This window comes from Microbacterium sp. bgisy189, assembly GCF_965345345.1.
Classification (GTDB): domain Bacteria; phylum Actinomycetota; class Actinomycetes; order Actinomycetales; family Microbacteriaceae; genus Microbacterium.
The window spans coordinates 1-54106 of the sequence record NZ_CBDRMZ010000012.1; the positions used below are offsets into that span (position 1 = coordinate 1).

General features: G+C 67.6%; 62 protein-coding genes (1 of these 62 cut by a window edge). 15 read left to right on the forward strand and 47 right to left on the reverse strand.

What is annotated here, in order from left to right; all coding sequences use genetic code 11:
- Window positions 1–117 precede the first annotated feature (117 nt).
- From ACSF8R_RS13020 to ACSF8R_RS13090, 15 genes are all read right to left on the reverse strand, one after another.
- The gene (locus ACSF8R_RS13020; RefSeq protein ID WP_251448588.1) at window positions 118–705 is read right to left on the reverse strand and encodes a hypothetical protein; all 588 of its coding nucleotides are present in this window, start codon (window positions 703–705) and stop codon (window positions 118–120) included.
- A gap of 5 nt (window positions 706–710) precedes the next feature.
- Entirely contained in the window at window positions 711–1427 is a 717-nt protein-coding gene (locus tag ACSF8R_RS13025; RefSeq protein ID WP_285814521.1) for an SOS response-associated peptidase, read from the reverse strand.
- 21 nt (window positions 1428–1448) lie between these two features.
- Window positions 1449–3149, reverse strand: coding sequence for an ATP-binding protein (locus ACSF8R_RS13030; RefSeq protein ID WP_251448585.1), 1701 nt, complete (start codon window positions 3147–3149; stop codon window positions 1449–1451).
- Entirely contained in the window at window positions 3146–3817 is a 672-nt protein-coding gene (locus ACSF8R_RS13035) for a hypothetical protein (RefSeq protein WP_062635333.1), read from the reverse strand. The genes ACSF8R_RS13030 and ACSF8R_RS13035 overlap by 4 nt, the downstream gene beginning before the upstream one ends.
- Window positions 3814–4026: a hypothetical protein gene (locus tag ACSF8R_RS13040; RefSeq protein WP_062635331.1), complete on the reverse strand. Its 213-nt coding sequence runs from the start codon at window positions 4024–4026 to the stop codon at window positions 3814–3816. The genes ACSF8R_RS13035 and ACSF8R_RS13040 overlap by 4 nt, the downstream gene beginning before the upstream one ends.
- Window positions 4027–4033: 7 nt before the next feature.
- A complete protein-coding gene (locus tag ACSF8R_RS13045) occupies window positions 4034–4756 on the reverse strand; it encodes a hypothetical protein (RefSeq protein ID WP_062635330.1) in 723 nt (240 codons plus the stop codon).
- 96 nt (window positions 4757–4852) lie between these two features.
- The gene (locus tag ACSF8R_RS13050; RefSeq protein WP_062635328.1) at window positions 4853–5281 is read right to left on the reverse strand and encodes a hypothetical protein; all 429 of its coding nucleotides are present in this window, start codon (window positions 5279–5281) and stop codon (window positions 4853–4855) included.
- A 157-nt stretch (window positions 5282–5438) separates the two neighbouring features.
- Window positions 5439–6014, reverse strand: a complete 576-nt coding sequence (locus ACSF8R_RS13055) for a DUF1804 family protein (RefSeq protein ID WP_251448581.1) — start codon at window positions 6012–6014, stop codon at window positions 5439–5441.
- Window positions 6014–11041: a CHC2 zinc finger domain-containing protein gene (locus ACSF8R_RS13060; RefSeq protein WP_251448576.1), complete on the reverse strand. Its 5028-nt coding sequence runs from the start codon at window positions 11039–11041 to the stop codon at window positions 6014–6016. Before ACSF8R_RS13060 ends, ACSF8R_RS13055 begins: the two co-directional genes overlap by 1 nt.
- Window positions 11042–11264: 223 nt before the next feature.
- The gene (locus ACSF8R_RS13065) at window positions 11265–11531 is read right to left on the reverse strand and encodes a hypothetical protein (protein ID WP_157523976.1); all 267 of its coding nucleotides are present in this window, start codon (window positions 11529–11531) and stop codon (window positions 11265–11267) included.
- Window positions 11532–12010: 479 nt separating this feature from the next.
- Complete coding sequence (locus ACSF8R_RS13070) at window positions 12011–13057, reverse strand: hypothetical protein (RefSeq protein WP_062635321.1); 1047 nt, start codon at window positions 13055–13057, stop codon at window positions 12011–12013.
- Between the two features lie 2 nt (window positions 13058–13059).
- Complete coding sequence (locus ACSF8R_RS13075; RefSeq protein WP_197462131.1) at window positions 13060–13212, reverse strand: hypothetical protein; 153 nt, start codon at window positions 13210–13212, stop codon at window positions 13060–13062.
- A gap of 10 nt (window positions 13213–13222) precedes the next feature.
- Window positions 13223–13381, reverse strand: a complete 159-nt coding sequence (locus ACSF8R_RS13080) for a hypothetical protein (protein ID WP_157523974.1) — start codon at window positions 13379–13381, stop codon at window positions 13223–13225.
- Window positions 13378–13743, reverse strand: coding sequence for a hypothetical protein (locus tag ACSF8R_RS13085; protein WP_062635320.1), 366 nt, complete (start codon window positions 13741–13743; stop codon window positions 13378–13380). Before ACSF8R_RS13085 ends, ACSF8R_RS13080 begins: the two co-directional genes overlap by 4 nt.
- Window positions 13740–14018 carry a hypothetical protein gene (locus tag ACSF8R_RS13090; protein ID WP_062635317.1) on the reverse strand — a complete coding sequence of 93 codons (279 nt, stop codon included), beginning with the start codon at window positions 14016–14018 and terminating at the stop codon, window positions 13740–13742. The genes ACSF8R_RS13085 and ACSF8R_RS13090 overlap by 4 nt, the downstream gene beginning before the upstream one ends.
- A gap of 90 nt (window positions 14019–14108) precedes the next feature.
- On the opposite strand from ACSF8R_RS13090, the gene ACSF8R_RS13095 reads away from it, so the two are divergent.
- The gene (locus tag ACSF8R_RS13095; RefSeq protein WP_157523972.1) at window positions 14109–14273 is read left to right on the forward strand and encodes a hypothetical protein; all 165 of its coding nucleotides are present in this window, start codon (window positions 14109–14111) and stop codon (window positions 14271–14273) included.
- A gap of 3 nt (window positions 14274–14276) precedes the next feature.
- Here ACSF8R_RS13095 and ACSF8R_RS13100 read toward each other — a convergent pair whose 3' ends face one another.
- The 19 genes from ACSF8R_RS13100 to ACSF8R_RS13190 form a co-directional block, all read right to left on the reverse strand.
- On the reverse strand, window positions 14277–15158 hold the full coding sequence (locus ACSF8R_RS13100; protein ID WP_062635315.1) for a hypothetical protein: 882 nt from the start codon (window positions 15156–15158) through the stop codon (window positions 14277–14279).
- A gap of 18 nt (window positions 15159–15176) precedes the next feature.
- The gene (locus tag ACSF8R_RS13105) at window positions 15177–15677 is read right to left on the reverse strand and encodes a hypothetical protein (RefSeq protein WP_062635313.1); all 501 of its coding nucleotides are present in this window, start codon (window positions 15675–15677) and stop codon (window positions 15177–15179) included.
- Window positions 15671–16426 carry a hypothetical protein gene (locus ACSF8R_RS13110; RefSeq protein ID WP_251448573.1) on the reverse strand — a complete coding sequence of 252 codons (756 nt, stop codon included), beginning with the start codon at window positions 16424–16426 and terminating at the stop codon, window positions 15671–15673. The genes ACSF8R_RS13105 and ACSF8R_RS13110 overlap by 7 nt, the downstream gene beginning before the upstream one ends.
- Before the next feature lie 115 nt (window positions 16427–16541).
- Window positions 16542–17144 (reverse strand): prepilin peptidase, encoded by a 603-nt coding sequence (locus ACSF8R_RS13115; protein ID WP_062635310.1) that lies wholly within the window; start codon window positions 17142–17144, stop codon window positions 16542–16544.
- Window positions 17145–17146: 2 nt separating this feature from the next.
- Window positions 17147–20470, reverse strand: coding sequence for a LysM peptidoglycan-binding domain-containing protein (locus ACSF8R_RS13120; protein ID WP_251448570.1), 3324 nt, complete (start codon window positions 20468–20470; stop codon window positions 17147–17149).
- A 16-nt stretch (window positions 20471–20486) separates the two neighbouring features.
- A complete protein-coding gene (locus tag ACSF8R_RS13125) occupies window positions 20487–21500 on the reverse strand; it encodes a hypothetical protein (protein ID WP_062635306.1) in 1014 nt (337 codons plus the stop codon).
- Entirely contained in the window at window positions 21494–22108 is a 615-nt protein-coding gene (locus tag ACSF8R_RS13130; protein WP_062635304.1) for a hypothetical protein, read from the reverse strand. The genes ACSF8R_RS13125 and ACSF8R_RS13130 overlap by 7 nt, the downstream gene beginning before the upstream one ends.
- 11 nt (window positions 22109–22119) lie before the next feature.
- The gene (locus ACSF8R_RS13135) at window positions 22120–22530 is read right to left on the reverse strand and encodes a pilus assembly protein TadG-related protein (RefSeq protein ID WP_062635302.1); all 411 of its coding nucleotides are present in this window, start codon (window positions 22528–22530) and stop codon (window positions 22120–22122) included.
- Window positions 22527–22976, reverse strand: coding sequence for a hypothetical protein (locus tag ACSF8R_RS13140; RefSeq protein ID WP_062635300.1), 450 nt, complete (start codon window positions 22974–22976; stop codon window positions 22527–22529). The genes ACSF8R_RS13135 and ACSF8R_RS13140 overlap by 4 nt, the downstream gene beginning before the upstream one ends.
- Before the next feature lie 2 nt (window positions 22977–22978).
- Complete coding sequence (locus tag ACSF8R_RS13145; protein ID WP_062635298.1) at window positions 22979–23392, reverse strand: TadE/TadG family type IV pilus assembly protein; 414 nt, start codon at window positions 23390–23392, stop codon at window positions 22979–22981.
- A gap of 15 nt (window positions 23393–23407) precedes the next feature.
- The gene (locus tag ACSF8R_RS13150; protein WP_005052697.1) at window positions 23408–23602 is read right to left on the reverse strand and encodes a hypothetical protein; all 195 of its coding nucleotides are present in this window, start codon (window positions 23600–23602) and stop codon (window positions 23408–23410) included.
- Window positions 23603–23700: 98 nt separating this feature from the next.
- On the reverse strand, window positions 23701–24582 hold the full coding sequence (locus ACSF8R_RS13155) for a type II secretion system F family protein (RefSeq protein WP_062635296.1): 882 nt from the start codon (window positions 24580–24582) through the stop codon (window positions 23701–23703).
- Window positions 24579–25445, reverse strand: coding sequence for a type II secretion system F family protein (locus tag ACSF8R_RS13160; RefSeq protein ID WP_062635294.1), 867 nt, complete (start codon window positions 25443–25445; stop codon window positions 24579–24581). Before ACSF8R_RS13160 ends, ACSF8R_RS13155 begins: the two co-directional genes overlap by 4 nt.
- Window position 25446: 1 nt before the next feature.
- Window positions 25447–27054: a CpaF family protein gene (locus tag ACSF8R_RS13165; RefSeq protein ID WP_062635291.1), complete on the reverse strand. Its 1608-nt coding sequence runs from the start codon at window positions 27052–27054 to the stop codon at window positions 25447–25449.
- Window positions 27051–27878, reverse strand: a complete 828-nt coding sequence (locus ACSF8R_RS13170; protein WP_062635289.1) for a hypothetical protein — start codon at window positions 27876–27878, stop codon at window positions 27051–27053. Before ACSF8R_RS13170 ends, ACSF8R_RS13165 begins: the two co-directional genes overlap by 4 nt.
- Window positions 27879–27884: 6 nt before the next feature.
- Entirely contained in the window at window positions 27885–28577 is a 693-nt protein-coding gene (locus ACSF8R_RS13175) for an SAF domain-containing protein (protein WP_062635282.1), read from the reverse strand.
- Between the two features lie 119 nt (window positions 28578–28696).
- On the reverse strand, window positions 28697–29296 hold the full coding sequence (locus tag ACSF8R_RS13180) for a hypothetical protein (RefSeq protein WP_062635279.1): 600 nt from the start codon (window positions 29294–29296) through the stop codon (window positions 28697–28699).
- A 1-nt stretch (window position 29297) separates the two neighbouring features.
- Window positions 29298–29972 (reverse strand): ParA family protein, encoded by a 675-nt coding sequence (locus ACSF8R_RS13185; RefSeq protein WP_062635277.1) that lies wholly within the window; start codon window positions 29970–29972, stop codon window positions 29298–29300.
- 856 nt (window positions 29973–30828) lie between these two features.
- Complete coding sequence (locus ACSF8R_RS13190) at window positions 30829–31593, reverse strand: hypothetical protein (RefSeq protein ID WP_251448520.1); 765 nt, start codon at window positions 31591–31593, stop codon at window positions 30829–30831.
- A 312-nt stretch (window positions 31594–31905) separates the two neighbouring features.
- Between ACSF8R_RS13190 and ACSF8R_RS13195 the strand changes: the two genes are divergently transcribed.
- The 11 genes from ACSF8R_RS13195 to nrdH all read left to right on the forward strand — a co-directional run bounded on the left by ACSF8R_RS13195 (window position 31906) and on the right by nrdH (window position 43873).
- Window positions 31906–32142: a hypothetical protein gene (locus ACSF8R_RS13195; protein ID WP_005052720.1), complete on the forward strand. Its 237-nt coding sequence runs from the start codon at window positions 31906–31908 to the stop codon at window positions 32140–32142.
- Window positions 32142–33131: a conjugal transfer protein gene (locus ACSF8R_RS13200; RefSeq protein WP_062635273.1), complete on the forward strand. Its 990-nt coding sequence runs from the start codon at window positions 32142–32144 to the stop codon at window positions 33129–33131. Before ACSF8R_RS13195 ends, ACSF8R_RS13200 begins: the two co-directional genes overlap by 1 nt.
- A gap of 16 nt (window positions 33132–33147) precedes the next feature.
- Window positions 33148–33471 (forward strand): hypothetical protein, encoded by a 324-nt coding sequence (locus ACSF8R_RS13205; protein WP_062635271.1) that lies wholly within the window; start codon window positions 33148–33150, stop codon window positions 33469–33471.
- A 9-nt stretch (window positions 33472–33480) separates the two neighbouring features.
- Window positions 33481–34056, forward strand: a complete 576-nt coding sequence (locus ACSF8R_RS13210) for a hypothetical protein (protein WP_062635269.1) — start codon at window positions 33481–33483, stop codon at window positions 34054–34056.
- A gap of 115 nt (window positions 34057–34171) precedes the next feature.
- Window positions 34172–36700 carry an ATP-binding protein gene (locus tag ACSF8R_RS13215; protein WP_251448523.1) on the forward strand — a complete coding sequence of 843 codons (2529 nt, stop codon included), beginning with the start codon at window positions 34172–34174 and terminating at the stop codon, window positions 36698–36700.
- A complete protein-coding gene (locus tag ACSF8R_RS13220; protein WP_251448528.1) occupies window positions 36697–38733 on the forward strand; it encodes a hypothetical protein in 2037 nt (678 codons plus the stop codon). Before ACSF8R_RS13215 ends, ACSF8R_RS13220 begins: the two co-directional genes overlap by 4 nt.
- Window positions 38734–38738: 5 nt before the next feature.
- Window positions 38739–39986, forward strand: a complete 1248-nt coding sequence (locus ACSF8R_RS13225) for a M23 family metallopeptidase (RefSeq protein WP_251448531.1) — start codon at window positions 38739–38741, stop codon at window positions 39984–39986.
- A 125-nt stretch (window positions 39987–40111) separates the two neighbouring features.
- The gene (locus tag ACSF8R_RS13230) at window positions 40112–40705 is read left to right on the forward strand and encodes a hypothetical protein (protein WP_193599394.1); all 594 of its coding nucleotides are present in this window, start codon (window positions 40112–40114) and stop codon (window positions 40703–40705) included.
- A gap of 428 nt (window positions 40706–41133) precedes the next feature.
- Window positions 41134–43227, forward strand: a complete 2094-nt coding sequence (locus ACSF8R_RS13235; protein ID WP_434812299.1) for an FtsK/SpoIIIE domain-containing protein — start codon at window positions 41134–41136, stop codon at window positions 43225–43227.
- A gap of 55 nt (window positions 43228–43282) precedes the next feature.
- Window positions 43283–43561 (forward strand): hypothetical protein, encoded by a 279-nt coding sequence (locus ACSF8R_RS13240; RefSeq protein WP_193599294.1) that lies wholly within the window; start codon window positions 43283–43285, stop codon window positions 43559–43561.
- Window positions 43562–43612: 51 nt separating this feature from the next.
- Window positions 43613–43873 (forward strand): glutaredoxin-like protein NrdH, encoded by a 261-nt coding sequence (gene nrdH, locus ACSF8R_RS13245; RefSeq protein ID WP_193599295.1) that lies wholly within the window; start codon window positions 43613–43615, stop codon window positions 43871–43873.
- Window positions 43874–43942: 69 nt separating this feature from the next.
- Here nrdH and ACSF8R_RS13250 read toward each other — a convergent pair whose 3' ends face one another.
- From ACSF8R_RS13250 to ACSF8R_RS13265, 4 genes are read right to left on the reverse strand one after another with little or no spacing between them, the layout of a single operon-like run.
- Window positions 43943–44176 (reverse strand): hypothetical protein, encoded by a 234-nt coding sequence (locus ACSF8R_RS13250; RefSeq protein ID WP_251448537.1) that lies wholly within the window; start codon window positions 44174–44176, stop codon window positions 43943–43945.
- 7 nt (window positions 44177–44183) lie between these two features.
- A complete protein-coding gene (locus ACSF8R_RS13255) occupies window positions 44184–44405 on the reverse strand; it encodes a hypothetical protein (protein ID WP_251448539.1) in 222 nt (73 codons plus the stop codon).
- Window positions 44402–45355 (reverse strand): DUF3560 domain-containing protein, encoded by a 954-nt coding sequence (locus ACSF8R_RS13260; RefSeq protein WP_251448541.1) that lies wholly within the window; start codon window positions 45353–45355, stop codon window positions 44402–44404. Before ACSF8R_RS13260 ends, ACSF8R_RS13255 begins: the two co-directional genes overlap by 4 nt.
- Entirely contained in the window at window positions 45352–45750 is a 399-nt protein-coding gene (locus ACSF8R_RS13265; protein ID WP_434812300.1) for a hypothetical protein, read from the reverse strand. Before ACSF8R_RS13265 ends, ACSF8R_RS13260 begins: the two co-directional genes overlap by 4 nt.
- On the opposite strand from ACSF8R_RS13265, the gene ACSF8R_RS13270 reads away from it, so the two are divergent.
- Window positions 45691–48840: a DNA methyltransferase gene (locus ACSF8R_RS13270; RefSeq protein WP_434812301.1), complete on the forward strand. Its 3150-nt coding sequence runs from the start codon at window positions 45691–45693 to the stop codon at window positions 48838–48840. The two genes, ACSF8R_RS13265 and ACSF8R_RS13270, sit on opposite strands and share 60 nt — an antisense overlap.
- Window positions 48837–49172 (forward strand): hypothetical protein, encoded by a 336-nt coding sequence (locus tag ACSF8R_RS13275; protein WP_251448546.1) that lies wholly within the window; start codon window positions 48837–48839, stop codon window positions 49170–49172. Before ACSF8R_RS13270 ends, ACSF8R_RS13275 begins: the two co-directional genes overlap by 4 nt.
- A 479-nt stretch (window positions 49173–49651) precedes the next feature.
- Here the strand turns inward: ACSF8R_RS13275 and ACSF8R_RS13280 are convergent, their stop codons facing one another.
- From ACSF8R_RS13280 to ACSF8R_RS13315, 8 genes are all read right to left on the reverse strand, one after another.
- Window positions 49652–49927: a hypothetical protein gene (locus ACSF8R_RS13280; RefSeq protein ID WP_251448548.1), complete on the reverse strand. Its 276-nt coding sequence runs from the start codon at window positions 49925–49927 to the stop codon at window positions 49652–49654.
- On the reverse strand, window positions 49924–50208 hold the full coding sequence (locus ACSF8R_RS13285; protein WP_251448551.1) for a hypothetical protein: 285 nt from the start codon (window positions 50206–50208) through the stop codon (window positions 49924–49926). The genes ACSF8R_RS13280 and ACSF8R_RS13285 overlap by 4 nt, the downstream gene beginning before the upstream one ends.
- Window positions 50205–50447, reverse strand: a complete 243-nt coding sequence (locus tag ACSF8R_RS13290) for a hypothetical protein (RefSeq protein WP_370428834.1) — start codon at window positions 50445–50447, stop codon at window positions 50205–50207. The genes ACSF8R_RS13285 and ACSF8R_RS13290 overlap by 4 nt, the downstream gene beginning before the upstream one ends.
- Window positions 50448–50457: 10 nt before the next feature.
- Window positions 50458–50868 (reverse strand): hypothetical protein, encoded by a 411-nt coding sequence (locus tag ACSF8R_RS13295; protein ID WP_251448554.1) that lies wholly within the window; start codon window positions 50866–50868, stop codon window positions 50458–50460.
- Between the two features lie 27 nt (window positions 50869–50895).
- Window positions 50896–51636 carry an HNH endonuclease family protein gene (locus tag ACSF8R_RS13300; RefSeq protein ID WP_193599307.1) on the reverse strand — a complete coding sequence of 247 codons (741 nt, stop codon included), beginning with the start codon at window positions 51634–51636 and terminating at the stop codon, window positions 50896–50898.
- Between the two features lie 10 nt (window positions 51637–51646).
- Window positions 51647–51850: a hypothetical protein gene (locus ACSF8R_RS13305; protein ID WP_193599308.1), complete on the reverse strand. Its 204-nt coding sequence runs from the start codon at window positions 51848–51850 to the stop codon at window positions 51647–51649.
- A 105-nt stretch (window positions 51851–51955) separates the two neighbouring features.
- On the reverse strand, window positions 51956–52831 hold the full coding sequence (locus ACSF8R_RS13310) for an ArdC-like ssDNA-binding domain-containing protein (protein ID WP_193599309.1): 876 nt from the start codon (window positions 52829–52831) through the stop codon (window positions 51956–51958).
- Between the two features lie 455 nt (window positions 52832–53286).
- Entirely contained in the window at window positions 53287–53532 is a 246-nt protein-coding gene (locus ACSF8R_RS13315) for a hypothetical protein (protein WP_217585032.1), read from the reverse strand.
- Between the two features lie 99 nt (window positions 53533–53631).
- On the opposite strand from ACSF8R_RS13315, the gene ACSF8R_RS13320 reads away from it, so the two are divergent.
- The gene (locus tag ACSF8R_RS13320) at window positions 53632–54099 is read left to right on the forward strand and encodes a hypothetical protein (protein ID WP_061682440.1); all 468 of its coding nucleotides are present in this window, start codon (window positions 53632–53634) and stop codon (window positions 54097–54099) included.
- Here the strand turns inward: ACSF8R_RS13320 and ACSF8R_RS13325 are convergent.
- Window positions 54096–54106: the 3' end of a SulP family inorganic anion transporter gene (locus tag ACSF8R_RS13325; RefSeq protein ID WP_061682431.1), read on the reverse strand. 1513 nt of this gene lie beyond the right edge of the window; only the last 11 of its 1524 coding nucleotides appear in the window; the start codon falls outside the window, past its right edge; its stop codon occupies window positions 54096–54098. The two genes, ACSF8R_RS13320 and ACSF8R_RS13325, sit on opposite strands and share 4 nt — an antisense overlap.

Genomic DNA, 54106 nt, shown 5'->3' on the forward strand with positions numbered 1-54106 from the left:
GCCTCGGGCAGCCGGCGAGCCGGCCGCGGTCGTGGGTGCTGTTTGTCGTGGCAGGGCCCGGCGCCGGCTCGCTGCGCTCGGCCGACGCCTCGGATCGCGGTCGGCTGCTCCCCCGCGTCAGCGGGTGTGGCGGTTGCGGGTGGTGGCCGCGTGGATGCGCTCGAGTGCGGTTTCGACGGGAGTCCACGGGCGCACGATCTCGTCGACGGTGGCCTGGGTGATGCCGTGGCTCTCCATCTGCCAGGTGACGCAGAGTCGGCCGTCCTCGAGGTACATCGGCCTGCCGTCGTCCCAGCTGGCGTAGCTGCCGATGGCGCGGGTGGCGTCTCGGGTGCGCATGAGGACGTTGGTCTCGACGATCTCGGTGATGATGGCGCCGGGCGCGCGCCAGGAGACGTTGTGGCCGGCGAAGTCGGGATCTTCGTCGACCGGGCCGGTGGGGGCGACGGCGTAGAGGGTGCCGCGGGATGTGAGCGTGCCGGAGGGTGTGGTGATCTCGGTCTGGAATGCGAAGGCGCGGGCGAAGTCCTGGTTGGTGGAGAAGTAGACGCGGTCGGTGCGTGAGACGATGCCGAGCTCGGGGCGCTCTCGGGGTGTGTACGGGATCCGCAGGCCGGCGGCCGCGGCGTCGCGTGGGCTGAGCAGTCGAGTGCCGATCTCGAGTCCTGGGCAGCCGCCGTGCCAGTAGGTCGGTGCGGATGTCATGGGGCTTACTGCGGCAGGGGCTCGAGGAGCTCGGGACCGTTGGCACGGATGCCGAACGGGGCGACGGCGTCGAACTCGAGGCCGGATGCCTCGGCGACGCCGGCGTGCACGGCCTCGTCGACGAGGCCCTGGTCGCCGACGAGGGACGGATCGAGCCAGTGCAGCCACATGTGCTCGGGGAGGATGACGGGGTTGCGATCGTGGATGCCAGCGAGGGTCTGCACGGCATCCGATGTGACGATGGTCGCGGTGAGCACCCAGCGGTCGGGGTCGTCGTCAGGCTTGGTGCGGTCGGGCCACCAGGAGTAGAGACCGGCGAGGCCGAGGAGCTCGCTGTGCGGGTCGTGGATGAACCAGGGCTGCTTGGAGCCCTTCTCCCCCGTCCACTCGTAGAATCCGCGAGCGAGGATGATCGCTCGTTGGGTCTGCAGCGGCTTACGCCAGGTGCTCTTGCTGGTCAGCGTCTCGGCGCGGGCGTTGAACGTCGGGTACTTGAGCTTGAGGGTGTCGCTCCATGCCGGCACGAGGGACCAGTGCGCCTGCTCGAAGCGGAGCTCGCCGGTTTTCGCGGAGTCGATGAGCATGGGGATCCGCTGTGTCGGTGCGATGTTGTAGTTGGCTTCCCAGTCGGCGCGCCAGTCCTCGGGCTTGCGGCCGGTGCGCGTGACGAAATCGGTGATCTCTTCGTTCACCCGTGAGTCCATCGCGAAGCGCCCGCACATCGTTGCAGCGTATCTCCGGTCTCAGACACCTGGCGAGGATGTCGCGTGCTCGAGCTCGGCACCGTTCATGAGGATGTCGGTGGCGACCAGGCCGGTGTCGGTCTTGCGGGCGAGACCGTTGCGGGTGAGGTCGGAGAGGTAGGTGGAGAAGGTGCCGCCGGTCGTGGCGATGTCGGCCGCGGCGCCGAGGTCTTCCCTGCTGAGGCTGTCGGGGTAGGCGTTGATCAGCGCGTCGAGCATCGCGGCTGCGCCGCGGCGGAGGACGGAGCGGTAGTGGTCTTGGAGCTCGCGTGGGGTGAGGGGGTCGGGGCGACCGCCGAGGTAGTCGAAGCCGGCGTCGGTGAGGGTGTAGCCGGCTGTGTTCTCGTCGAGGAAGCCGGCGCGGCGGATGTCGGAGAGGTAGGTAGACCAGGTTCCGCCGGTGGTCTTGAGGCGGGCGACGGTCCCCCACTGGCTCTTGGTGAGGCGTAGCGGTGCCATGCGGCCGAGGGCGAGGATCATCCGCTGCGCGCCGCTGCGCAGCGCTGGCGCGTCTGCCTTGGTGCCGTTCGTCGAGGCCGGTTCTTCGGCCGGAGATGTCTTTGGCTTCGTGGTTGGGGGAACCGCGCGCACAGCGCGCGGCGTGGGGCCGGCGGGAGGATCGGCGGCGAGCTGGTCGACCGCGGCCGAGAGGTCGGCGATCGCGCGGCGGAGGGCGTCGATCGTGGCGGCGTCGACGGGGGCGGGGACGGGGATCTCGACGATCCTCTCGCGCGGCGGCGCCGACGTCGCGGCTGCGAGCTCACGGCGCAGTCTGATGTTCTCGGCGCGCAGGTGTGCGGCGTCGTCGCTGCTGGTCTCTCGCTGGGGGGTGATCGCCGCGGCGATCGCGTCGAGGTCGACGTCGGCGAGCGTGGTTCGGGTGGGCGAGGACGCGATCTCGCCGATACGCGGTGTGGTGCCGGCGTCGAAGGTGTGGCGCATGCGGAAGCGGAACTTGAGAGGCTCGCCGCGCTCGGGCTGCCAGAGCCAGCATTCGCCGGTCTGCAGCGTGGGCAGGTCGGCGAGGATGCTCTTGGAGTCGGCGTGCACGTCGATCCACGCCTTGATCGCGTCGCGGTCCTGCGGTGCGGTGGTGCGCAGCACGAACAGGTTGTCGATCTGGGTGAGGACGTCCTTGTTGACCGCTGCGCTGCGCTGGGAGGCCATCGTGATCCCGAGGCCCTTGAATCGGCCCTGCTTGACGATGCGCTGCCAGGTCTCGACGAGCGCAGCGTTCTCACCGCGGACCTGCTGCGGCAGGTACTCGTGGCACTCCTCGAGGAAGAAATGTGTGGGGGTGCGATCGGCACGGCGGTAGAAGCGATCGCCGAACGCTCTGAGGAAGCGCCGCAGCTCGGCTTTGGTGAACTCGCTGACGTCGAGGATGGCGGAGAGCTTCTGGTCGACGAGCAGGTCCGCGACGAGCTCGCCGGCGGTGGAGTCGAGCGGGACGTCACCGTGACGCCCGCCGAGCACAGGGATCGGCAATCCTGGCCGATCCCCGTCTACCGACGTGCGGATGCCGTACCAGTCGCCCTTGGGGTCGACGACGATGACGGGCACGCCCACCTGGTGCATCTCCTCGAGCAGCACGACGGCTGCGCTGGTCTTGCCTGCACCCTTCTTGGCCAGGATGCCGTTGGAGCTGGTGATGAGCTCGAGCGGGAGGTCTACGCCCTCGGCGACATGCAGGCCGTTCATGATGTCTCGTCGGGGTCGGGGTCGGGCCTGCGGTAGCGGATCTCGCGGCCGTCTGCGCTGAACGTGACGCCTGGCTCAAGGGGAGGCAGGAGCTCGGGGATGGGCTGGAAGTTGTGAGGGGTGAAGTTGCAGTCCAGGGTGCCGGCGTCGATGCGGTGCTCGAGGTAGTACTGCAGGCGCGCCGTGGCGGTGGGTGAGGCGTCGAGGATGCGGGTGGAGATCTCGACGAGCGGCTCCGCGCCGGCCTGGGGCGTGAGACCGAAGATCCCGAAGGTGATCTGCGGATCGTGGTCCCACAGCTGGATCCTGAGCGTGCCGGATCTGCTGAACGGGCTGATGTACCAGGTCGCAACGGTGGCCTGGTCGAGATTGACGGTGGTGACCGGCTCGGCGGGTCGGAGGAACCTCTTCGCGGAGAGGGTGAGGTTGTGACTGTCGTCGATGGCGATCGCGCCGCCAGCTTCCCAGATTGGGTCCGCGCGCCACATGATGTGCAGGACGAGGAACCACACACCGATGATCATGGCCATCGCGGCGAGGAAGATGCCGGGAGCGAGGAGAGCATCAGCCCAGGGCATCCCGGTGAGCGGGGCGAAGATCGCGCCGCCCGCGGCGAGACCCGCGAGCGCGACGAGGCCCGCGAGCGCGACGAGCATCCGTTCGCTCATGGGATGTCCTCTCTGCCGACCGCTTCGGCTTCGGCGCCGGTAGCGAGGATCCGCAGCGCGTTGGCCTGCTGTGTGGGAGTCATCCTGATCGAGGCGTCGACGATGTTGTGGATGCTCAGGCTGTACTCCCCTGCCGCGTCGAGCGCGATCGTGGCGACGGCGAGCAGCTCGTGATCGTCGGGGAGGTCGATGGGGATCTGTGCGAGCATCCGGCGGTCACCCCCTGGCCTCAGCCGCGGTGGTCTTGCGGACGGTTGTGCGTGCCTGCTTCCGGTAGGAGCGCAGCGGCTTTCGGGGGGCTTCGTCGAGGAAGGCTTTGCCGGCGCCGCTGGCGAGCTTGGTGTTACGCAGCTGGACCCGGTAGGGGTAGACGTCTTCGAGGAGCTCGCTGCGGGCGACGACCGCGGCCCAGTAGCTCGGGAAGGTCGAGATCTCCACGAGCTTGCCGCCGGCGGTGAGGCGCTTGTCGGCGGCGCGATCGCGGTCGGTGCGGGCCATGCGGACGGTGAGGACCGGCATGTCCTTGATCTTGATGACTGCGAGATCCCACTGCTCGAGGTACCCCTTGTATCCCCACAGCGCGACGGCGTTCTTGGGGTCGGATGAGATCTTGGTCACTGCGCTGCGGGCGTAGACGAGATCTTTCCGCTCCTGCTCGAAGGCGCCCTGTGGGGGGCGGACGAGGCTGATGACGTGTCCGATCCGGCGCGGTGGGACGCCGTCACGGATCCATCGGCGGATGGTGCCCTCGGAGACGCCGAATGTCTCGGAGGCGGTGCCAGCGTCGACGTGGCCGAGTCGGTTGAAGCTGCCGAGGGCGGCGCCCATGACTTGGCCGAGCTTGCGGGCTCCCCAGGCCTTCTCGAGTGCTTCGACGTTGGCGCTTTCGGGGGTGAACCAGAGCGGGGCAGGGTCGGTGTAGGTCGACGAGACGTCCATGACCAACCTCCTACCTAGTGAATGTGACATTCACAGCATAGGCGACGGCGGCAGTCGTGGTCAACGACGCGCGGGTGCCCGTGCTGTCGCTGCGGCCTATTTTCCGCGGAACCGGAGAACGTGCCCGACGAAGGCTGAGCCGGTCTCGTCGTACAGCTTCTTGAGCGCCGGGGTGGAGACGGAGAGGTTTTCTGTCTTCGGCAGGCCGAGCTCGTCGAAGAGGGCGCTCTGCAGCTGCTCGCGGCTGCGCAGGTTGATCTCGCGGCCGAGCTCGGCGTAGGCCTGCTTCGCGGCTTCCTCCTGCTCGGTGTTGCCGGCGGTCTCCTCGAGGCGCCGCTTGATGAAGGCGTCGGCGTCCTTCTTGTGGAACAGCGGCGAGCGTGCGCCCTCGGGGAGCGCGGACTTGGGGAACCCTTCTTTGCGCTGCTTGGTGCCGGTGGCGTAGACGCGCACGGTCTGCTGAGAGACGTTGAGCTTCTCGGCGATGTAGGCGTAGTCGACGAGCTCGGGCATGGTGGCTGCCATCGGCTGGTCCTCTCTCTGATCGTCAGTCCGGTCACGCCTGATAAAAGCGTGACATTCACTACATAGAGCGTATCGCGCCGGTCGACGGATTCGAGCAACGGCGCGGGTGGGAGCTACGCAGTGGGAGGGGTGGTTCGTCTCGCGGAGGCCGGCGGTATCAGCGCCACTCGACGCCCTTGATGCCGTGGAACTGCCAGCCGTCGACGTAGCGGGTGTCGTAGATGCCGGTGAGGTAGTCGGTTGCGCCGGCGTCGCCGCCCTGCACCCATGCGTCGTAGAGCTGCTGCTGCTCGAACGGGGACATGTCGAGGTTGCTGAACCGCTCGGCGACGTACTTCTTGTCGTTGGGGTCGGAGGAGGGGCCCTGCAGGGCGTTGATGCGGATGGTGCGCTGCCGGGTGGGGAGCTGCGCCTGTACGCGCTTGGCGAGCTGCCCGCGGCCGCGCTGGGTGGTCACGGACTGGCGGACGCGCTTGGTGATCTCCTTGGTGATCACGGCACGCGGGTTCTGCGCGCCGCGGATCCAGCGCTGGACGGTGCCCTGGGAGACACCGAGCTTCTTGGCGGCGAGGCCGGTCGCGATCGGGAAGCGGTCGCTCTTGCCAGGGAAGAGGAACCGGAGCATGGCGCGGGTGTCGGGGTGCTCGGCGGTGTAGTCGGGGATCTTCTGCCCGGTGAGGCCCTCGAACATCGCTTTCATCTGGCGGGCTTGGGCGACCTTGCTCAGTGCCATCAGATCAGCTCCTCGAGGTACTTCTTGCCCTTGTAGGAGCCGTCACCGTTGAGGAACTCGGCGTGATGCGCGAGCGGGTCGGATCCTTCGTACTTGTACTGCCCCAGGCCGCGGCCGAACCAGGAGGGGTCTCCCGGCCAGGCCTCGAGCGGGTCGATGTGGTCGCTGGTGTAGACGACGGTGTCCTTCTCGATCGCGACGGGCCACCGGCCGGTGCGCTCGGCGTTGGCGAGGACGCGGCGGATGATGTTGGCGCGGGACTTGGCGACGATCATGTCGTGGCGGTGCGGGGCCCACACGGCGAGGGTGTCGTGGTCGCCGCGGTAGTCGAGCATGCCGATCGCGGCGGCGTAGACGATCTTGAGCAGGTCGCGGGCGGCCTGGTCGTCGACGTCGGTGGTGTCGAGGGTGGTGCGGGCGTCGCGGATGCGCTTGTACCAGGCCTCGAAGACCTTGGCCTTGCGATCCCACAGCCAGGCTTCGTGGATCTCGAGCTCGAGGCCCATTTCGCTCGCGAGCTCGAGGGTGGGTGTGCTGACCCAGATCTGAGAGCCGGCGAACCCTTCGCGGACGATGCCCTGCGCGGCGAAGATGTCGGGCATGAGCCAGCTGCCCGGTTCGGGGGCGGTGATCAGCCAGTAGCCGGGCTTGTTCGTGGCCTTGGTGAACTGCAGCGGCCCGTCGTAGTGGGTGGGCGCGCCGACGCCGACCTCGGTGCTTGCAGCGGCGAGGTAGGAACCGCCCCGGTCGAACCCATGCGCCCACTTCTGCTCGATCTCGTCGCCGAAGAGCTTGCGCTGCCAGTTGAAGTCGCCCTCGGCCATCATCTGGTCCTTGACGGGCGCAGGCCGGTCCTGCGGGTAGTAGATCTCGTCGTGCTTGTCGCGGGGCAGCAGTGCGCGCATGAGCTTGGTGCCGGTAGTGCCAGCGCTGCTGCGGTAAGGGAACTTGAGCGCCGCGGTGAACTTGCCCAGGCGGCGGGCGATCGTGGCCGGGTCCGGGTCGCCGTCGAGGATCGTGCTGATGAAGCGGAAGTCCTGGGCGGGCAGGAGCGCGATGTGCGCACCGATGCCGCGGTTGTCCTCGCGCCACACGTCGATGCTGCCGGTCATGGAGCCGTCACCGCTGAGCGAGAATCCGGCCTCGGTCGCCAGGGTGATGAACGGGTGCCCCTTGGTGGCCTCGCGCAGCAGCTTGCCGTAGTCGGAGTCGGTGGATTCGGGCAGGGTGTCCAGCGGGAGGCCAAGCGCGAGGGCGGCTTCCATCGTGAGGTAGATCTGGCCGCGCTCGGTCTTGCGTGCACCGTTCGTGCCCTGGTTGATGCGGGTGCCCAGGTTCAGGTCCGTGGCCAGCTGCGCGAGCTGGCCGGCGTGCTCGAGCTGACCGCGGATGGTGATCAGCTCACCCGTGGACAGCCAGAGCCCGTCCGTGTGGAGCACGCCCAGCGGTGCACGGAAGTCCTCGGCCGACGTCGTGGTGCTCGGACGTGCGGGCGCGGTCGGGACGGGGGAATCTGCAGCTGCAGGCTGCTCGGGCTCGGGCTCGGGCTCGGGCTCGGGCTCGGCCGGGGCCGGCGGCGCCGACTGCGGGGTCTGCTCCGCCGGCTGAGTGGGCGTGGGCGCTTCGTCGACGGTCGAGGCGTCGAACAGCGCCGGGAAGTCCACGGGCGAGTCGTCCGGGCCTGCTCCCCCGTCTCCGCTGGTGGGTCCACCGGAGGGCTCATCGGGGTTGCTGCCGGTGAGGGCTGACAGCGGAATGTCCCACACGCGGTGCTGCATCGAGCGTCCGGTGCGACGGACGACGCTGCGCTTGCCGGCGCCGTCGACGAGGAGCCACCCGTGGGAGAGCATCGACGAGGACAGCGAGGTCTTGGTGTCGCTGAATGCTTCGTCGGCGCGCTGCGACATCTGGCGGGCGACGGCGACTGCGGTGGTCGGGAACAGGTAGAGGCGCTGGTCGCGGATGATGCCGACCCGCTGGCCGTTGGGGCGCCACTGCGGGTGCATGCCGGTGGAATGGTCGGTCCATCCCAGCGAGCTCGCGTCTTCGGGGACTGCACCATCCATGCCGGCCAGGTGGGCGTTGCCGTTGGCGATCGCCTCGCGCAGATACTCCATCAGCTGCTCGGCGGGGTCGGATGCGGACGAGTCCTGCAGGCTGATCGCCTCGGCGATGCCGGCACGCGCCCAGGCGTAGAAGTCCTTGGCCTCTTCGGCGGTGATGACGTCGAGGTCGCGGAGCATCATCAGCATGATCACGATGCCGCGATCCAGGACCACAGCGGATTGCACGAGGCGGTCGTGGAGGCCAGCGTGCCCGTTCTGGCTGGGGATGGTCTTACGCCAGTAGGCCTGCGTGCACAGGCGGTGCTCGCTGTCCTCCTCGGCCTCGGTGAAGTCGTCGACGAGCTGCTGCCGCCGCGCCGCGGTCCACTGCACGAGTGAGGAGCCGATGAGGGCGCGGGCGTGGCGGGCACGGCGGGACTCGAGGCGCCCGAAGATCTCACCGCCGTTCTTGAGAGTGGCGGGGTCCAACGGCAGGTTGACGATGCGGGAGTCGGCGGAGCCCTGGGCGGACAACTCGCCGGACGTGATGATGCTGGCAAGGATCGGACGGTCGGCCTCGGCGCCGCCGCGCTGCTTGCCGCGGATGCGTCCGATGCCGTTGAACACGGTGCGGCCGAGGGTGCTGATGCGGCGGATCGCGTCGCTGGCGTTGCCGTCCGGGGCGAAGTCATCGACAATCACCGGGACGTTGCTGATCGCGGAGAGGGTGCGCTGCAGGCCGATCGCGGTGGATCCGCCGGCAGCGCCGGAGATCAGGCCCTTGGTGTTGTGGGTGAGGTTCGGTGCGAAGTACTGCACGGCCAGACGGCTGTGGGAGGTCTTGTAGGACGCGAACCCGCCCACCAGGTGCAGCAGGATCGGGCCGGGCAGGACCGGGGCGGTCCAGGAGTGGCCGAGCAGGGGGGCGATCACGCGGGCCGGGAGCTCAGATTCGCGCAGCGCCACGGTGCCGTCGATCCATGCCTGACGCAGCGCGTCGCGGTCTGTGGTGGGGGCGGGCATTGCATAGATGTCGGAGGTCTTTGCCACGTCCACGTCGACGTCGACCGCGCCGCCCTTGGCGATCGCGCCTGCGGCGTGTACGAAGTAGTCGCCGGTTTCGGCGGTGCGCCATCCGACCGTGGTGTGGACGATGCTGTTGTTCCGCGGCGGTTTGATCGCGTTCATCGCATCCCACGCCTGATCCGCGCCGCGGCGGCTGTTCGACTCGAGGAACCCCGGCCAGGGCATCGCCTTTGACCATGACCCGTCGCGGATCTGGTCTTCGGTGTACTTCAGGGTGACCGACTCGGTCTTGAACTGGCCCGTGTCCGGGTCGCGGGTCGGGTAGCCGCGGTCGTTCGGAACCCACCGGGAGAACTTGATCACGTACAGGTGCGGGGGTCGGGCGATCTCATTGTCGGTGCCGTCGTCCTCGATGGCGACGGTCTGAACCTCCGCCCACCCGCGCATGACTCGGAAGTACTTGTCGTCCTCGTCGCCAGGGGTGTGCTTGATGAGCACGGTCTGCCCCTCGACGACGTCGTAGTGGTTGCCCTGGATGAACGGGCGCTTCTCGGGCTGGTCCTCGGGGTTGTCGTTCCCGAAGAACACTCCCCCGTTGCCGCCTCCGCTGCCGGTCTGCGTGCGGGGTGCGGCAGGGGTGATCTCGACGGTCTCAGCCGGCGGCTGCTCCTCGACGTCGGGACGGATCGCGACGATCGACGAAGCGACCGCCTGGGGCACGTCGAGGCCCGCGACGATGTAGGTGTCACGGGAGATCCGCGCACCCTCGGCGACCGCGGCCGCGTACTCCTGCAGGGCGGTGCGGCCGCGATCGCCGAGCTGCTCCGGGGTCAGGACAGGGTCGATCGCTTTGATCCGCTCGAGGCGGTTGAGGGACTCCCGCGCCCACGCCTCGGCGTGCTGCTCGGAAGTCGCCCGGTCCTGCTGGCTCTGCTCGAGCTGCGCGGTCGCTTCCTTGAGGCACACCGCAACGCCGGTGCGCCCGTGCACGAGCTTGTCGGCCTCGGCCGCGGCGACGATCGCACGGGCGTCGTCGACGGTGATCTCGACGAGCGTCGCGACCGTCCCACCAGCGTCCATGTGGTCTGTGAAGTCCGACTTGCGATCGTCGAGGTTGGGCAGGAAGATCCGCGCCGGGATGCCGAGCTCGGCCAGCTGCGCACCGACACCCGCAGCACGCTGTGCGCCGGCGGGATCGTTGTCGACGACCAGGTTGACCGAGGCGCCCCGGAAGTGCTCGAGCAGCTCGGCGGGGAAAGCCGTAGCGCCGCCGGCATTGGTGGTCGCGGCCAGGCCCTCGGCGATCGCGCTGTCGGCGTCCTTCTCCCCCTCGAGCAGCCACACATCCCCGCCGGCGGCGACCGCTGCGCGGATCGCGGCGAGGTTGTAGAGCAGGGGGGCGAAGCCTTCCGGCTTGCGCTTGACCCATCGGCCATTGGCGCCACGGTAGCTCTGGGTGAACCGCTTGTGCCGCTGCCCGTCCAGGGTGGTCTCTTCGCGGTGGACCCGCTGCAGGACGACGCCGTTGTCGTCGACGTACTCGTAGACCTTCACCTGGCGCCACGTCGCGCCCGTCAGGTCCGGGGTCTTGGGGGCGAGCTCATCCTGCGTCAGCCGCGGGGGCAGCGAAGGCCGCTTCGCCCTCGGGGTGCGCTGACTGGTGCGGCGGTCGGCGGGCAGTGGCGCGTCGAACAGGTCACTGACGGTCAGGCCGATCGCGCCGCACACGTCACGGAGGTCGAAGGCATCACCGCAGCCGAAGCAGTGCATCATCACCTTGCCGCCGGCCCGGTCGTAACGGATGCTCAGCGACGGCATCGCGTCACCGTGCACGGGGCACAGCGCCATGTGCTGGCTCCCGTTGCGGCGAGGCTTCCACCCACCGCGCTCGAGCGCCTCGAGAACGCGGTCCATGGAGTTCGTAGCCGTCGCCGTGCCGGTGTACTCAAGCGTCATCGCTGCAGCACACCCCCTCGGGTGCACGCTGCATCGCCCAGCGGGTGCGACACGACGGCCACACCAACGCTAGACATCCGCAATATCGCGGCTATAATCATGAACGTCCTAACTGACGAACTCTGATGCAGCATCAGAAATCTGATCAGCCTCTTGCAGGAGGCTGTGACCCAAAAGCACTCAAGACCCCCGATGGTTTGCAGACCAGAGGGGGTCGAGTCGTTTATGCCGATCGTGGCAACTCAAGCTCCTGTTCTGTCGCACGGATAGCACGCTCATGCTCGGCCTTCTTGAGCTCGTCCTGGACGTAGTCAGGGATCTCGAGGCCGGCCTGCTTGGAAACAGCCAGCGCGAGCCAGCTGCTGAGAGGGATTCCTGCTTCCTCGGCGAGGCGCTCAAGAATCGGTTGATACGCCTGCGGGTACCGCACGGTGCTCGTCGCACGAGGGCCGTAGTTGCGGCGTCCCGGCTTGTTAGCTGTCGCTGGCATGTCCCCGTTCTAGCACGATCCTGAATCAGAATCACGGATTGCCGCGAAGTGTCCCGCCGCCGTGTCTTCTCGCCCATGTCAGGTATAGGCCCAACCTCGGACCCTTCGCGGACATCGGTTCCCGGAAAAAGTTCGACATCGCCGTTGGTACACCTTTCTCGCCTCGCGCGGGCGCGCATGTGTGAGGGCTTGCGCTGAAAAGGTGTACCAGGTGTACCGGAGACGGAAAATAGCCTGGTCAAGAGTCAAAAATTGCTGGTACACCTTGCCAGATCACAGGTGTACCGCGAGAAGCAAAACCCCAGATCAATGGCTTATTCGTTGGTACACCTCAAAAGTGTACCGATGCGCGTGGCGGGGCAGGTTCCCGTTACGTCTACGTTCGCACGGGATCCGTGGGGATATCGACGGCGTCGCTTCGAGAGGGGCTCTTTGGCCCCGTCGGGGAGAGATCCCGCCCTGCTGTTCGGCGTGTCGCGTTAGAGCTCGCGGTCGGTGGGGATCTTCCAGACGCGGGTCGGTTCCCCACCGATCCGCACGCTCACAGTCCCGGTCTTGGATGTGATCAGGTACAGGCGCCGCAGCGCCGCGGTGATTGCTTTGATACTGAGATTCGGGTCGCCGTGGGCGGCTCGGATGAATGGCAGCGCCTCGGTTGGCCGGATGTACAGGTAGTCGCGATCGGCACGGCCGATCACCCATTCCTTGCTGTCGCTGGCGTTGTCGGCGAGTTCTCCGCCGTTTGCGAGGAGATACCTGACGGCATCGCGCAGAGCCCAGACGATCTGGTCGTCTGGGCTGAGCCATGAGGTCGCCGGGGCAGCTGGGGTGTCGAGCCCGAGGGAGCGCAGGATCGTGTCGCCGAGGTAGAACGCTGCGCCGAGGCGGCGGGGCTTGTCGTAGTCGGGATGGCGGGCGATGTTGATCGCGTGCTCGTTGAGGTCCAGGTGGCGTGTGCTCTGTTGCAGGTAGCTCGCGATGATGCGTCGGCCGGCGGCTGCAGGTTCGCTCGCCATGGCGCGTAGCGGTTGAACGCTGCGCGGTCTCTGGGGCAGCTCGATCGTGATGGAGCGATTCGCGCTGAGTGGCTGGATTGTCTGAGAGCTGGCGACGATCAGGGCGGATGCTTTGCTGAGTGGGGTTGAGAACGAGATGAAGCTCTCTACCTCGATCTCGTCGAGCCCGCTAAGGGGAGAGCGGGGGCTGACGTGGGGGGCGCTGTTGAGGACGAGTGGCTTGTTGGGGACTACGGCACGGCGGATCCCGGCGAACGTGAGTGGGTCGATGCGTGGTCGTTCGACTTCACCGGCGAGCTCGGCGAGCGCATCGGCAAGGGTGTCTCTTGTCGATGGTGTTCCGCCGACGATGAAGATCGGGGTGGGGAGGGGCTCGATGTGTGAGTAGGCGATCGCGCGGATGAGCCTGTCGGCGTGGAGGGGGAATGCTTCGCGCAGGGGCTCGATCCCTGCGGCCCAGGCGCTTCGCGCGTGAGCTGCAGGGATCGGGTCGGTGGCGAGTGTGTCCATGGTCAGGTGTCGGCGTCTGTGTCTGTGCGGATGGCGATGAGCTCGTGGCCTTCGGGGATCTGTGTCTCAAGCAGCTCGCGCGCCTCCTGGTAGCTGCTCGCCTCGACGGTGATCCGCTCGGTGGCGGTGCTGCGGATGGTCCCAATGACACGCATGGCGCGGACCTTAGTCGGTGTCTCCGACATCGACGCGCTCGTACTCCGAGACCCGCTCGCCAGAGTCGGCCGCGATCTCGGATGACATGATCTCAGCGCTCATCCCGTCCAGGCCTTGGTCGATGAACTGCTCGTACAGCTCGGCCTCGAGCGGTCCCCGGCGGCTCATGCGCTGGCCTGCAGATGCCGTTGCACGTACTCGTCGAGTGCTGCCCGGACGACGTCGGAGTCGCTCTTCATCCCCAGTTGGGCGCGCAGCTGGTCGACCTCGCGCTTGCGGGTCGGGGTGACGCGGGTGCGGATCGTCGGGGAGGAGCCGGCGCCTGCTGCCGTCCCTCCCACGCGGGGCCGTCCACCGACCGCTCGCGCGACGGCCTGCGTGCTTCCGAGGGCGTCGAGGAGCATCTGCTGCCCGATGGCTGCGGCGTCGGCGCCGTGGGCGCTCTCCCCCGGCGTCGACGTGCCGGTGGGCTGTTCCTCGAGCGCGGCGAGGGTGGCGTAGCGCTCCTGGTCCTTCTTGCTGAGGGTCATCCGTTCTCCTCCTCCATCTGTCGGCGGTAGTAGGCGCCCAGCGGCATGACGTGGTAGACGACGAAGTTGCCGCCGGGCTTGAGTTCAATGAGCACTTCGATCAGCCGATCGGTCTGCGCGTGTTGCGGGCCGACGAAGACGCGACGCTGGTTGCGGGAGTCGCCCTCGTTGATCTTGACCTTGGTGCTCGTGTAGATCGCGTTCTGCATGGCGTAGAGCGCATCGGCGTGGGGAATGTCGTGCTTGTCAGCTGACTTCGGCCACTCGATCCCCATACAGGTATTGTGCCACAAAACTTAGACCCAGGAAAGGTCATCTGTGGAGAGATGGCCCGCGCGATCGGGCCGGAGGCGTAGCGTCGCGGAATGGTCGACGACGGATTGGCGATCGGCGTTCAGCCGCACTGCTGCGGCGTAGTGATGCGCGATCGCCCCGGCGTGCTGGTGTGCGTGGTGTGCGGCCGCGAGGACGTGTTGCGAATGGTGCCCGCTCCCCCGGTCTTCGTCGGCGCGAGCATCCATGGAGGGTGACCCCTACCTCGAGCTCGTCGTGACCTCGATGAGACGGGGTTCGATCGCTGCCGGCGCCGGAGTGATCGGGTGCTCGCTGAACTCTGCCGGCTCGGCTTCACGCCAGATGATCCGTCGCTCGTTGCACCAGGCGCAGTGCCCTGCCCAGTGGTACGGATCGGCGTTGTGCAGCCTGGTGCGCAGCGGCGCCGCGTAGGGGCTCTGGATGCCGGCGCGCCATCGGATGTGCGGGTGGAGCTCGCCCGCGGCGAGGTACAGGCGTCGGCCGATGCCGAGACCCGCGTACAGCTCCCATCGGTTGCCGTCGTCGTGCGGGTTGTTGGGGTTGATCGACGGGATGTCGTAGGGCTTGGAGAACACGTCGCCGAAGCCGTCGACAGGATCGACGGCGAAGCGGCCGCGCAGCCCGCTCGCGGCGTGCTGCAGCACGACCATCGGGCCCCCTTCGGGTGTCGTGGTGTGCAGCAGGTAGATCGTGGGGTCGTCGGCCACGAGCCTGACCCGGTCGACGTTCTCGCGCGCGATCTGCTCCGCGGCCGCGGCGGTGAGTAACGGGTGGAGCAACTCGTCATCGCCGGCCTGCAGAACCGCCTCGGCCGCGGCCTCCTCAGCGAGGTCGGGAAGATGCTCGAGCAGTCGCGGATGCCACTCGTTGGAGTGTCGGGAGGTTCGGGCCCAGGCGTTCGCGATCTCGGTGCGCAGCAGCTCGCGCGCCCACAGCTGTGCAACCTCCTCGAGGCCATCGCTCTGCTCGAGCTCGCGGAGCTGGCCGATCGCTCGTCGACGCGACCACCAGCCCGCGGCCGCGACCTCGCGCCGCGCGCGCCGGCGATCCAGCACGCGCCGTAGGTACTCCCCTTCGGGGCTGTAGTACTCGCCTGACATTCACTCGTCCTGGGGAGGTCAACGGGGCAAGGGAGCCGCGGCGACTGAGGATTCATCCAAGATCTCGAAGTCGTCGGCTCCCGCAGTTCGCAGGTCGCGCAGGAGGGCTCCGGTTATGCCGAACTTCCAATGCTGTTCCGCCGGCATGATGGAGAAGCAATCATCACCGGGGCGCCCGAACACCACCAGTCCGTGATACCGCGGCAGGACGATGCCAGGCGGGTTCTCGATCTCCACCGGGAACGTCGAGTACCCCGTGGCGCGCGATTCTTCGAGGACGGCCACGAATCGGTCACTGGCGATCTTCGTGGGGCCAGTCGTCCAGAGGAGGTCGCCGAACTTCCGACCCTTGTTCTGGCGAGCGAACCGGGGTTCCACCGGAAGCTCGTCAAGCCGTCCCCATTGGAGCGCGCGAAACATCTCCGATCTATCGACGGAGCTCAGGCGGGGCGAGGACTTGACGTTGACCCAGGCGTAGCCCCGGCGTGAAGGGGCCTGAATGAGGACCGAGTTCAGCATGTGTAGACGTACAAGCCGACGAGTGACTTCATGTAGGCCAATATCTCGTCTTGGGACGGGCTCGCTGTGGTCGCGAAGAACTGCTCCCATTTCGCGTTGTAGTTCGCTGCTTGGCTCGAGTGGTTGGTGGGAACCCCTGCCTTCGAGCACCACCAGAGCCCGTATCGCGGATCGTCGATCGCGAGGCCTGCTTGCTCGAACGTGGCGCGATACATCTGCGGCAGCTGATGGTGGGCCTGATAGTCGGGATCGTTCTGCTTGGTGAGGGTGACTAGGTTCTCGCGGAAGTTGGCTGCGGTGAACGGCTTGCCGACCCAGATCGGAACCATCTTCATTTGGTCCGGCATCCCGGCCTGGGTCATCTTGACCCAGAAGTAGCCGTCCTGCGAGAGCGGAATTGGCCCGGTCGGTTTGGTGCAGGCGGTGGGGACGGCGACCGTAGCTGCTACCCGAGTTAGCTGGCTTCCTCCCGCAGGGCGCGATGGATCCGGCGGGATGACGATGGTCTGCGCTGAGCTTTCCGCCACTGGCCGACCCGGGGAGTTGCACACTATGCCGAAGGTGATGGTGACGGTGGCTGCGCTGGCGTTCGAGTTGTTACCCAGGCCCGCGCTGACGGGTGCGATCAGCCCTGGGTAGACGACCGGCGGAGCGACGAAGAAATGGCCATTGTTCAGAGAGAACGAGCCTGCAGCTTGCGCCGGTGTTGCAACGAGGAGAGAGCTGACGGTTATGAGTGCCGCGGCCACCGCAGACAGTGTGAGGCGCCAGGTGCGGGTCCGTGTTTTCACAAGCTGCCCTTTCGGGTTCATGAGTGTGGGCTTGAGGCGGCCTCTGCGGTCGCGGTGCATCTGTCCAGACAGATCACGAGGGAACGATCGCGGCGATCGCGACGACCGCGCCGGCAGCGAGCAGATATGGCCCGAAGGGGAGGTCGTGGGTGTCGCGTCCGCGGCTCTTGAGGATCGCCGCGGTGATCGCGTGCGGGAACGCGAGGACGTACGCGAGCGCGATCGCCACGAACGGGAGGTACCAGGTGTGCCAGCCGGTGAGCAGTCCGACGCTGAGGGCGAGCTTGACGTCCCCGAATCCGACCTGCCCGGCCAGTCCGATCGCGGCCAGCAGAATGGCGAGCCCGATCGCGCCGCTGATCGCGGCGATCGCTTCGGTGCCGGCGCCGGCGGTGAGAGCGAGGGCTAGGACGGCGCCGGTGAGGATCGCGGCGAGGGTGAGGGTGAGCGTGTCAGGCAGGCGACGCTCCTGCAGGTCTGTGCGCGTCAGGAACGCTCCGTAGGCGGCGTAGACGGCGATCATGGCCCAACCGCCCACCGTGAGACGCAGATCGGGGCTCAGAGGCGCTGTGAGGGCCGCTGAGAGCGCGAAGCCCCCCAGAGCTGCGAGCGGGTACCGCAACGCCGGGTATCGTCGCGCACGCACGCTCTGGGGAGCCTCGCGGGTCGTGGTCATGATCAGCTGGCCATCGCGTGCCGCTGGCGCAGCTGCGTGATGAGCTTCTGCGTCTCGGGTTCGGGCTCGTAGTCCTCGTCGACGGCGGCAAGGCTCTGCTCGAGCTGGGTGATCAGCCGCTCGACGCCGGCGTGGTCGCCGGCCTGGTGCTCGGCGCGCAGCCCGTCGCGCCAGAAGACCTCGTTGACGGGGTCGACCATCCGGCCGATCGCGGAGGCGAGGCGTGCGTGGCGGACCTTGCCGGTGGACAGGCTGCGGGTGGCTACCTCATGGGCGACGTCGCCGATGGTCGCGATCATCTCGTTGCGCAGCCGGTCGGCGAACACGTAGCGCTTGTCGGGGACGCCGCTGATGGGCTGTCCCTTGACGAGCTCGAGCGCAGCGAGCAGCCGGTCGGTGGGGGTGTCGGAGATCTCGTCACCGATGAGACCGAGGAAGTCCTGCCAGTCGGAGCGGACGTCCTCGTGCAGCCGGTACTCCCCCGTCGTCACGAGCGGCACATAGAGCTCGCCGTCATCGTTCTGTCCGAGCCAGCGGCGGGTCTTGGAGGTCAGCCCGTTGCGGTCGTCGTTTGCCTTCTTGCCCGAGGCGATCTGGCCGGGCCAGAACACGGCGTGTACCTGCTCGGCGGTGGCGTTCGGGTTCACCGACAAGAACGCGACCAGCTCGGTCCCCTTGCGGATTGCTGATCGCCACTGCGCGGCGGTGTTCGGGTTCACCGGCGCCTCTCCGCGCGCGCCGCGAACCTCGACGGGTCCGAGCAGCTGCAGGTACGGCCCACGGTGCAGCGGTGTGATCGCCGCGAGCGGCTCGTCGTGCTCGGCCGCGGCCTCCTCGTCGACCAGGTTGACCGTGACGGTCTCCGCCGGCTCCTCGTCGACGGCGGAGGGTGCTGCCTCGTCCGCCTCGGAGATCTCCGCCTCCGTCTCGTCGGCGATGGGCTCGGAGATTTCGACGTCGGGCTCGTCGACGAGCGGGAGCTGCTCGGCTTCGACCTCGTCGGCTTCGACTGCGGCGGCGGGGATCTCGTCGAGCTCGAGTTCGTCGTCGAGCGCGACGCCGGTAGCGGCGCCCTCTGTGGCGACGTCAAACAGCGCGAGGATCTCGTTGTACTCGCGCGCGCCGACCAGCTGCGGGGTGATCGGGATGGCGACGCCGGTGCCGGGGATCTCGAGCTGGGCTCGGCGGTCCTCGGTGAGTGCCAGGTTCCAGCTGCCTGTCAGGTGGCCGGCGCTGACAGCTGCGATGCCCACACGCGGGATCCGGGTGACCAGCTCGCTGATGGCTTCACGGGTGGCTTCGTCCGGGTTGTCGCCGAGGATGATGATCTCCGGCGCCCAGGCCTCCGCATCCGCTCCGGTAGTGCGTGCCTGCTCGAGCCCGTCGACGCCGAGCTCATCGAGAGCAGCCTCGACCGCCGCGGCCTGTCCGTGCAGGTTGCGCAGCAGAGTGTCGGTGTCCTCGACGTGACGCACGCGGCCGCTGCCGAGCGCGAGCGGGAGGCGATCGCCGACGCCGACGAGGGTGACCTGGACGTCCTCAGACCAGGTGTTCGCGGCGAGCTCGATCGCGATGGCGGTGAGCACGCCCTGGCGCAGCTCTCCGGTGGCGCCGGTGACGTTGAGCGCACCGATCCGCTCGAGGTCGACGAAGATGTGCCCGTTGTTGTCGTCGTGGCCGAGCATGACCAGCGCCGGGTACGGCGCGGACGGGACCGTGTCGAGAGGCTCGAGGTCGGTCAGCGCGACCATCCAGGCGAGCTTGTCTTCGGGGTCGTATTGGGTGAACGGTGCCGGAAGGTCGGTCGGCTCGTCGAGGTAGACGGCGACCGAGCTCTCATCGAGGCGGAGGGCGTACAGCGCGGGGAGCCGGCTGCCGGTTTCCTGCGCCCACACGGCCAGGTGGCGCAGGGCTGTGTCGACCGCCTCGGCACCCAGCGGGTTCTCCACGGCGCGCAGCTCGAGCTCCACGGAGGACACGGTCTCGTCGGGCATCGCGATCCGCTGGCGGGGCTTGCGGTCGCGGCGCTGCTTGAGACGCCGCCACCCGAGGAGGGTGAGGAGGCCGGCGGCGAGTGTGGCGCCGATGCCTCCGATGGTGGCGACCTGGAAGTAGTCCTCGATGCCGCTCGTGTCGTCCTCGTCGACGTCGACGGCCGCGGCCGGAGCTGCAGCCTCGTCGGCGGGCGCCTCGTCGGCGGGCGCCTGGGTGGCATCCGTGGTGAACCCCAGACCGCTCGTGGCCTCGTCCTCGGCCGCGGCATCCGCACCCGACGCGCCAGCGCCTTCGTCAGCGCCGCCGCCAGCACCCGCGGCACCCGCACCCTCGTCGACGTCGACGTCGACGGCGCCGGCAGCGCCCTCGTCCGTGTCGATCGAGCCAGTGCTGCCGGTGGTGCCCGCCGCGTCGTCGGTCGGAGCGATGGGGACGACGGTGGCCACGGGGATGTTGACCTGCTGGCCGGGGTAGATCCAGTTCGGGTCGGTGATGGTGCCGCCGCCAGGCTGAGCGATGTCCTTCGAGGCCTCGAAGATCTCGGGGTAGCGGGCACCGTCGCCGAGTTCCTCGGCCGCGATGTCCCACAGGGTGTCGCCGGAGACGATGTCACGCTGCTCGTAGGTGATCTCGGTGACCGTCTCCGCTTCGGCACTGGCAGGCGCGGCCGCGGCATCCGCTGCGGCCGGCACGACGGCGTCTGCCGGCAGGGTGAGCACCCATCCCTCCTGCAGCCATCCCGACGCGGTCAGCGCTCCCCCATCGGCCTGCTGCACGCCGAGGTTGAGCGCGGAGATCTCCGCAGCGCGGCTGCGGTCGCCCAGCGTGTTCTCCGCGATCCGGGCGAGTGTGTCCGTACCCGTCACCACGTACTGCGGGCCTGCCTCGACGACAGGGGCCTCCTCAGCCGCAGCCTCGGTGGTCGCGACCGAGACGACGGAGGCGCTCATGGACACCGAAGGCTGCGTGGGTACCTCTGACGCGAACGCGGCCGCAGGCGAGAACAGCGCGATGACTGCGGCGAGCAGACCGCCCATGACCTTCTGCTGGACGCCGAGGCCGGGGATCCGAGGCCGCGGCACACCGCGCAGCTGCGCGGGCAGCTCGGCGAGGAAGCCGACAGCGAAGGTCGCCCACGCGATCCACGCGACGATCGGCATGATCGTCCCGATCAGGAAGGATCCGGTGTAGTCGCGCATCGTGAACCCGGCCACGAGCTCGTCCCACGACGGCAGCGGGTTGCCGGCGAAGAACACGAGCCCGGCGGGGATACCGACCAGGAGCACGGCGAGCAGTATCAGCGACCCGAGGCCCTTTCCGATGCGGTTCATGATGCCTCCTTGGGGGTCAGGGGACGATGACGGTCTGCAGCTCGTTGACCTCGAGGTCGACTGCGCTGTTGGTGGTCAGGTTGACGGTGCCGCCAGGGCCGGCGAGAGAGGTCCACGTCACGGTCCAGTTCGTCGTGGCCGTGACCGTGAAGCGATCGCCGGGGTTCCGGCTCGATGTCGACGTGTACTGGTAACCGCAGGTCGGCGACGTCGTCATGCCGTAGCCGACGTTGTACGGAGTGCCAGTGTTGCCGCAGGTCGTCGACGCACCGTCGCCCATTTGCCAGCGAACGGACGTGGCCTGAGCTGTCGCCGTGATCGTCTGCCCACCCAGCGTCGCGGTCTCCGTGTAGGGGCCCCAGGTCAGCGGTTCGGGGTTGTTGACCCAGAGCCAGATCGGAACCCCGACGTAGCCGCGACGGTGACCCCATTCGGGGTTGACCTCGGGAGCCATGCCGATGTCGATGCCGCGCAGGGCGAACGTGGAGATGAGCTGCTGAGCCGCGGCACCCGGAGTGAGCACACGCAGCCCAGGCGGGACCGTCTCGCTCCAGAAGTTGCTCTCCGTGCCCAGACCAGGCGATCCACCCGGCGACGGGTTGAACATGATGCAGCCGTAGTAGCCGGCCTCCTGCGAGTAGCCCGGCGGGCGGGCCGGCCATACGCCGTCCTTCATGAAGACGTAGCACTGCCGGGTGTTCGACCAGTACGAGGTCGAGCCACCGCAGTCGATGATCGCGTAGAAGCGCTGGTAGGTGCCGCCATCGAAAACGCGGATCTGATCATCCGTCCAGCCCAGCTGCAGAAGGCCAGACTGCGAGTTCTCGTAGTAGCAGGTCGGTGCGCCAGGGGTCCACCCGTTGCTGTCCGGGTTCGGCGCCGGATCCGAAGGCATCGAGATCGTGAGGTAGCACCTGTTGTCCGCATCGCAGTAGACGCCGTTGGCGCCCTGCGCGGGCAGGGCGGCGACGAGAGAGGCCGCGATGAGGGCGATAACGGCGGCGAGCGCTGCGATTCCTCGTCTCAGCATGTGGTCCCCAAGTCGATTCGATCGTTGACGAGCCAGGTCTTGGTCTCGGCGTCGTAGATGACGTGGAACTCAACTTCGTTGCGCGGGGTCGGGTTCTGCATTGCAGGCTTGCCATCAGCTGTCGTGGTGATGCGCCCGGAGGCATCCTGGCAACCGGGGACGATGACGAGGCCATTGGCGATGCCCTCGTATTCCTGGCCGTAGGCCGTGGTCGGCTCGAACTCGATGCGACCTTCAACGGTGGCCTGGCCTTCGATGCTCTCTCCGTCCTCGTTCAGGATCGGCCCGTTGGCGGTCCGTGAAGCGTCTTCCTGAACCCGGCTCAGCATGCGGCCGGTGGCGACGATGTCGAAGAGCTCGGGGCTGTTTCCACCTGTGGCGTCGACCTGCTCCCACACATCGAGGAGGAGCGTGATCGTCTGCTGTGCCTTGGTGATCGCCTCATCCTCGTCGGCGGGTGCTTCGCCGGTGATAGGCGCGACAGTCGGCGTGGGGGTCGGGGTGTTGGTGGGGCTGCCGGTGGGGGTCGGGTTGCCGGTGCCCGTGCATGCGGTCAGCGTCAGTGCGGCGGCGATGATGCCGGCGACGGCGAGGCGCTTGATGCTCATGGTGGGGGCTCCTATTGGGTGATCAGCTCTGCGGTGGCTGTGGCTTGGACGGGGAACGGCACGGGGAGGAAGGTGGCCGAGTAGTCGGTGTCTACGGTGACGGTGATGCGGTCGCCGCTGACGGCGACGCTTCCGCCGACGCCGGCGGCGGCGAGGTAGCCGTTGGCGGCGCTGACGGCTCGGCTGCTGTCGATCGCGGTGGTGCCGTCGCTGATCGCTTGGCCGCTGACGGCGTTCGCTGCGGCGCGGGCGGCGCTGGCGGCGGTGGTGTAGGCCTGCTGGTTGGCTTGCACCTTGCCGGCGCCGTCGACGACGAGTCCGACGATCGCGAGGAACGCGACGGTCATGATGACGAAGTAGATCGTCGCGACGCCCTTGTCGTCGCGGAACTTGGCTCGGAGCCTCTGGACCATGGTGTTCATCGCCGCTCCCTGTAGGCGTCGACGGGAGAGGCGGCGGTGCCTGTGAGGACGCGGGTGCCGGGCAGGCCGATCATGGCGGCGTCGCTGAGTGCGACGGTGCAGGAGACGGTCGCGCTGACTCGGCCGGTGGTGCCGATCGGGGCGCTCAGGCCGGAGGCGTCGATGTTGACGGAGAGTGTGGTGCAGTTGACGCCGGACTGTTCCATCGAGATCCGCGCCATGTCTTCGGCTGCTTCCTGCGCCTGGGCCGTGGTGCGCGCGAGCGATGCTTCGCGGGCCGCGGCCGACGCTGCGGACTCGACGGCGTTGCCGGCCAGCGCGAGACGTCCGGAAGCTGCGAGCAGCACGAGCACCGCGGCGAGCGCCGGGGCGAGGATGGCGATCTCGAGGCCGGCGGAGCCGCGTTCGTCGCGGAGCTTGGCGATGAGGGTTCGGATGGCGCGCATGGTCAGTTCACCCACCTTTCGGTGGGGCCGGTCACGGTGACGTCGATGTTGGTGGTCAGTCCGGGGACGAAGGAGGGGGCGGTGCCGGTGACGGTTACGGTCACGGTGTTGGCGCCGCGGTCGACCGCGACGGATGCGCCGCTGATCGGTGAGCCGGACTGGTTGAGGACTGCGAGGCCGGCGGTGGAGCCGTCTGTGCCGCTGGCGTTGTAGGCGCGGGCGGCGTTGTAGGCGCTGGTGGCGGCGGCGTGGGCGAGGTTGTTGGCGTGGAGGATGATGCCCAGGTGCAGGAAGACCGCGAGGACGAGCAGCAGCACCGGGGCGATGATCGTGTTCTGCAGCGTGGCCGCACCCCGATCACCGGCGAGCGCTTCTCTGAGGCGCTGCCGGTGACCGGTGTTGGAGGTGCGGACCATCTGCGGGTGGCTCTTTCAGCCGGTGGGGATCTGGCCGGCGTAGGCGTTGATCGCGGTGACGATGATCGCCACGACGGCCACGGCGGCGAGCGCGATGCCGGCGGTCCAGATGACCTGCTCGAGGGTGATGGAGCCACGTTCGGGCTCTTCGGTGAAGCGAGCTGCCCGCCCGCGCATGCGGGACAGGAACTCTCGGCTCAGGGTCGACATAGGATCCTGGTTCCTTTCTCTCTCTGGGTGGGTGGTGCTTGGTCTATTAGGTATAGGCCTCGGTTTGGGGCCTTCGCGGACAATCGACTTCCAACGTCTCAGAAGAATGCGTTGAGCACGAAGGGAGTTCCGAGCAGAAGCATGAAGAGGACGCCGGTGAGGGTCATCGGGATGGTCATCTTGTTGGTCGCTTTGTTCGCCTCCGTCACTTCATCATTCAGAAGTCGGTCCCGGAGGTTCTGCCCCCGTGCCCTGAGTGTCTCATATACCGACGCTCCTTGCTCCCCCGAGAGCCTGATCACCTTGGCGATTTCACCCAGGTCGGGGACGTTGATCTCGAGGGAGAGCTGCTCGAGCGCGTCCCAGGGTGCGGTGCCGGCGTAGCGGGCTTCGGTGAGGGTTTGGCGGATTCGGACGAATGCCCAGTTGCGTCCGACCTGGGCGGCGGACTCGAGGGCTTTGCCGGGAGGGGCGCCGCTGATGCGTTCGGATCCGACGAGCTCCATGTAGACGGCGACCGAGCGGGAGAACTCCTTGCGGGCGGCTTCGGCCTGGTCGCGGACGAGCAGGTTGGGCAGGTACCAGCCGCCGATGGCGAGGGGGATGCCGAACAGCGCGGGGATGTAGAACGCGGTCAGGCCGAGGACTTGGAAGATCAGTCCGATCGCGATGGGGGCGATGAGGCCGAGGCCGGCGGAGAGCACCTTCTGGTACAGGAACCGGTTAACGCTCATGCCGATCAGGCGCAGATCGCGGGTGGGGATCTTGAGAGAGGGGCTGTCGCCGACGCGACGGAGGACGGCTGAGCCCACCCGGTTCTCGAGGGTGGCGGCGTAGGCGGGGTCGGCGGCGACGGTGGTGGTGCCGATCCGATCGAGCGCTGCGGAGAGGCTGGGCTGGGTGGGCACCAGTGCGGCGATGACCAGCGCGAAGCCGAGCCCCAGGACGAGGCCAGGGAGGACGATCAGTGCGAGGTTCACTTCTCACCAGCTTTCTCGGTGGCAACGAGCAGACGGGGTGCCGGCACGCCGCGGCTGATGCGTCGCATCCACAGCAATACGAGGGCGTAGCTGACGAGATATGCGGCGAACAGGAGTTGACCGATCGGGGTGCCGTAGGGGGCGGAGTACTGCTGGGCGAGGACCAGGAGTACGAGCAGCGCGACGGTGAAGTAGACGACGAACCGTGCCTCGTTGCGCGGGGTGGCGCGGTCGGCTTCGATCTGGCGGCGCATCTTGACCCGCTCGAAGATGCTCTTGGCGAGATCCTCGAGCGAGGCGGCGAGGCCGGATCCGCGGAGCTCGGCCTTGCGGAGAAGGTGCATCACGAGCACGTCCGCGGTCTCATCGTTGAGGTCGTCGGCAAACGCCTGCAGCGCCGCGGTGGTGGTCCACCGGGCGTTGATGCGCGCGACGAGCTGCGTGACCTGCGGGCGGATCGCTTCGGGGCAGCTGCTCAGCGATGCGGCGATGGTGCGTTCGAGGCCGGCGCCGGAGACGGTGAGGCCGGCGAGGCTGCGGGTCCAGGACTCGAGGGCGTCGAGCTTGGCGATCGTGTTCTCCTCGGGGCCCTTCTGCAGCAGCCATGGCAGGCCGACAGCGGCGACGGGCACGGCGATCACGAGCAGCCACCATCCGGTGATCAGCGCGAACACCAGACCGACCGCGGCGCCGCCGACGAGCTGGATCTGCTGCGTGCGGGTGAAGTCGCGTGTCGCCTTCCCGCGAAGCGCGCTGCGCGTGGGAAGTCCGCTGGTGCTGGGCTTGTGGGCGGCGCCGAGGATGACCAGGATCGCGCCGGCGACCGCGACGATGATGCACAGGGCGAGGGTTGCGGTAGTCATCTCACACTCCCAGGTTCGCGGGGTCGAAGCCGTAGAACTTGAGCTCCTCGAGGAGCCGCGGCGATGGCATGTCAGCGGTGATGAGGCTGCCGCTGGATCGGTCGAAGCGGAACACCTGAGAGGCCACGGGGCGGGAGTTGTTCTGCTCCTCGCCGGGCAGGATCTCGGCGATCTCGGTGACGACGCGGCGGGGCTTGCCGGTCGCGGGGTCGATGATCTTCGAGATCTGCACCACGATCTTGATGTTCTGCTCGATCATCCGGTAGGCGTACACGGGGGTCGTGTTGTTGCCGCGGGACAGCATCAGCGCCGACATGCGGTCGATCGAGTCGTCTGCGCTGGCGGCGTGCAGGGTGGACAGCGACCCGACACCGGACTGCATGGCCTGCATCATGGCGTAGATCTCAGGGCCACGGACCTCGCCGACGATGAAGCGCTGGGTGTCCAGTCGGAGGGTGTCGTAGACCAGGTCTTCGGGGGTGATCTCACCGGGCAGCCGACCATCGGCGCCACGCTCCCCCTCCCCCGGCTTCGCCTCGAGTGAGACCACTCGCGGGTGGCGGTCGTTGATCTTGTGAAGGTAGAGCTCACGCTCCATCTCGATCGTGACGATCTTCTCTTCGGCCGGGATGCAGTCGGCGAGTGCGCGCAGCAGTGTGGTCTTGCCTGCGCCGGGGAAGCCGCTGGTGACGACGGAGACCCCGGCGATGACGGCCGCGCGGAGGAAGGCTGCCGCCTGGCGGGTGATGGTGCCGCGCTCCACGAGCTGGTCGAGGGTGACGTCGACGAGGCGGTGGATACGGATGACGATCGTCGGTCGGGTGGCGACGGGTTCGGCGATCGCTGCCAGACGCGCCCCGCCGGGCAGGTCCATGTGCAGTCGCGGCCGGGCGCTCGTGAACGATCGGCCGCCCTCCCCCGAGCGGGCGGCGAGCAGGTTGATCTCTCGCTCGAGCTCACGGTCGTTCTCGGCGATCGGGTACTGGTACTTGACCACGCGGCCGTCCGCGTAGGAGATCCAGACGTCGTCGAACCCGTTGATGTGGATGTTCTCAACGTCGGGCTCGTCGACGAGCGGCTGCAGCCGACCCAGGCGGAACAGCTGGTCGAAGACGGCCTGCCGGATGGCGGTCTGCATCGGGGCCGGCCAGCGCCCCTCGCCGGGGCGGCGGGTCTGGTCGTCGACGCGAGCTCGGACCCGGTCAACGATGTGGTCCTGCGCTGTCTGTTCGCGCTGCTCGGCGGTGATGTCCATGGACTCGCTGAACACTGCGGCGAGCTCACGGGAGACCTCGTCGCGAATGGCGGCGATGTCGGCCCAGGGCAGATCGCTGCGGGCGTCGAGGGTGGTTGGCGGGGTGACCTCGGGTGCCGGCCGCTCGGGGATGGTGGGCGGTGCCGGCACGATCGGAGCTGCGGGTGCCGTGGGGACTGCCTCGGCCGGGGCGTTCCGCTGTGCCGCGCGGGTCAGGTGCGCGGCGGCGTGGCCCAGGTTGCGCAGGCCCGTGTCGGCCGGTGCGGTCGTCGGCGCCTGCGGGGTGGCCGGTGCCGGCGCGGTGAAGAACGGGATGTTTCCCAGGTCTGCGGGGTCGGGCGTGGGGTCGCTCACTGCTGTCCCTCCCAGTCGGTGGTCGTGTAAGTGCGGGTGTTGAGGACATCGCTGTAGCTGAGCAGCAGCGCGCCGATGGCCCGCGCGTAGGGGGTGCGCTGGGCGCCGAGGGTGGGTGCGCCGACCGAGTAGATGGCGGCGCCCTTCGGATCCCAGGGGATGGTGCCCAGCAGGTTCATGCCGATCTGCTTGGTGACGGTCTTGAGAGGCCAGGTCTCCTGCGTGGTGGGGCGTTCGGTGACGAGGAGATCGACGTAGCTGGCGTGCCCGATCTCGTTGAGCGTGTTCAGCAGCCACTCGGGGACGGTGTTGCGGTTCTCGTCGAGGGAGCGCCAGTGTGCGAGCACGGCTGCCACGGAGGGCAGCGTGCGATCGGTGAACAGGGTGATGCTGTCCGCCTCGCGCAGCAGCGGGAGTCGAGGGTCGTTGACGTGGAGGCGCCCGCCGTCGACGAGGATGTCGTACCCGGCGGACTCGTAGGGGCGCAGCGCGTCGAGCAGTGCCCGCCAGAAGTGGGGGCCCGCGCCGGCGGCGCCCTGCAGACTCTTGAAGCCGGGGATGAGCACTGAGCGGGGGCTGAGCTCGACGGTCTGTTCCCAGAGCTTGTCAGGGGTCAGAGCGCCGTACTGGTCGGCGACGGCCGCTTCGGTCAGTCCGGTGCTGTGGTAGACCTGCCCGCGGATGAGTCCGGGGATGATGCTGCTGGTCTTGGTGGTGTCGGCCTCGACGAGGATCACGGGCTTGGACCAGTTGAGGGCCAGGGCGCCGGCGGCGGTGGTCACGCCGGGAGCGCCGGACGCGCTGGCAAGGAAGATGATCGCCATGCGGGGTCACTCCCCCGTCGAGTCGATGACCAGCGCGACGCGGCCGGTGGCGGCACGAGCGGCGATGTCGGGTGCTTCACGGTTCGGCACGACCAGGTCGACAACCCACACCTGGGTCTCAGTGTCGTAGGTGGCGGTGAACACCGTGGCGTTGAAGCTCTTGGGGGTCTCGACGGGCGGGTCGCCCTGAGTGACGGGGGTCTCGACGACACGGACCTTGTCGCCTGCTGCGAGCTGGTAGCCGGGCATCTGTGCCTGGGTGAGCGTGACGCCCACGATCGAGGAGCCGGCCGGCACCGCGAGGGTGTCGCCGGTGTTGGCCGACGTGATGAGGGTGCCGGCGGGCAGGTCGACCAGCGCGGTGGTTCCGACGAGGTCGGCGGCATCCGCGGCGGAGACCGCGTCGACCTGCTGCCCGCCGGCGAGCTGGATGGTCGTGAGGTCGTCCGTGGTGATCGTCTCCCCGCGCGAGACGTCGACGCTGGTCGCCATGACGCTGACGGTGCGGGTGAGGTTCGTGGTGACCCACCACACGCCGATTCCGCCGAGGAGGACAAGCGCGATGCCGAGGGCGATGATCGCGGGGCGCCGGCGAGACTTCGTCGGCTGCAGGACTGCAGGAGTGAGTCCTTGCTTCTGCTCGCCCGGCTCGGTGGTCTCTTTCGTGCGCTTGCTCTTGCGGTCAGTGGTGGTGGTCATTGGAGGTCAATCCTTCATCGTGGGGCGGATGTGGGGTAGGTGTCTAAGCAGTTCGGTGAGTGTCTCATATACCGCTGTAGCGACAGCTGGTCTTCTGCTGTAGCTGGACACCGCACCGTCTAGTCGAGAGGCGGAAGGAATGCCTCGTAGGCGGTGATGATGACGAAGTTCCGGGAGGGAGCATCGAGTTCAGCGGTGACGCGATCGAGGATCGCGCGGTACGACGGGGCAACGCGCACGGTGTGCTTGACGCGGGGCCCCGCGTCGGAGACGGGGGCGGGACGCTTCTGCCTGTTGAACAGATCCGTCCAGTCCTCGTCAGTCTCTTCTCCGCCGGCGGTGGCTTGGCGGATCAGTTCAGGAAGACGCTTATAGGTAGCCGAGACGGCGTCCAGGAGGACCGTCTGGTGGCTCTTGCGCGTCTTGGCCATGTACGCCTGCAGGCGGTCGTTCAGTGGGACCGGAAGGTGGACGGGGACGCCCTTGGTCGCGGTCTCCCGCTCCTCCCTCTCTCCCCCGTCTTCGTCCTCCGTGCGGGTCGTGCGAGTCGGCTGCTTGCGCGGCGCCTGCTTCTTCGCAGGAGCGGCCGCGGGTTCGACCGCCGCTGCAGGGGCGGGCTCCGGGGGCGGAGCCTGGTCGACGGGGGGCTCCACGGGTTCTGCGGGAGCCGGCGTCGGCGCGGTGCGGCGGGTGAGTTTTCCGAGATCCTGACGAGCCATGTCAGGCCTCCTTCATCTGGTTGGCCCACAGCGACGTGAGCTCCAACGCGACACTGGTGTAGTCGGAGATCGCTGCTTGGTTCTTGCGGGAATCGGTGTACTGCGTGACGACCTTGCCGTCGAAGGGAGCGTCCTCGACGCTCGCGGACAGACGAATGTGACGCTGGAAACGCGGGAGTCCGATCTGCCCCTCGATGAACTCGACGGTGTCGAGCTGCTCTTCCCAGTCCTCGAGTCGCCGACCGCCGCGGCGGGTGTCGATCTTGTTCAGCAGGAGTCGGTAGGGCACCCCGGTCGGGATGATGTGCTCGACCAAGGTGTCCGCGACCGATTCGATCGCCATGGTGGCGGCTTCCAGCGGCAGGACGATGAAGTCGGCGACCTGCAGGACTGCGGTGAGGACGCCGGTGTTCTCATGGCTGCCAGGCGTGTCGACGAGGACGATGTCGTAGCCGTCGAGGTCACGCAATCCCATGATGTTGTTGGGATCGACGTCGGCTGCGAAGTCGAACGGAAGGTCATCCCCCGCTCGCTCGGCCCAGCGTGCTGCGGACTGCTGCGGGTCGACGTCGACCACGAGCACATTGTTGGCGCGGGACAGCGCGGCCGCGAGGTTCATGACGGTGGTGGTCTTGCCCACCCCGCCCTTCTGGTTGCAGACGCCGATGATTCTCACGATCGGCCTCCACGGACGAGGGTGTTGACAGCGGTCGCGCCAGTCGAGCGCGCGATGTGCGGATGTGTGGCGCGGGTATGGGGCAACTGTGGCGGGTTCATGGGCGTCAGTATAGCGTCACATTCACGCCTATATGCAACAACAATCGCGCGTGTCGTGCGCGGCGCATGCGCTAGAGGTTGCGATGCAACCGCGCTAGCGCCGTGCACTAGACGCGCTGTATTGGAGCAATGACGGCGCATGCAGTGCGCGTGTACTTGCGCTCTATCTGCGACATGTAACGCGCCAAAGTCGCGACGTACAGGCACAAGCAATGCGCAATCAAAGAGCAGTACAGGCGACCGACTCGCGCTAGTAGTGCGCATGTTAGAGCGCAACATCATGCGCGGGTAGGGCGATGAGCTAGCGCGAGTATTGCGAGTGTTATTGCGGATGACTAGCGCGGGTGTGGCGCGGGGGTTGCTCAGCGTATCGCGCGAGTGATGCGGTGATCTGGCGGGGGAGTGGCGGGAGGCTATCGCGACGTTGCTGCGTGGGTACAGCGCAGAGCATCGCGGCGGGGTAGCGCGTGTGTGGCGCCGCGCTGGCGATGGTGGAGTGCGCGTGTCGCGAGGGCTGGTAGGGGAGTCGTGGCGGGGCATCCAAACGATGGATGCGGGCGTAAGCGGGCCTGTGCGGCCTGCTGAGGCGATTTCGGCCATGAGGAGGGCTCCGAGTGAGGCGGAGGGGAAGACAGGGCCCCTGGGGGCCATCCAGAGGCCCTGTCTGTCTGGGGGGGGCGGAGCGGTTAGTGTGCTCCGGCCTGTGGGGCGCGCTCGACTCGTCGACTGCGCTTGCCCCTGGATGGCGGGTTGGCTCAGCTGCGGCGCGGGGCGTAGGAGACCTTGGCCTCCATGTCGCCACTGACGGCCTGCATGAGCTTGGTGCGGATTCGGCACACTCGGCGGTTGAGCGTCTCCCGGCTGACGCCGAGCTCGGCCGCTGCTTCCTCACGCGCCACACCGGGGTCACCCTCTGCGAGCTCGATGCGTGCAAGCAGCTGGACCTCGTCGCGGCGGAGGGTGCCGGAGTCGATCGCCCAGGTGAGGATCGTCACCAGATCCCGGAAGACGTCGTCGCTCTCGTCGGGGCCTGCGATCTTCTCGAGCAGCTCGTCCTCGATCGGCATCGCGTCGACGCTGTGCTCGCTGCCGAACCAGACTCCGAGGTTCTTGATCGTCTCGAGACGGATGTTTCCGGAGACGGAGTGGACGCGCTCGAGCGGGTAGGTGTGAATGACCTCCCAGAGCACGCCGATCGTCGCAGTGCGGGCGTCGGCGGGGGAGTGCTGCCACAGGCTGCGCATGCTGCTGCAGCTGCTCGGCAGCCGCAGCGCGAGCGGCATGAACGACTTGAGCAGGACGCGGCCGGCGAAGGTATCGCCGGCGTGCTCGAGGGTGAGCAGCTCGAGCAAGAGCGCGTCGCGCTGTTCGGGAGCTTGCGGCTGCCGGATGAGGTTCACGGCCTCATCGCCGGTCAGCTCGCCGAGCGTTCCGAAGTGGTGAGTGGTGTGGGAGTGGAAGCTGTTCCACTCGTCGAACAGCTGGTCGGCAAGAGGTGATGTCTTCGCCCAAGCAGTCATGAGAAATGGCCCTTCGTCGTGACGTCGGTTGACGAAGGGCCACGTTCCTCAGCACCCCTGGTTCAGATCCTGGAAAGTTCCGGGCGGGCAGGAGAGTGCCCGACCGGCGGATGCTGGCTTCGGTGGGTCTGAGTCGCGATCCGATGCTGTAAATGCCCGTTCAGGGGTGGTTTCCATGTCTCGCTGCATGGGCGCAATATCCACGCAAGATTTCTTCGATCCGCGATGTCCGCGAAGGGCCGAAAACCCGGCCTATACAGATATGCCCCCGTTGGTCGGGAGGCATCAGGACTCCGCGGAAGGGACAGAAACGTGAGCGAGAGCAGCACCGCAGACAGCGCCGACGACGCCATGTGGGAAGGATTCAAGCCCGACGCTGCACGCGCGATCCGTGCGCGCCAGGGGTTCGAGGAAGCGGTGGCGAGCACCCTCGACGCACCCTTCGACCCCTCCACGCATGGCCGCGTGGTGAAGGCGGTTGAGGAGCTCTCGGCAGCGGTGCCGGCAGCTCTGCGGGTGGCGCAGCTGCGAGTGGGAGGAGCTGCATAATGGCGCGCCGCGAGAAGACGTCGAAGCCAGCCAAGGAGACGAAGACCGTCCCGGCACAGGGGAGCAGCTGGACCCATGGTCGGCAGCTGGGCGGCAAGGTGCTGTCCGCACTCCTGTTCGCCGCGATCGCGTGTGGGCCCATCGCGCTCTTCGCCGCGGCCGCACGTCCGGCGCCCGTCGTCGCCGCAGCGCCCGAGGCGCAGGCAGCGGGGCTGAGCACGCAGCAGCAGGCTGCCGGCGGTTACGCGGAGGGATTCGTCTCCTCGTGGCTGAGCGCGACGAAGGACGCGCCGGGTGACCTGGCTACCTACGTCGACCTGGCGGCGCTGCGGCAGCTGTCGGTCACGGCCTGGGAGTACCGCGACCTGTCCGTGGTCTCCATCACACCCGTCGACGGCTCGGACTTCGTCAACGTCGTCGTCGCGGCGAACATCAAGGAGCTGTCGGTGACGGACTCCGACGACACCAGCACGACGAGCTGGCCGCGCCGCTACTTCCAGGTGGCGATCGCGGTCAACGGAGACACGGTGCGGGCAGTCGGTCTCCCGGCCCAGATCTCCGCTCCCGTCCAGGGCGAGACAACGTCGCTGGTCTACAAGCAGACCATCGGATCCTCTGACCCGTCTGCGGAGACGGTGTCGGCGTTCCTCGGCGCGTACCTTGCCGGCTCGGGCGACCTGTCCCGATACAGCGCCCCGGACACATCCTTCGTGGCGATCTCGCCCGCCCCCTACGTGATGGTCAACGTCGAGGAGCTGCGGTCGGACCTGACGCCCACGGAGTCCCCGAGCGATGGCGACACCCTCAAGGTGCTCGCGACCGTCTCACTGCTGAGCCCGCTGGACCAGCAAGTGACCTCGACGTACACGCTCACCCTCACCGCGCGTGCCTCCCGCTGGGAGGTCAGCGCCATTGATCTTGCACCGCAAGCGGTCTCCGACAAGGGATCGACAACCCCCACGCCGACACCGTCCGGTAACGGCAACTAAGGAAGGAACACCAACCATGTTCGATTGGATCAACGGGATCACCGCTGATGCGACGACTGCTTTCCGGGCGGTCGTGTTTCTCGCAGCAGCAGTGATCTTCTTCGTCGTCGCCGCCAAGGTGCGGTTCGCCATGGCGACGACCATCATCACCGGCATCGCGTGCGGCCTGGCCATGTTCCTCGCCGCCGGCGGTGGCGAGTGGGTCATGGGCCTCATCCAGACCGAGACCGTCGACGCCATCGGAGTGACGATCCACCAGATCGCAGCTCCGGCGGACGTCCTGGTGCTCAACGAGACCACCACCGCGGCCGGCGACACGGTCTACCGGCTGGTCGCGTAAGGGGCGAACGTGGCCGATCGCGACGAAGAGAGAGAGGTTGCGCGCTTCTACACGCGCAGCCGCCGGTTCCCAAAGTTCATCGGCCGTCTCCACGACGGCACGAAGATCCCTGGGGGCCCCTACACGCTGACGCAGGGCGTCGTCCTGGCGATCGTCCTGGTCGTCGCGCTGATGACGCAGAGCGTGTGGGGGACTGGCTCTCCGATCGTCGACATTCCCGTCGCTGCCTTCGTGTCCTGGGGAGCAGCGTGGGGAGCCGGAAGGATCCCGGCCACACGCCGGAACCTGCTGAGCATCATCACTAGCGGCATGTCCGCGATGACCCGCCCCGCAGCCGGCCGCTACCGCGGAGTGACCATGCGGGTTCGCCCGCCCCACTTCGCAGGCGGCGGAACAACGATCGCCGAGCCGGTCGGAGCCACGCTCGCCCGCCCGGATAGCGAGAACACCGCACCCGCACCGGAAGCGCCCGTCGTGGCGCAGCCGGTCCTGCAGCCGCGCTCGACGCCGCTGCCGGCGCACGCACCCGCACACGCGGTCAGCGGCGTCGAGCGCCTGCTGCAGCAAGCCCGAGGAGGCAACTGACCATGAGCTACTCATCCCTCCTCCCCATCCTCGGCGGCACGCCGATCACGGTCCCCCTCAGCGGCGGTCGCGATCTGCTGCTGGCCACGCCGACCGACTGAGAAACGAGACGACGATGCAGATTCCGGCAACAGCGATGACGAGCAACCTGATGTGGACCCGCTCGGGCGTGGTCTGGGCGACGTGGCGGCTGCAGCCGCTCCCGTATGCCTACGCCACCGCGGCCGCAAAGCAGCTCGTCAAGGCGCACCACCAGGCGCTTTTCCAGGCCCACCGGGGCGAGGGGCTGCTGCTGGGGCTGTGCGCTGACCTGGACCCGGTGTCGATCGTGGAGCGGATGCTGGATGGGGTTCGCATCGACGAGTGCCCCGACTGGGCGCGCGAGGTCGAGCTGACCCTGGACGCGCTCGAGCAGATCCCGCTCGGAACGCGCGCGTTCTGGTTCTCGGTCCCGCTCGCGGCCGGTTCGATGAAGGCGCGCGCGATGTCGGCACTGCGCGCCGCCGACACCAAGCTGCGTGACACGCTGGCTCTTCCCCGTCAGCTGCCTACCGACTCCGAGATCGCCGCTGCTGCGCGGATGGCCAAGGAGATCGAGGTCCGCATCCCCGCCGCGTTCCAGCCGACCCGCGCAACGCCCGCCGAGCAGATCTGGATCGCCCTTCACTCGCAGCAGCGCGGCCTCTCCGCAGACCTCGCCGCCCCTGTCCCGCCTGCCGAGGGTACGGAGGACGGATTCGGCGCCGACGAGCTCGCGCACTTCCAGATGCCCTCCGCGATGCCAAACCCTTGGCTCGACGAGGGCGGGCAGAGTGACATCGCCCCCAAGTCCGGGCAGCAGTTCCTCCCGTTCAAGCGCCGCTACCTCAAGGTGCACAGCCCCTACGCGGACGAGACGTCGTCCTACCAGGTGGTGCAGGCCATGGTCGCCGCGCCCAAGGCCGGCTGGGTCTCGCCCGGCGTCGAGTGGATCTCACACGTCGACCAGTTCCCCCTCGACGTCGACTGGGGGATCCGTTTCACCGTCACCGGCGCCGACGAGGTCAAGCGTCGCAACAAGAAGGCCGAAACCGCCATCGAGGAGCAGTACAAGCATCAGGAGGGCACCGCGACGATCACCGGCGGCGGATCCGACCTCGGCGAGATCGCAGAGACGCTGGCCGCGTACCACGCCTCCCTCAACCGCTCCGACAAGGAGGTCGAGGTTCAGGCGACGGTGCTGTTCGCTGTGGGGGCAGATACCGCCGATCTCGCGAAGGCCAAGGGCCGATTCGTGGCAGACGAGTACAAGCGCGCCGACTTCCTCCTCGAGGCGCCCCTGGGCGGTCAGGAGGAGCTTTGGTGGGCGATGATCCCCGGCACGCCCACCGGGCGCATCGTCCGTGAGCTCACCCAGATCACGACCGGCCGGGAGTTCGCGACCGGAGTGCCGCTTTCCAGCAACGAGCTCGGAGACGAGAAGGGCGCCCGCTTCGGCGAGAACATCAGCACCGCACGCCACACCCCGATCCTCCGCGACGCGGACGGCAGTATCCAGGCCGACACCAGCGCCAGCTTCGGCGTGGTCGCCGAGCTCGGCGCCGGCAAGAGTGTGCTGCTCAAGGGAGACATGGGCGACACGGTCGACCGCAACGGCCGCGTCGTCGCGATCGACCGCACAGAGGCCAAGGAGTACGCGGTCTTCGCGCAGAGCCTCCGGCCGGACACCACGACGATCGTCGACCTGATGACCCCGGAGTACTCGCTGGACCCGCTGCGGGTGTTCGGCCCTCTCGTCGGCGCACGCATGGTGCAGTCGCTCTTCGCGGTGATGCTCGGCATCCGGGCTCGCGACTCCCGAGGCGTTGCCCTGTCCCGCCTCCTCGAGCCGGAGTACGTCGCCGCGCACGACATCACCAGCCTCGGTCGCCTGCGGGCACATCTCAAGACGATCTCCTCCGCGGAGAGCGATGAGCTGTCGGGCCTGATCAACCTGGTCGCGTCGAAGGACATCGGCGAGGTCCTCTTCAACGACGGGCTGACCGCTGTCGACCTGAAATCGCGTGCCCTGGTCTTCCTCACCCATGGGCTGTCGCTGCCGGACAAGACCGAGCTCGAGCACGCGCACCTGTTCGAGGAGATGCCCCTGGAAAAGATCTACGGCCGCGCGATGTACGCGATGCTCATGGGGATCTCCCGCGAGGTCTGCTTCATGAACCCCGGCGAGCTCGCCGGCGCCTACTTCGACGAATGCCACCACATCACCCAGTCACCCGAGGGTGAGCGCGACCTGCGCATCGGCATCCGCGATGGCCGCAAGCACCGCGCGTTCTTCGCCCTTGGCTCCCACGATCCCGCCGACTTCGGTGAGACCCAGACGCGCGGCCTGCTCAAGACCCGCTACGTGATGCGTCAGACCGACAAGGATCTGGCGCGCCGCGCGATCGAGTGGTTGACCGGCGAGCCTGCAGACCCGGCGATGGTCCAGGTGGTCACCGAGGATCTGTCGCCGCTCGGCCCGGACGGCAAGGTCGCCCCTGAGCGGCGCGGTGAGGGCCTGGTCCGTGACCAGCGCGGCCGGATCGGAAAGTTCCGCAAGACGCTCCCCGAGCGCCCCGACCGACGCGAAGCGGTGCTGTCGACTCCGTCTCTGGTGACGCCATGATCGGGTTCTACCGGCACACCTTCGAGACCCTGGGCGGCGCGTTCTGGCGGATCCGGTTCTGGGTGCATGATCACCCCCGGTGTAGCAAGGTCTTCGCCGTGATCCTGATCGACCTGTTCCTGGTCCTGTTCGGCAACACGTACTGGGCCTTCGCCGCTGACGGTGGCGGCTCGTCCCCGTTCATGCTCGGCGGCGACATCACCGACAGCGACGGCGTCCCCCTGACCAACTACACGGTGCTCCCGCTTGACCGCGGCGACGTGTTCACGATGGGGAAGTTCTTCATCTCCATGTGGATCGACCCGATCTGGACCGGGCATCTGGGTCTGGTGTCGTGGATGATCTGGTTCTGCGACTGGCTGCTCTCCTTCGAGTGGGTCGACATCGTCGCGGCACCGTTCGGTGCGCTGGCCGACCTCCTGCAGGACTTCCTCGGCGAGATCGCGTGGATCCCGTTCGCGCTGACGATCGCCGGCGGAGTCGCAGGCCTGGCGATCATGCTCGGCCGGCACTCCACCGGGTGGGCGGAGCTGTTCATCTCGGCGTGCTGCGCAGTGCTGGCAACCGGGCTGCTCGCCAACCCGATCGCCTCGCTCACCGCCGCCGGCGGCGCCTTCGACACCGCCCAGGAGTACGGCGGTCAGATCGCCGCCGTCGTCGTCACCGACGACATCAACAGCACGGAGCTCGACTCCGAGAACCTGCTGTCCGCTGCGGTCACATCGCAGCTGGTCGACATCTTCGTGAAGATCCCTGCGCAGACGATCGCGTTCGGCCACGCCCTCGAGGGGCAGTGCGCCACGACCTTCACCGACACGATGACCAGCTCGGCGCCTATCCAGACCGGCGGCAACGAGGTCCGCGACGCGGTCGGCGGCTGCGACGAGGAAGCGAAGACGTTCAACCAGAACCCCAACTTCGGCCAGGTGCTCACGGCTGTCACGATGACCCCCGGCGCGTTGACCCTGTTCATCCTCCCGATGGCATTCGCCGTGCTGTTCCTGGTCACGGTGCTCGGCTTCCTGATCTCCGCGATCAAGACCATGTGGAACGTCTACATCGGGATCCTCCCGGTCAACCGATACCCGCTTTGGAAGTCCCTCGCCGACACCTTCATGGGCCTGGTCGCGATCGTCTTCATGGCGGTCGTCATGGCTGCCGTTCTCAAGCTGACCGTCGCAGCAATCACCGGGCTCAGCAGCCTGGGGATCCCGCTCGTCGCGCAGATGACCTTCGCAACGCTGGTGATGATCGTGCTGCTGTTCCTGATCATCCGGGCGCGCCGGATCGCGAAGAAGACAGGCCAGTCGATCGCCGAGCAGCTCTCGCGGTACGGCATCGGCAAGGGTGGCCCGACGCAGCGCGACGGGGTCAAGACCGTCGCGGCGATGGGCGCCGTGTCGACGATCGCGGCCGCGGCTCTGCGCCGCCCTGACAACACGGTCGACGCGCGCTCCATCAACTTCGGCGCTGCGGCCGCGCAGGACATCGGCACAATGACCGCCACACGCCCGCCCGCGACGCCTATGCCGCCCTCTTCGCCATCCGGCGGCTCGTCGGGCCGTCCGGCGCTCCCGTCGCCGCAGAAGGGCCCTGGGGGCGGATCAGCGGCGGGTGCCGCCGCCAAGGCATCGAAGACGGCGGATCTGGTGTTCACGGCCGCGCGAATCGGTAAGGGCGCCGCAGCTGGCGGTCTTGCCGGCGCCGCCGGCGCCGCGGCGCTCGAGGTCGGTGGCCGGGTGGCGACCAAGGGGGCATCCAAGGCGGTCTCCGCGGCCGCGTCCGCCGGTAGCAGCACGCCACGAGCTGCCGGTGACCCGAAGGTGGTTCCGATGGTCGTCGACCCGGCGCCGACGTCGACGCGCACCCCGGACGGCCCGCGCCGCATCGTCGTGGACTCTTCGGGCATGGGGCACATCGAACGGCGCCCCTCCTCCTCCGGGGTCGTCGACATCACGTCGCTGCCACCGCGCGCCCCTCGATCCCCGCGCAGCGGTGAGATGCGTGCCCGGCTCGCGATCGCGCAGAAGTAGTCCGCATGTCCGCATCGGGAGTGCTCGAGCGCACCGCTGACGTCGCAGGCGCCGCCAGCGGTGGAGACGACGGGGACGGAGGCGGCTCGCGCAAGGTCATCCTCTGGGTGATCGCGCTCGTGCTGGTGCCGGTGGTGATCTTCGCCGGCTACACGATGTTCCTGATGATGGCGATCGCCGGCGCCTCCGGCGGCGGGTCGTCGCAGTGCACAGCGGGTTCGCTGACAACCGACAAGCTCGAGGTCCAGACCACCGGAGGATCGACCCGCACCCTCGGTGCGACCGAGCTCAGCCACGCGGCCACCATCCTCGCGGTCGCTCGATCCCTGGGTGTGTCCGCGCGAGGACAGCAGATCGCGATCATGACCGCGCTGCAGGAGTCCGGCCTGAAAATGTATGCCAACTCCTCGGTGCCCGAATCTCTCGACTACCCCCACGACGCGGTTGGCAGCGACCACGACTCGGTCAACTACTTCCAGCAGCGCGTGTCGGGCTGGGGCACCGTCGAGGATCTCATGGACCCCGTCTACGCCGCCAAGGCGTTCTTCGGCGGCGAGGAGGGCCCCAACGGCGGATCTCCTCGAGGACTGCTCGACATCCCCGGCTGGGAGGAGATGGGGCTGGGAGAGGCTGCGCAGACCGTGCAGGTCTCCGCGTACCCGACCGCCTACGACAAGTGGGAGCCCGCCGCTCAGCAGATCATCACCGCGGTCGGCGGGTCGGTCAGCTGCGACAGCAGCACCGTCGTCGGGCAGGCCGCATTCCCGCTCTCTCCGGGCTACCAGATGACGTCCGGCTACGGTCCCCGCGACATCTCGGTCCCTGGCGCCTCCTCGTGGCATGTTGCGATCGACCTGCAGCACTGGCCGAACCCGTGCGGCGACCCCGTCTACGCGATCCTGCCTGGCACGGTGACCCTCAGCAGCTCGCTGTGGCTGTCAATCAAACACCCCGATGGGTTCGTGGTCTCCTACCTGCACATGTACAAGAGCGAGCGCCTCGTCGACGTCGGGGACACCGTCACTGCCGGCCAGCAGATCGGTGCGGTCGGGAACGTGCCGCCCAGCGGAGGATGCCACCTGGACTTGCGCATCAACAAGAACGGGACGACCAACGCGGCCGTCGCCGCGCTGCGGGAAGCACCTGCTCTGGGTGCTCCCGCCCAGTACGCCGGCTTCGTGGACCCCGAAGAGTTCCTCCGCCTCTACGGCATCGAGATCTGCCCCACAGACGGCACCTGCCGGCGCCTCTAGCCCCCTGGAAACCCGCGCGATATCACGGTTTGCGCCCTACTGACGACCTGGAAACCGGCCTGTAGTGTGGGGATCAGCCCCGGCCCGAAACGGGGCCGAAGCCTCCCCCATTCAGACGGTGACTCGTGCCCTCAACAGATGTCAGCGCCACTGGCGACGCCGACCGACCCGCAGGGTCAGTCTCGGCCACCGGCTACCGCTCAATCGCGTACTTCCTCCCGGTTGCCCTGCACTCGCGGCTCAAGGCTGCGTGGTGGGCGACGAGAGACGAACCGGAGGGCGCGCCGGCGTTGGCCGGTCTCGTCGAGGTCGCGATCGGCCACGAGGCCGACCGTCTCGAGCAGCTCTACAACGAGGGCGTCCCGTTCCAAGCCGCGCCCACCCGCGCCCAGGGGGTCAACCCCAAGGGGGCTTCCGGGTACCGCCACCAGACCTACTACCTGCCGGTTGCCCTGCATGCGCGGCTCAAGGCTGCGTGGTGGGCGACGAAGGATAAGCCGGAGGGCGCCCCAGCGTTGGCCGGTCTCGTCGAGGTCGCCTTCGAGCGCGAAGCGAGCCATCTCGAGCAGCTCTACAACGAAGGCGTCCCGTTCCCGCCGGCGCCGGCCAAGGCACGGGGCATCAGTCGTGCCGCAGCGCAACGTCAAGGCGAGTGGCTCCGCGGCGAATGGGAGCGCCGGCGGCAGGCGCAGACCCCGCCCGACGCCACCGACGACTGACCTCACCCCGGCGAGCTCCGGGGTGTTGCAGGGAGTATGCGCCGCAGTATGCCGCCGATATGCGCCGCGATATTGCGCCATACCTGCGCGAGGGTTGCTGCTGGAAATATTTCCCAGGGGGAGGGGGTCAAGCTCGATTCGACAACCGTGCCTGCGGCAGAACGCCAATCGGGCTTGATCCTATCACCCGTGTCAAGCGCGGGTGTAGCGGAGGTATTGCGCTCATGCGCGCCGCGATGTGGCGCAATACCCGTTTCCAGTCCACCGTCTCGATCTCCTCGGGCTCACTCTGGCGTAGGGGACATCACGAGTGCGTCAGGGCACGCGGAGAATCCGCGATGTCCGCGAAGGAGCCGATCGCCGGCCTATACCTCGCAAGAGGGTCGTGAAGTACTCGGCCCGCTCAGGAGGCTCGAATGGCAACTCGTGTGGCATCACGTCCGCCGGCACGACCGCCCGCACCGGCAGCGGTGGCGTTGGGTGTTCTTCCCCGACGTCAGCTGACCGGGATCATCCCGGCGCTGCTGTGCATCGCTCTGGCGACGGCAGTGACGGGGCTGAACGCGGTGCGGCCGTTCACCGATCTGGTTCCGCTGCTGTGGGTCGTCGCGGTGCTGCTCGCCGCCGCCGCCGTCGTGTCCGGTGTGCGCACCTTCCAGCGTGAGGGTCGGATGGACCCGGCGATCGAGGCGGTGCTTCCACTGCTCGGCGCGGCGCAGCCGACGCGCGCGCTCGTCGAGCCGGTGAAGTGGACCCGCGGATGGGTGGGACTCCCGGAGCGCATCAAGATCCGATACGCCTCACACGTCGACGACACCGATCCTCGCTTCGTCGATCAGATCCTCGCCGGCCTGGCCCGCCGGCTCGGAGCGGAGTACCGGGTGCGCAAGCACAACTCGAGGCGCTGCGTGCTCGTCGTCGAGCTCGCCCCAGCCAGCGATCCGATCTCCCGCGAGCAGCAGCGCGCGATCGAGGTCGTCAAGCTGGTCATCGACCCGAGCGCGAACGTCTCTGTGAAGAGCGCCGAGGACGGATCGGTCTCGAAGATCGAGGTCAAGCACAACGTGGGGCCGAAGATGGCCATCGCCGCCCGACGCTCTCAGGTCGAGAAGGTGGTCTCTTCGATGCTTCCCGGCCGGTGGCGGGCGCACTGGGATCTCGAAGGCGACAAGATCACGTTCGAGGTCCGGCCGACGATGCCAGACATGGTCCTGCACGAAGTGGAGCCCGCAGCCGCGCTCACCCATGCCGCCTACAAGGCGTTCAGGATCCCGATCGGCCCCGACGAGGACGGCCAGATCCAGTCGTGGCATCCGGCGGTCTCTCCGCACTGCCTCGTCATCGGTGGCACCGGATCGGGCAAGACCAGCTTTCAGCACACGGTGCTCACCCACCTGGCGCACGCGCACTGGCGGGTGTGGGTACTCGATGGGAAGAGGATCGAGTTCGCCGGGTTCCGGGACTGGCCCAACGTCGAGCTCGTCGGCGCGCGCGTGGAGCACCAGGTGCGGATGCTGCATGCCGCGCACGAGCTCATGGAGGAGCGGTACTCGCAGCTCGAGAACGGCACGGCCCGTCTCGAGGACTTCGACCCGCTCGCCCTGATCATCGACGAGTACGCGACGTTCAAGGCGCGCGTGCAGCGGTGGTACAAGACGGTCAAGCCCAAGGGGGCGCCAGCGCAGGCTCCCGTCCTCGATCTGCTCTCCGACCTCGCCCGCCTGGCGCGATCCGCGAAGATCCACATCCTGCTGGGCCTGCAGCGTCCCGACGTCGAGTTCCTCGGCGGTGAGATGCGAGACAACTTCGGCGCCCGCGTCAGCTTCGGCCGTCTCTCTCCGCAGGGCGCCAACATGATGTGGGACAGCTTCGCGGTCGGTGTCGCGATCCCGCGCAACAAGCGCGGCCGTGGCGTCACCCTGAACGCCGAGTCCCTCCCCGTTGAGATCCAGGCGTTCTACACGCCGGATCCAGCGAAGCTCGACTCCACCGACAAGGGCGACTGGGATCACCTGGCGGCGCTGCGCCCCGAGGTCGCGGACTACGAGCGGATGATGGTGCGCGACCCGGAAGCGGAGCTCACCGACGATGGCGAGGGCGAGGAGATCGAGCCCGACTACTTCCAGTGGGCTTCGGCCGAGATCGTCCCGTGGGATCCCGCGGCCTCGTCGACGAGCAAGCACGAACCCCTCCGCCCCGCGAACGTCACTCCGCTGGACCCGCGCGAGCGAGTCAGGTTCGTCCCCGATGTCGACGACGAGACACCTGACGTCGACGCGGCCGCGGACGGCGACGGGTACGGCGAATCGCTCGAGGGGCCCGCGGTGGAGCTCGAGGTCGGAGATCTCCTGCTCGTCGACTCGGCCTTGGGCCTGTGGGCCGTGATCGAGGGTGTGGAGCCCGATGTCGTCGACGACGAGTACCTCGCGATCGAGTACCGCGACCTCGACAACGGCGAGGACGGGTTGCTGACGGTCTTCGACAACTCGGTGGTCAGCTACCGCCGACCCGAGGCTGCGTGATCGTGGCCGCCATGACGCTGCGGGCCACCTGGCCCCGAGAGAAGGGATGAGCCGGATGTCGAACCAGAGCGTGTCGGAAGACGACTGGATCTCGCTGCTGCTGATCGCCGTGCTCGTCCTGGCTAGCGGCGCCGTGTCGCTGGGGATGTTCCTCGATCCGCTGCGCGCGTGGATGCTGCAGTACCACTTGCTCGAGCAGGGCGATGCCGTGGCGATCGCTGTCGTCGACGGCGTTGGGCTCGGCTGGGGGCAGATCCTCGTCATTCTCGCGATCCTGATCGGTGCGATCGCGCTCATCGTGTGGCTCAAGCGCCGCGCGGCTGCCCGTGTCTGAGCTGTCCGCCATGCTCAGCAAACGAGACCCAGAAAGGAGGAGAGATCACCCATGACAACCACACTGACGAACGGCGACAAGTCGATCACGCTGTTCACGAAGCCATCGTGCGTGCAGTGCACCGCGACGTATCGCGCACTGGATGCGAAGGGCATCGACTACGACGTCGTCGACCTCAGCGAGGACGCCGCGGCGCTCGAGCAGGTCAAGTCGCTCGGCTATCTGCAGGCGCCGGTCGTCATCACGGATGAGGATCACTGGTCGGGCTTCCGTCCCGACAAGATCGACGAGCTCGCGCAGCGGCTCGCGTGACTGACAGCAGAGGCCCCGCCGGCAGCTCTTCGCCGGCGGGGCCTCTGCTCTGCTCGTCCGAGTGGGACATCATCTGTGCGGCATGTGCGCCGCTGCCCACCGCTGCAGCAGCTCCTCCCGGAGAGGCCTGTTCAGCTCGAGCATCCGCCGAACCCCGACCGGCGCTGCATCCGTCGGCGTGCCGACGTCGAGCGTGCGCAGCCCGAGATGCTCGCAGGCCCATGCTGCGAGCTCGTCGAGCTCCACAGTGACGGTGGCGGTGACGTCAACGCGCTGCTGCCACTGAACCTTGTAGGCGGGCATCGGACGCTCAATCAGGATTGCGGAAGAAGTCGATCACGAGCGCGATGGTGAGGGGGACGAGGATCACCGCTACAGCGGTGATGATGATGCGATCAAGGATCGGCGCGGCGAGGATCCCGAGCCACCCAGCGAGGACCGCGGCCGCGATGTACAGCAGCGCGATCGCGAGCCGGCGGAGCCAACGAGTCGTGGGCTCCGGGATCGTGCGGGGACGGGCGGCGATGGTCATGAGCTCGCCCCGCTCTGGCCGGCACGGTGCTCGCGGATATGCGTGTACGGGACGGTGCCACGGTGGCCGTAGGCGTCGACGATCGTGACGCTCTTCGGGTTTGTGCGCGTGACGGTGCACCAGCTACCGAAGTACTTGATCTGGTCCCCGACGTCGATGGTGTCCCTGCTGTGGTCGGTGGCGACACCGGTCGCGATCTGCTCGGCCCGGACCTCCTGCCAGTAGATGAGCTGATCATCGGTCGCGGCCAGCTCCCGCTCGAGCCGCTCGGCGTAGGCGCCGGTCGCTGCGACCGTGACCTCGACATACCCGCCGGGGAGGGTGCGTCGGGAACCGTCGAGACGTCGACGGATCCCGGCAAGGTCTGCACGGAGCTTCTCGATCCGGTTCGCCACAGTGATCGGCGCGTACCGCGCATCGTTCGACGCGGCCGCGATGTCGGCACGCACCTGGGCGCGCCGTGCCTCCGCGTCGGCGTCGATCGAGCGGCGGATCGCCGCGTCCGCCTTCGCGATCGCTCGGCGGTGGCCGGCCTCCGAGTGGTGTCCGACCTTGATGGGCTCGCCACCTTCAGGGAGACGTCGCAGCGCGCGTGCTGCGCGCTCCGCCTCCTCTGTGGCGTCCTGTTGGCGCCGAGCGGCGCGCTCCGACAGTGCGGCAGCGCGGTCGTCCCTGCGGTCGACCAGGTCAGCCTCGACGACGGCCGCAGCCCGGCGTTCATAGTCGATCGAAATCTCGACAACGAACCCGGCAGAGGTGAGCTGCTCGGCGGTGCGGTTGATGATCGCGGTCTTCGGTTCGCGGTCGCGGGAGTGGGGGATGTACCAGGATCCGAGCGCCCGGCTCCACCGCCAGCCGTTGGCCTTGAGAGCATCGGCCGTGCCGTCGCCCCGGCTGGTCCCTTCGATGAGGGTGCCTTCCGCGGCAGCGTGGATGATCGTGAGCGTCATGGCCGGCTCCCTTCCCGCGCGGCCGCGTCGTGGGCGAGCGGGTGACGGAACCCGATCTCCCGTTCCCAGACCTCCGCGGCGCGGTGCAGGCCCTCGTACTCCTTCACGCCCAGGTGGTCGGGGGAGTCGACGAGCGTCCGGTGGGCGAACCGACGTGCGATCGCGTCGCCGAGGCGTTCGACGAGGTCACGCGCAGGGGACTGATCCCATCCGGGGTGGTGGCAGGAGACTTCGGCGAGTAAGAGACGGCTGCGCTCGATCTGCAACGCCTGCTCGTCATCGGCCATGGGGACGATCTCGGCGACCGGCTGCCATTCGTAGCGCGGTGCGGCGATGTGCTGCTTGATCGCGTAGCTGACGCTCGCGTAGTTCTCGTCCCAGAGGCTCTGACCCATCCGGTCGGCGTTCTCCGCGAGCTCGCGCGGAGTGTTGCTGCGGTAGGCGGGCGTGGAAATGTAGGCGGCGGTGACCAGCAGGTCGATGGTGTCGCGGTTCACGGGAAACGCGCGCATGATGAGACCCCCTCGGTAGGTGGTGAATGTGACATTCACTACCCTAGGGCCGGTAGTCACCCATGTCAATGCATGATGATGATGATGCCGCCGCAGCATCCCCAGCCACGCCGTGGGCAGGGTGGGTGGTATGAGGCGAGAGGGGCCTGGGCGGATACCGTTGGGATCGTGCCGAAGTCACTGTCGATGAATGAGATCCGAGCCCGCGCTGCGCAATTCACCCGCGATTGGCAGGATGAGCCCGGCGACGAGCGACAGCAAGCGCAATCTTTCGTTCGGGATCTGCTCGGCGTGTACGGGATCACCCAGACCCGCGCGGCGTTCTACGAGAAGCGCGTCAAGCGCTCATCGACCGGCTCGCGCGGATACATCGACGCGCTGATCCCTGGTCTCGCACTTATCGAGATGAAGTCGGCCGGCAAAGATCTCGTTGCGGCCGAGCAGCAGGCGCTCGACTACATCGACGACCTTCCCGACCCGGAGGTTCCTCGGTGGGTCATCACGAGCGACTTCCGCCGGTTCCGCCTGCTCGACCTTCACGCTGAGAGCGAGGGCGTGCAGGAGTTCACCCTGACCCAGATGCGGGATCGTGCCGACGCGCTGGCGTTCCTCGCCGGGTACGGTGAGCGCACCTTCGGATCGAAGGCGCAGGAGTCGGCGTCAATCAAAGCGGCGAAGCTGATGGCGTCCCTCTACGAGGCTCTCGAGGGGTCTGGGTACGACGATCACGAGGCGTCGGTGTTCCTGGTGCGCACCTTGTTCGCCCTCTACGCTGATGACGCCGGAGTGTGGGATCGCGATCTGTTCCTCGAGTTCCTCGAGACCCGCACCGCGACGGATGGTTCCGACCTCGGGCCTCAGCTGTCGTTGTTGTACCAGGTCATGGGGCGCGAGCCGTCTCGTCGGCAGTCGAACCTCGACGAGCTAATCTCGCGGTTCCCCTACGTCAACGGCGGGGTCTTTGAGGAATCGGTGTCGATCCCGTCGTTCGATGCCGGCATGCGTGACCGGCTGATCTCGGCGGCGATGTTCAACTGGTCTGCGATCTCGCCGGCCATCTTCGGCAGCCTCTTCCAGGCTGTCAAAGACAAGGCAGCTCGGCGTGAGCTCGGTGAACACTACACAACCGAGACCAACATCATGAAGGTCATCGGCCCGATGTTCCTCGATGAACTGCGGCAGCGGTTCACGGACGGATATCACGACACCGCCAAGCTCAAGAAGTTGCGTGCCGACATGGGGCTGATGCGGTTCCTGGATCCAGCGTGCGGCTGCGGCAACTTTCTGGTGGTCGGTTACCGGCAGATGCGAGCACTCGATCTTGAGGTTCTGCTGCGGATCCAGGAGTTGTCCGGCGAGACGGCCCGCACGATGTTCTTCACCGAGGAGCACCTGGCCGTGCGGCTATCGAGCTTCCACGGGATTGAGCTCGAGGAATGGCCTGCCCAGATCGCAGCGACGGCACTGCACCTGGTGGAGCACCAGGCGAACCAGGCGATGGAGCTGGCGCTAGGATCTGCGCCCGATCCGCTGCCACTGGACAAGATCAAGAGCATCGTCGTCGGCAACGCGCTGCGCGTCGATTGGGCAACCGTCCTAGGACCGACCGAGCACCTGTACATCATGGGAAACCCACCCTTCCTCGGCCACGCCACCCGCTCGTCAGAGCAAGCGCAGGAACTGCGCGACGTGTGGCGGCGGGACGACATTGGGCGGCTGGACTACGTCACCGGCTGGTATGCGAAGGCGCTCGAGTTGCTCGGCCGTCCCGGCTACCGGGGCGAGTTCGCCTTCGTCTCGACGAACTCGATCGCGCAGGGGGAGCCTGTGCCGGCGCTCTTCGGCCCTGTGTTCGCCGCAGGGTGGCGAGTCAAGTTCGCACATCGGACATTCGCCTGGTCCAGTGAGGCGCCCGGTGCCGCGGCAGTGCATTGTTCGGTGATCGGATTCGACCGGCCGTCGAGGAAGAGGGCGCGGCTGTTTGACTACTCCGGAAACCTCAAAGGCGAGCCCGTCGAGATCCCCGTGGTGGATCAGCTCAACGGCTACCTGGTGGACGGCCCGATTGTCCTGGTCGATCAGCGCCGAAGCCCACTGGCCTCGGCGCTTCCTCCAATGGTGTTCGGGAACATGGCTCGTGACGACGGCAACCTCCTGATCGAGCCAGGCGACTACGCGGAGGTCATGGCGGATCCGATCGCCGCGAAGTACGTCCGACCGTTCGTCGGCGCCCGGCAGCTCATCCACAACGAGCCCCGGTGGTGTCTGTGGCTCGTCGATCTGGACCCCAGCGACATTGCCCGCTCACCGATACTCCGCCGGCGGCTGGATGCCGTGCGCCAGTTCCGCGCAGCATCGAGGGCCGAGTCCACTCGGCAGATGGCGGAAACGCCGCACCTATTCGGTCAAAGGTCGCAGCCCGACACGCCCTATGTCTGCGTGCCGCGGCATGCGAGCGAGACCCGCAAGTTCTTCCCGACAGCCCTGTTCACCCCGGATGTGATCTGCGGTGACGCCAACTTCAAAGCAGATGACCCGGACGGCCTCGCGTTCGCAGTGATCTCGTCTTCGGCATTCATCACCTGGCAGCGCACCATCGGAGGCCGCCTCGAGTCTCGTCTGCGCTTCTCGAGCACCCTGACGTGGAACACCTTCCCGCTGCCTGCCATCACCGATTCACAGCGTGCCGCGATCATCGCCGGCGGCCGAGCCGTTCTGGATGCGAGAGCGCTACGCCCAGAACGCTCGCTCGCAGACCACTACAACCCCCTGGCGATGTCGCCCGAGCTGCTCCGTGCCCACCGCGAACTCGACGCTGCTGTCGACAAGACTCTGGGGCTGCGTGGAGCAGCAACGGAAGCTGACCGGTTGCGAGCGCTGTTCGCCAGCTTCGCGAAGCTCACTACAGCGAATGAGCTCGCGATGCCGAAGAAGCGTCCCCGTAAGGCGAGAGCCGTGAGCGCGGCGTCGTGAACTGGCCGTACCCGACCGTCCCCGTCGACGGGATCGCGACGGTTGATGAGGACGGCGAAAATCAGGTCTGCGCTTGCGGCAATGATTCGGCTACCCAGGATTGGCGAAGTGCCGATCGTCACGGGTGCCTTACCTTCGATGCGGCGGGTTCGTCCGATCCGAACGAGTTCGCGGTGTGCCCGGTGTGCGGCCGCGTGTATCCCAACGCTGCGCTGTTCCGGGGTGCCGCGGCGGCTGTCGCCCGCTATGAGATCACGAGCGCCAAGGTCGTTGCTGCGCTACAACGGTATGACCACGATGCCTACGGATCCGGCGCGCCGTTGACGAGCTGACGGCAGCGGCTCAGCGCGCGGTTGTCAGTGCGTCAGCATAAGGTTCGCTGTTGTGGTGCAGCACTGGTCTCCGATGTCTCAGCTGCAGGCGTCACCGGAGCCGGGGATCTGGTACGTGTTCGATCACAGTAAGCGGATCGCGATTATCCGCCATGTCGAGATCCGCGGCCGCAGGCTGTTGCGGTCGGTGACGTTTGATCGAGATCCCGATCGGCGAGTGTTGATCGGCTACTTCCCGGACGATGCGATGCGTCTCGCGGTTGAGTGCACCTGGTCTGAGTATGTGAGGGCGACCGGCCCTCCGGTTAGTAATCGTCGATGATCGCGTGCCGCCGGGGCAAGAGAAACGGCACCCGGCCGGAGCGTGGAAATTGTCACATTCACCAACGATCCAACTGAGGAGGAGCCATCGCCCCGAGGGGCGGGAGGGAACCTGCTCAACAGCCGGGTGCCGCGCCTTAGTGTACCGCGCGGGGCGGTCAGAGCGGGGGGGATTGCAGGAGCTCGTCCGCGACTCTGTCGAGCAGCTGCGGGGTGAGCTGTTCGTGCCGGCCGGCGCGCTTGATGGCGTCGATCGTCGCGAGGATCGTGGTGTGCGCGTCCGGTGCGGCCGGGATGGTCTTCTGTGCCCGGCGGATGCGGGCGCTGAGCTCGAGGATCGCGGCTTCGTCTCGCTCGTTGTTCGCGTAGCCGGCGGCAAGCTCGAGCGCCTGGTGCAGCAGGCGGATCTCGGCGGTGGTCAACGGCGTGGTCATCGTGTCCTCATGTTCAGGAGCTCGGCGGTCAGTTGGGCAAAGCGCGCGTCGACGTCGCGCGGGTCGGCAAGGTCGGCGTCAGGAGCGATGGGGCGGGCGTCGTAGAAGTGGTGACGGATGACGCGGCCGCGGTCGTCGACGAAACCTGCTCCCTCACCCTCGATCGGTTCGAGGAGGGTGACGACGTCGACCGTGAGCTCTCGTGCAGTGCCGCGTTCCCTGATGAGGGTGCGGTCTCCGATGTGCAGCGCGGGCCACGGGGCGAGCTCGGGGTCGGTCATGGGACTTCCTTCCGTGCGGCGGGGGATGGGCGACGCAGTCGTCGAGCGGACTTGGGGATGGGTTCGTTGCGGGGCAGCTTGGCGAGGAGCCAGTCGTCCCGGACGGCTATGGCGGCGGCGAAGCACGTCATGAGTGTGGGGTGGTGGTGGTTGGCGCATCCGGCGCGGGTCTGGCATCCGAGGTCGTAGCCCTCGGGGCTGCCGTGGACGATCCTCTTGGCGACCTCGTCGGATAGCATCGCCGGCTCCTCAGTCGAAGGTGGCGTCGATCAGGAGGTCGAGCGCGTCGGCGAGCTCGCGGAGACGATAGCTACGTCGGCCGGCGATGACGTGGCCGAACAGATTGACGAAGTGCAGCTCGCGGGTGGCGGTGTCGGCGACAGCGACGGTATGGACGTCGTGCGCGTCGATGTATTGCCAGCTGATGATGTAGTTGCGGCCGGCGACGTGCGCCTGCGCCCAGCGAAGGAGCAGCGCGCCGAGCGGGCCCTCTTCGGAGGCGCGGGGCGAGTAGGGGTCTGCCGGCACGATCGCGTCGACGGAATGGAATCCGACTGAGGAGCGGGTGATCTCGTAGCTGTCGAGCGGGATGTCGGTGAAGAGGTCGTTGTATCGGGTGCCGGTGTCGTCGGTGATGACGATGTTGTTGAGCGTGCTCATCGGTGTCTGGTCCTCTCGGTGTGTGGGTCAAGCGGCGCAGCTGGTGAGCTGCGCGCGGAGGGCGGTGTAGTCGGCCGGATTGACCGTCAGCTGGTACGCGGCGAGGACGTCGACGAAGCGGGATGCGTAGACGCATCCGTAGTCCGCGGCCGGGGGCATCCACTCGGCGGGCCCGCGGTCGCTCTTGGACTGATTGGCGCTGCCGTCCGTGGCCTGCAGGTTGAGCGGGTCGTTGGCGAAGTGTTCGCGCTGCGTCTCGTCCCATTCGTCGGCGCCCTGGCGCCATACCCAGGCGAGGGGCACGATGTGGTCGATCTGCACGAGCTCGCTGGTGCCCTGTCCGCGCTGGAAGGTGATCGTGAGCCCGGTGTACGGGTCGTGCAGCGTTCCGGTGAGGACGACGCAGTCGTGGGTGCCGGGCTTGGTGGTGATGTCCTCGAGCGCGGCCGCGAGCGCATCGTTGCGCTGGTCGCAGCCGTTGCGGTCGATGTCGGCCCAGCGTTGCCCGAAGGCGTCGCGCTGATAGGTGTCCTGATTGTCAGCCTCGGCGATGTCCAGCTGCTCGAGCTGCTCGAGGCTCGCGGTGGCTTCTGCCGTGAGGTCAGCCGATGGCGTTGCCGGCGGTGCGGCGGATGCGGGGGGTGGGGTCTCGATCGTCGCAGCGGGACTGCTGCTGGCGGCCTGCGTGGTGAGGGCGATCGCGCCGGCGAGCAGTGCGACGACCAGGGCGCCGGCGGCGGATGCGGTGCGGGTGGTGCGGCGGGTCATGGTGGTCCGTTCAGAGGAAGAGGATGGCGCCGAGGACGACGGCCGCGACGAGCGCGGCTGCACTGATGGCGAGGCTGGCGAGGAGTTTGAGGGTGCGCCGCACGGTGCGCTCGGCGCGCCGGATGGTGTCGAGGGTGACGAGGATGCCGACGAGACCACCACTGCCCAGCAGCAGGGGAGCGAAGTCGCGCGCGGTGCTGAGGGCGAGATCCATGGTTCCTCCGGGTGAGTGCGTCTAGGGGTATAGGCCGCGGTTGGGGGTGTTCGCGGACAGGGGTGATCCGGGGACGGGCATGGGCGGGCCCGTCCCCGGATCCGGCTACGCGGCCGTTTCCTGGCTCTCCTCGCCGAGCATGGCGTCGGCGATCGCGTTGACGGCGCGGAGGACGTTGCCGGCGACGCTGCGGATGAGGTCGACGTCGCCGCCGGCCCATCCCGCGACGTAACCGATCGACCACGCGCTGGTGTCGAGTCCGAGGAGTCCACCGGCGCAGTAGGCGACCGACTCGGCCTCGGTCTCGATCACGCCGCGGTGCTCGCGCGTGCTGCCCTCGTCGAAGTGCAGGAGTGCGTGGCCGATCTCGTGCAGGAGGGTCTTGACTCGCATGGCCGGCGCCATCTTCGCGTCGACGCGGATCTGTCGGGTGAGGCCATCGGTGTACCCGTTGAGTCCGTCCTGCTCGATGTCCTCGAGCGCGACGTTCCACCCCTGGCCGGTGATGTAGACGGCGAGCTGGTCGAACAGCCCGGCGACGTCGTCTCCCTCGAGGTAGACGGCGGGCTGCTCGGGAAGCGGCTCTCCCTCGGTGTCGGTGACGTCGAAGACGGAGAGTACGGGGTAGATCACCCGGCTGCTGGTGGACTCCTCGCCGGTGGTCTCGTCGACCTCGACGATGCGCTTGGTGGAGTAGCCGAAGATCTTGATCGACTTCGCGCCCTTGACGACGTGTCGGCCGAGGCTCTCCCACTGGCGGTAGCCGAGGCAGTAGGTGCCGCCCTGCGCGAGGATGAGCATCTGGTTGGAGAATGAGCGGCGCCGGACAATGCGGGCGAACCGCAGCCAGGCCTTCCAGTTCTCGCTCTCGGCGAGTGTGGTGACCTGGGCGGTGAGCTGGGCGTGTAGCGCTTCGGCTTGCGCGCGGCGCTCTTCCGGGGTGCGCCGGGTGGTGCTGGAACGGCGGGTCTTGGTGGGCATGGAGTCCTCCCTCAAAGTGGACAAGTAGTGAATGTGACATTCACTACTCTAAGGGGTGGGCGGACAATGCGTCAACACCGGTTCTGAGCGGGCCAGCGGGAGGCGGTCAGCCCTGCAGAATGTCGGTGGCCGACTTGGGGTACGCGGTGCGAGGCAGCGTGATCGGTATGCGCCGGCGCTGGGTGCTGCTGCCGAGCGGGAAGGCGTCTGGTGCAAGTACCTTCTTGCAGGGAGCACTATTCATCAGTTCTCACTTGCGGTGTAGCCGGATTCAGCAAGGCTTCGACGCGCAATCGTGAGAACCGTGCAGGAACGGTACGACGGGTAGACCGATGCCGCGTCAGGGCTGGCCGTTAACTCGAGACGTGTCCAGGGTTCCGCGTCATCACCGCTGCGAGAGAGAATTTCAACGCCGACGGCACTCGCTGTAGCAACAAGAGCTACGACTGACAGAGTCAGTCCTCGATGTCGCCTAGTTGTTCCCCGGCGAGAGCTCGTTGGACGAGCCGCGCATGTTCTGCGGACAACGGGAACTGGATCTCATCGCAGTCTGGAAAGTTCTCATCCCCAGCACTGACGCTCAGGAGGAAGTCGCCTCCGGGTTCTCGGAGCACGACGAGCATGCCGCTTGTCAGTGAAGGCTCTCCGTCGATTGTGCTCACTGGCCAGGTCAGCGCGATTCGAATGAGTTCGTCGCTCATCAAGATGAAGCTCGATTCTGGTTGCACTTGCTTGTTGAGCCAGGCTACCGAGCCGACCCACGAGCCAAGCGGGTCGCCGTGCGCCGATATGGTGCACACATGAAGCACCTGCACTACGGCTCGATCGTTATAGCCATCTCTGATCAGTTGGCCTCGACCTTTCAGACAGCAGCGCACGACTTCATGGCCGCGGGGCGCTCTGCAGTCTGGCCAGTCTCGGGCTACCGCGATGATCGGGATGAGATCTCGATTCAGCTGGCTGTTGGTCCTGGGATTGCGTTTGCGATCACCGACACTTGGCTCCCCGACGAGCGCGAGCCTTCACGACACGATGCGGACTCGATCGCATACATAGATGGCGAGCACGAAGCCCTCGAGAAGGAGCAGTTGAGCGAGGCGGTCCGGAACGTGCTGGTGTACGGCCGGTTCGACAGGCACTCAATGAAGGATGCCGGAAGCTGGCGGTTCAGCGGGCATCCAGCCGTTACCGACGCACACGATCCTCAATCCGCCGTGAACTCCCTAGGGCGTGTTGATTTAGTGCCGGGGTCGCTGGAGTCCAGTTAGTGCGCGT

What these genes read in the sequence shown, in the direction of transcription:
- ACSF8R_RS13025 (WP_285814521.1), bottom strand. Translation starts at nt 1,427, where the DNA reads ATGTGCGGGCGCTTCGCGATGGACTCACGGGTGAACGAAGAGATCACC.
- ACSF8R_RS13305 (WP_193599308.1), bottom strand. Translation starts at nt 51,850, where the DNA reads ATGGATCTCGCCCTCAGCACCGCGCGCGACTTCGCTCCCCTGCTGCTG.
- ACSF8R_RS13120 (WP_251448570.1), bottom strand. Translation starts at nt 20,470, where the DNA reads ATGAACCGCATCGGAAAGGGCCTCGGGTCGCTGATACTGCTCGCCGTG.
- ACSF8R_RS13205 (WP_062635271.1), top strand. Translation starts at nt 33,148, where the DNA reads ATGTTCGATTGGATCAACGGGATCACCGCTGATGCGACGACTGCTTTC.
- nrdH (WP_193599295.1), top strand. Translation starts at nt 43,613, where the DNA reads ATGACAACCACACTGACGAACGGCGACAAGTCGATCACGCTGTTCACG.
- ACSF8R_RS13300 (WP_193599307.1), bottom strand. Translation starts at nt 51,636, where the DNA reads ATGACCCGCCGCACCACCCGCACCGCATCCGCCGCCGGCGCCCTGGTC.
- ACSF8R_RS13180 (WP_062635279.1), bottom strand. Translation starts at nt 29,296, where the DNA reads ATGGCTCGTCAGGATCTCGGAAAACTCACCCGCCGCACCGCGCCGACG.
- ACSF8R_RS13140 (WP_062635300.1), bottom strand. Translation starts at nt 22,976, where the DNA reads ATGCGCGCCATCCGAACCCTCATCGCCAAGCTCCGCGACGAACGCGGC.
- ACSF8R_RS13070 (WP_062635321.1), bottom strand. Translation starts at nt 13,057, where the DNA reads ATGGACACACTCGCCACCGACCCGATCCCTGCAGCTCACGCGCGAAGC.
- ACSF8R_RS13075 (WP_197462131.1), bottom strand. Translation starts at nt 13,212, where the DNA reads ATGCGTGTCATTGGGACCATCCGCAGCACCGCCACCGAGCGGATCACC.
- ACSF8R_RS13150 (WP_005052697.1), bottom strand. Translation starts at nt 23,602, where the DNA reads ATGTCGACCCTGAGCCGAGAGTTCCTGTCCCGCATGCGCGGGCGGGCA.
- ACSF8R_RS13200 (WP_062635273.1), top strand. Translation starts at nt 32,142, where the DNA reads ATGGCGCGCCGCGAGAAGACGTCGAAGCCAGCCAAGGAGACGAAGACC.
- ACSF8R_RS13085 (WP_062635320.1), bottom strand. Translation starts at nt 13,743, where the DNA reads ATGACCCTCAGCAAGAAGGACCAGGAGCGCTACGCCACCCTCGCCGCG.
- ACSF8R_RS13105 (WP_062635313.1), bottom strand. Translation starts at nt 15,677, where the DNA reads ATGCTGAACTCGGTCCTCATTCAGGCCCCTTCACGCCGGGGCTACGCC.
- ACSF8R_RS13265 (WP_434812300.1), bottom strand. Translation starts at nt 45,750, where the DNA reads ATGGGTCAGAGCCTCTGGGACGAGAACTACGCGAGCGTCAGCTACGCG.
- ACSF8R_RS13115 (WP_062635310.1), bottom strand. Translation starts at nt 17,144, where the DNA reads ATGACCACGACCCGCGAGGCTCCCCAGAGCGTGCGTGCGCGACGATAC.
- ACSF8R_RS13065 (WP_157523976.1), bottom strand. Translation starts at nt 11,531, where the DNA reads ATGCCAGCGACAGCTAACAAGCCGGGACGCCGCAACTACGGCCCTCGT.
- ACSF8R_RS13055 (WP_251448581.1), bottom strand. Translation starts at nt 6,014, where the DNA reads ATGGCACTGAGCAAGGTCGCCCAAGCCCGCCAGATGAAAGCGATGTTC.
- ACSF8R_RS13290 (WP_370428834.1), bottom strand. Translation starts at nt 50,447, where the DNA reads ATGCTATCCGACGAGGTCGCCAAGAGGATCGTCCACGGCAGCCCCGAG.
- ACSF8R_RS13035 (WP_062635333.1), bottom strand. Translation starts at nt 3,817, where the DNA reads ATGAGCGAACGGATGCTCGTCGCGCTCGCGGGCCTCGTCGCGCTCGCG.
- ACSF8R_RS13050 (WP_062635328.1), bottom strand. Translation starts at nt 5,281, where the DNA reads ATGGCAGCCACCATGCCCGAGCTCGTCGACTACGCCTACATCGCCGAG.
- ACSF8R_RS13125 (WP_062635306.1), bottom strand. Translation starts at nt 21,500, where the DNA reads ATGCTGAGACGAGGAATCGCAGCGCTCGCCGCCGTTATCGCCCTCATC.
- ACSF8R_RS13240 (WP_193599294.1), top strand. Translation starts at nt 43,283, where the DNA reads ATGTCGAACCAGAGCGTGTCGGAAGACGACTGGATCTCGCTGCTGCTG.
- ACSF8R_RS13045 (WP_062635330.1), bottom strand. Translation starts at nt 4,756, where the DNA reads ATGGACGTCTCGTCGACCTACACCGACCCTGCCCCGCTCTGGTTCACC.
- ACSF8R_RS13250 (WP_251448537.1), bottom strand. Translation starts at nt 44,176, where the DNA reads ATGCCCGCCTACAAGGTTCAGTGGCAGCAGCGCGTTGACGTCACCGCC.
- ACSF8R_RS13020 (WP_251448588.1), bottom strand. Translation starts at nt 705, where the DNA reads ATGACATCCGCACCGACCTACTGGCACGGCGGCTGCCCAGGACTCGAG.
- ACSF8R_RS13080 (WP_157523974.1), bottom strand. Translation starts at nt 13,381, where the DNA reads ATGAGCCGCCGGGGACCGCTCGAGGCCGAGCTGTACGAGCAGTTCATC.
- ACSF8R_RS13255 (WP_251448539.1), bottom strand. Translation starts at nt 44,405, where the DNA reads ATGACCATCGCCGCCCGTCCCCGCACGATCCCGGAGCCCACGACTCGT.
- ACSF8R_RS13095 (WP_157523972.1), top strand. Translation starts at nt 14,109, where the DNA reads ATGGTCGACGACGGATTGGCGATCGGCGTTCAGCCGCACTGCTGCGGC.
- ACSF8R_RS13295 (WP_251448554.1), bottom strand. Translation starts at nt 50,868, where the DNA reads ATGAGCACGCTCAACAACATCGTCATCACCGACGACACCGGCACCCGA.
- ACSF8R_RS13315 (WP_217585032.1), bottom strand. Translation starts at nt 53,532, where the DNA reads ATGAGCGACGAACTCATTCGAATCGCGCTGACCTGGCCAGTGAGCACA.
- ACSF8R_RS13040 (WP_062635331.1), bottom strand. Translation starts at nt 4,026, where the DNA reads ATGCTCGCACAGATCCCCATCGACCTCCCCGACGATCACGAGCTGCTC.
- ACSF8R_RS13260 (WP_251448541.1), bottom strand. Translation starts at nt 45,355, where the DNA reads ATGACGCTCACGATCATCCACGCTGCCGCGGAAGGCACCCTCATCGAA.
- ACSF8R_RS13215 (WP_251448523.1), top strand. Translation starts at nt 34,172, where the DNA reads ATGCAGATTCCGGCAACAGCGATGACGAGCAACCTGATGTGGACCCGC.
- ACSF8R_RS13285 (WP_251448551.1), bottom strand. Translation starts at nt 50,208, where the DNA reads ATGACCGACCCCGAGCTCGCCCCGTGGCCCGCGCTGCACATCGGAGAC.
- ACSF8R_RS13280 (WP_251448548.1), bottom strand. Translation starts at nt 49,927, where the DNA reads ATGACCACGCCGTTGACCACCGCCGAGATCCGCCTGCTGCACCAGGCG.
- ACSF8R_RS13145 (WP_062635298.1), bottom strand. Translation starts at nt 23,392, where the DNA reads ATGGTCCGCACCTCCAACACCGGTCACCGGCAGCGCCTCAGAGAAGCG.
- ACSF8R_RS13135 (WP_062635302.1), bottom strand. Translation starts at nt 22,530, where the DNA reads ATGAACACCATGGTCCAGAGGCTCCGAGCCAAGTTCCGCGACGACAAG.
- ACSF8R_RS13175 (WP_062635282.1), bottom strand. Translation starts at nt 28,577, where the DNA reads ATGACCACCACCACTGACCGCAAGAGCAAGCGCACGAAAGAGACCACC.
- ACSF8R_RS13090 (WP_062635317.1), bottom strand. Translation starts at nt 14,018, where the DNA reads ATGGGGATCGAGTGGCCGAAGTCAGCTGACAAGCACGACATTCCCCAC.
- ACSF8R_RS13220 (WP_251448528.1), top strand. Translation starts at nt 36,697, where the DNA reads ATGATCGGGTTCTACCGGCACACCTTCGAGACCCTGGGCGGCGCGTTC.
- ACSF8R_RS13030 (WP_251448585.1), bottom strand. Translation starts at nt 3,149, where the DNA reads ATGAACGGCCTGCATGTCGCCGAGGGCGTAGACCTCCCGCTCGAGCTC.
- ACSF8R_RS13190 (WP_251448520.1), bottom strand. Translation starts at nt 31,593, where the DNA reads ATGACTGCTTGGGCGAAGACATCACCTCTTGCCGACCAGCTGTTCGAC.
- ACSF8R_RS13310 (WP_193599309.1), bottom strand. Translation starts at nt 52,831, where the DNA reads ATGCCCACCAAGACCCGCCGTTCCAGCACCACCCGGCGCACCCCGGAA.
- ACSF8R_RS13170 (WP_062635289.1), bottom strand. Translation starts at nt 27,878, where the DNA reads ATGGCGATCATCTTCCTTGCCAGCGCGTCCGGCGCTCCCGGCGTGACC.
- ACSF8R_RS13160 (WP_062635294.1), bottom strand. Translation starts at nt 25,445, where the DNA reads ATGACTACCGCAACCCTCGCCCTGTGCATCATCGTCGCGGTCGCCGGC.
- ACSF8R_RS13320 (WP_061682440.1), top strand. Translation starts at nt 53,632, where the DNA reads ATGAAGCACCTGCACTACGGCTCGATCGTTATAGCCATCTCTGATCAG.
- ACSF8R_RS13130 (WP_062635304.1), bottom strand. Translation starts at nt 22,108, where the DNA reads ATGAGCATCAAGCGCCTCGCCGTCGCCGGCATCATCGCCGCCGCACTG.
- ACSF8R_RS13225 (WP_251448531.1), top strand. Translation starts at nt 38,739, where the DNA reads ATGTCCGCATCGGGAGTGCTCGAGCGCACCGCTGACGTCGCAGGCGCC.
- ACSF8R_RS13060 (WP_251448576.1), bottom strand. Translation starts at nt 11,041, where the DNA reads ATGACGCTTGAGTACACCGGCACGGCGACGGCTACGAACTCCATGGAC.
- ACSF8R_RS13100 (WP_062635315.1), bottom strand. Translation starts at nt 15,158, where the DNA reads ATGTCAGGCGAGTACTACAGCCCCGAAGGGGAGTACCTACGGCGCGTG.